The organism is Parabacteroides sp. CH2-D42-20 (genome assembly GCF_003670185.1).
GTDB lineage: Bacteria > Bacteroidota > Bacteroidia > Bacteroidales > Tannerellaceae > Parabacteroides > Parabacteroides distasonis.
Genome location: NZ_RAYG01000024.1, coordinates 57,334 through 111,678, shown reverse-complemented (window position 1 = coordinate 111,678; position 54,345 = coordinate 57,334). Strand labels below are relative to the sequence as shown.

At 45.7% G+C, this 54,345-nt stretch carries 43 protein-coding genes and 2 riboswitches (1 of these 45 only partly in view); of the genes, 28 read left to right on the top strand and 15 right to left on the bottom strand.

The features are described from left to right. Positions 1–231: 231 nt before the first annotated feature. The 14 genes from D7V92_RS15195 to D7V92_RS15130 all read left to right on the top strand — a co-directional run bounded on the left by D7V92_RS15195 (position 232) and on the right by D7V92_RS15130 (position 14,646). Complete coding sequence (locus D7V92_RS15195) at positions 232–1,326, top strand: HAMP domain-containing sensor histidine kinase (RefSeq protein WP_022192678.1); 1,095 nt, start codon at positions 232–234, stop codon at positions 1,324–1,326. A 58-nt stretch (positions 1,327–1,384) separates the two neighbouring features. Beyond that, positions 1,385–1,774: a LytTR family DNA-binding domain-containing protein gene (locus tag D7V92_RS15190; RefSeq protein ID WP_005857058.1), complete on the top strand. Its 390-nt coding sequence runs from the start codon at positions 1,385–1,387 to the stop codon at positions 1,772–1,774. A gap of 4 nt (positions 1,775–1,778) precedes the next feature. Then, positions 1,779–2,432, top strand: a complete 654-nt coding sequence (locus D7V92_RS15185; RefSeq protein WP_121773215.1) for an FHA domain-containing protein — start codon at positions 1,779–1,781, stop codon at positions 2,430–2,432. A gap of 142 nt (positions 2,433–2,574) precedes the next feature. Then, complete coding sequence (locus D7V92_RS15180; RefSeq protein ID WP_005857054.1) at positions 2,575–2,829, top strand: hypothetical protein; 255 nt, start codon at positions 2,575–2,577, stop codon at positions 2,827–2,829. Then, entirely contained in the window at positions 2,826–3,341 is a 516-nt protein-coding gene (locus D7V92_RS15175) for an FHA domain-containing protein (protein ID WP_005862362.1), read from the top strand. Before D7V92_RS15180 ends, D7V92_RS15175 begins: the two co-directional genes overlap by 4 nt. A 12-nt stretch (positions 3,342–3,353) precedes the next feature. Continuing rightward, a complete protein-coding gene (locus tag D7V92_RS15170) occupies positions 3,354–4,157 on the top strand; it encodes a PP2C family serine/threonine-protein phosphatase (RefSeq protein WP_005862361.1) in 804 nt (267 codons plus the stop codon). Positions 4,158–4,198: 41 nt separating this feature from the next. Beyond that, the gene (locus tag D7V92_RS15165) at positions 4,199–5,992 is read left to right on the top strand and encodes a serine/threonine-protein kinase (RefSeq protein ID WP_158595237.1); all 1,794 of its coding nucleotides are present in this window, start codon (positions 4,199–4,201) and stop codon (positions 5,990–5,992) included. Positions 5,993–6,033: 41 nt separating this feature from the next. Then, complete coding sequence (locus D7V92_RS15160) at positions 6,034–6,990, top strand: hypothetical protein (RefSeq protein WP_036629346.1); 957 nt, start codon at positions 6,034–6,036, stop codon at positions 6,988–6,990. A gap of 12 nt (positions 6,991–7,002) precedes the next feature. Then, positions 7,003–9,165, top strand: coding sequence for a kelch repeat-containing protein (locus D7V92_RS15155; protein WP_009017422.1), 2,163 nt, complete (start codon positions 7,003–7,005; stop codon positions 9,163–9,165). Positions 9,166–9,167: 2 nt separating this feature from the next. After that, complete coding sequence (locus D7V92_RS15150; protein WP_005857041.1) at positions 9,168–10,064, top strand: serine O-acetyltransferase; 897 nt, start codon at positions 9,168–9,170, stop codon at positions 10,062–10,064. Positions 10,065–10,138: 74 nt separating this feature from the next. Beyond that, a complete protein-coding gene (locus D7V92_RS15145) occupies positions 10,139–10,537 on the top strand; it encodes a ferredoxin (protein ID WP_005857039.1) in 399 nt (132 codons plus the stop codon). Between the two features lie 21 nt (positions 10,538–10,558). Next, a complete protein-coding gene (locus tag D7V92_RS15140) occupies positions 10,559–12,349 on the top strand; it encodes an NADH-ubiquinone oxidoreductase-F iron-sulfur binding region domain-containing protein (RefSeq protein ID WP_036610951.1) in 1,791 nt (596 codons plus the stop codon). Positions 12,350–12,363: 14 nt separating this feature from the next. Then, entirely contained in the window at positions 12,364–14,154 is a 1,791-nt protein-coding gene (locus D7V92_RS15135; RefSeq protein WP_005862352.1) for an NADH-dependent [FeFe] hydrogenase, group A6, read from the top strand. 3 nt (positions 14,155–14,157) lie between these two features. Then, a complete protein-coding gene (locus D7V92_RS15130; RefSeq protein WP_005857033.1) occupies positions 14,158–14,646 on the top strand; it encodes an NAD(P)H-dependent oxidoreductase subunit E in 489 nt (162 codons plus the stop codon). 73 nt (positions 14,647–14,719) lie between these two features. Here D7V92_RS15130 and D7V92_RS15125 read toward each other — a convergent pair whose 3' ends face one another. Both D7V92_RS15125 and D7V92_RS15120 read right to left on the bottom strand, forming a co-directional pair. Next, entirely contained in the window at positions 14,720–15,691 is a 972-nt protein-coding gene (locus D7V92_RS15125) for a TPM domain-containing protein (protein WP_008772187.1), read from the bottom strand. 14 nt (positions 15,692–15,705) lie between these two features. Beyond that, the gene (locus D7V92_RS15120; RefSeq protein ID WP_005857030.1) at positions 15,706–16,293 is read right to left on the bottom strand and encodes a LemA family protein; all 588 of its coding nucleotides are present in this window, start codon (positions 16,291–16,293) and stop codon (positions 15,706–15,708) included. Between the two features lie 328 nt (positions 16,294–16,621). On the opposite strand from D7V92_RS15120, the gene D7V92_RS15115 reads away from it, so the two are divergent. The 8 genes from D7V92_RS15115 to D7V92_RS15080 all read left to right on the top strand — a co-directional run bounded on the left by D7V92_RS15115 (position 16,622) and on the right by D7V92_RS15080 (position 27,090). Further along, entirely contained in the window at positions 16,622–18,001 is a 1,380-nt protein-coding gene (locus D7V92_RS15115; protein ID WP_005857028.1) for a cytochrome c peroxidase, read from the top strand. A gap of 17 nt (positions 18,002–18,018) precedes the next feature. Beyond that, the gene (locus tag D7V92_RS15110; protein WP_008772186.1) at positions 18,019–18,480 is read left to right on the top strand and encodes a septal ring lytic transglycosylase RlpA family protein; all 462 of its coding nucleotides are present in this window, start codon (positions 18,019–18,021) and stop codon (positions 18,478–18,480) included. 10 nt (positions 18,481–18,490) lie between these two features. Continuing rightward, positions 18,491–19,423: a UDP-glucuronic acid decarboxylase family protein gene (locus D7V92_RS15105; protein ID WP_005857024.1), complete on the top strand. Its 933-nt coding sequence runs from the start codon at positions 18,491–18,493 to the stop codon at positions 19,421–19,423. A 90-nt stretch (positions 19,424–19,513) separates the two neighbouring features. Beyond that, positions 19,514–20,773 carry a TolC family protein gene (locus tag D7V92_RS15100; RefSeq protein ID WP_008772185.1) on the top strand — a complete coding sequence of 420 codons (1,260 nt, stop codon included), beginning with the start codon at positions 19,514–19,516 and terminating at the stop codon, positions 20,771–20,773. A gap of 16 nt (positions 20,774–20,789) precedes the next feature. Further along, entirely contained in the window at positions 20,790–21,875 is a 1,086-nt protein-coding gene (locus tag D7V92_RS15095) for an efflux RND transporter periplasmic adaptor subunit (protein WP_005862342.1), read from the top strand. A gap of 9 nt (positions 21,876–21,884) precedes the next feature. Beyond that, positions 21,885–25,010: an efflux RND transporter permease subunit gene (locus D7V92_RS15090; RefSeq protein ID WP_121773213.1), complete on the top strand. Its 3,126-nt coding sequence runs from the start codon at positions 21,885–21,887 to the stop codon at positions 25,008–25,010. A gap of 230 nt (positions 25,011–25,240) precedes the next feature. Beyond that, a complete protein-coding gene (locus tag D7V92_RS15085; RefSeq protein ID WP_057317044.1) occupies positions 25,241–25,918 on the top strand; it encodes a response regulator transcription factor in 678 nt (225 codons plus the stop codon). Beyond that, positions 25,915–27,090 (top strand): HAMP domain-containing sensor histidine kinase, encoded by a 1,176-nt coding sequence (locus D7V92_RS15080; RefSeq protein ID WP_121773212.1) that lies wholly within the window; start codon positions 25,915–25,917, stop codon positions 27,088–27,090. The genes D7V92_RS15085 and D7V92_RS15080 overlap by 4 nt, the downstream gene beginning before the upstream one ends. Here the strand turns inward: D7V92_RS15080 and D7V92_RS15075 are convergent. Further along, complete coding sequence (locus tag D7V92_RS15075) at positions 27,041–28,999, bottom strand: transglycosylase domain-containing protein (RefSeq protein ID WP_121773218.1); 1,959 nt, start codon at positions 28,997–28,999, stop codon at positions 27,041–27,043. The genes D7V92_RS15080 and D7V92_RS15075 overlap by 50 nt on opposite strands. 112 nt (positions 29,000–29,111) lie before the next feature. Here D7V92_RS15075 and D7V92_RS15070 point away from each other — a divergent pair, with 112 nt between their 5' ends. Then, a complete protein-coding gene (locus D7V92_RS15070) occupies positions 29,112–30,110 on the top strand; it encodes a 2-hydroxyacid dehydrogenase (protein WP_005857013.1) in 999 nt (332 codons plus the stop codon). Positions 30,111–30,211: 101 nt separating this feature from the next. Further along, positions 30,212–31,048, top strand: a complete 837-nt coding sequence (locus tag D7V92_RS15065; protein ID WP_005857012.1) for a patatin family protein — start codon at positions 30,212–30,214, stop codon at positions 31,046–31,048. Between the two features lie 40 nt (positions 31,049–31,088). Here D7V92_RS15065 and thiC read toward each other — a convergent pair whose 3' ends face one another. From thiC to D7V92_RS15005, 12 genes are all read right to left on the bottom strand, one after another. Then, positions 31,089–32,786, bottom strand: a complete 1,698-nt coding sequence (gene thiC / locus D7V92_RS15060; RefSeq protein ID WP_121773211.1) for a phosphomethylpyrimidine synthase ThiC — start codon at positions 32,784–32,786, stop codon at positions 31,089–31,091. A gap of 11 nt (positions 32,787–32,797) precedes the next feature. Continuing rightward, positions 32,798–33,526 (bottom strand): thiamine phosphate synthase, encoded by a 729-nt coding sequence (locus D7V92_RS15055; RefSeq protein ID WP_048927289.1) that lies wholly within the window; start codon positions 33,524–33,526, stop codon positions 32,798–32,800. Further along, on the bottom strand, positions 33,517–34,113 hold the full coding sequence (locus D7V92_RS15050; RefSeq protein WP_121773210.1) for a thiamine phosphate synthase: 597 nt from the start codon (positions 34,111–34,113) through the stop codon (positions 33,517–33,519). The genes D7V92_RS15055 and D7V92_RS15050 overlap by 10 nt, the downstream gene beginning before the upstream one ends. After that, positions 34,106–34,954 carry a bifunctional hydroxymethylpyrimidine kinase/phosphomethylpyrimidine kinase gene (gene thiD / locus D7V92_RS15045; RefSeq protein WP_121773209.1) on the bottom strand — a complete coding sequence of 283 codons (849 nt, stop codon included), beginning with the start codon at positions 34,952–34,954 and terminating at the stop codon, positions 34,106–34,108. The genes D7V92_RS15050 and thiD overlap by 8 nt, the downstream gene beginning before the upstream one ends. Continuing rightward, positions 34,949–35,046, bottom strand: a riboswitch (TPP riboswitch). Its footprint overlaps the gene before it by 6 nt. A 103-nt stretch (positions 35,047–35,149) precedes the next feature. Next, the gene (locus D7V92_RS15040) at positions 35,150–36,379 is read right to left on the bottom strand and encodes a BamA/TamA family outer membrane protein (RefSeq protein ID WP_121773208.1); all 1,230 of its coding nucleotides are present in this window, start codon (positions 36,377–36,379) and stop codon (positions 35,150–35,152) included. A gap of 152 nt (positions 36,380–36,531) precedes the next feature. Next, positions 36,532–38,403, bottom strand: a complete 1,872-nt coding sequence (gene cbiD, locus D7V92_RS15035; RefSeq protein ID WP_121773207.1) for a cobalt-precorrin-5B (C(1))-methyltransferase CbiD — start codon at positions 38,401–38,403, stop codon at positions 36,532–36,534. After that, positions 38,403–40,184: a precorrin-4 C(11)-methyltransferase gene (cobM, locus tag D7V92_RS15030; protein ID WP_121773206.1), complete on the bottom strand. Its 1,782-nt coding sequence runs from the start codon at positions 40,182–40,184 to the stop codon at positions 38,403–38,405. Before cobM ends, cbiD begins: the two co-directional genes overlap by 1 nt. Next, entirely contained in the window at positions 40,181–41,380 is a 1,200-nt protein-coding gene (locus tag D7V92_RS15025) for a bifunctional cobalt-precorrin-7 (C(5))-methyltransferase/cobalt-precorrin-6B (C(15))-methyltransferase (protein ID WP_011966305.1), read from the bottom strand. The genes cobM and D7V92_RS15025 overlap by 4 nt, the downstream gene beginning before the upstream one ends. Then, entirely contained in the window at positions 41,377–42,789 is a 1,413-nt protein-coding gene (gene cobJ / locus D7V92_RS15020) for a precorrin-3B C(17)-methyltransferase (RefSeq protein WP_121773205.1), read from the bottom strand. The genes D7V92_RS15025 and cobJ overlap by 4 nt, the downstream gene beginning before the upstream one ends. Before the next feature lie 56 nt (positions 42,790–42,845). Further along, complete coding sequence (locus D7V92_RS15015; protein WP_121773204.1) at positions 42,846–44,309, bottom strand: PepSY domain-containing protein; 1,464 nt, start codon at positions 44,307–44,309, stop codon at positions 42,846–42,848. Between the two features lie 18 nt (positions 44,310–44,327). Next, a complete protein-coding gene (locus D7V92_RS15010) occupies positions 44,328–46,709 on the bottom strand; it encodes a TonB-dependent siderophore receptor (protein ID WP_121773203.1) in 2,382 nt (793 codons plus the stop codon). 147 nt (positions 46,710–46,856) lie between these two features. Further along, positions 46,857–47,774, bottom strand: a complete 918-nt coding sequence (locus D7V92_RS15005) for a sirohydrochlorin cobaltochelatase (protein ID WP_005856993.1) — start codon at positions 47,772–47,774, stop codon at positions 46,857–46,859. Between the two features lie 127 nt (positions 47,775–47,901). Then, positions 47,902–48,099: riboswitch (cobalamin riboswitch) on the bottom strand. An 86-nt stretch (positions 48,100–48,185) separates the two neighbouring features. Between D7V92_RS15005 and aspT the strand changes: the two genes are divergently transcribed. The 4 genes from aspT to icd all read left to right on the top strand — a co-directional run. Then, on the top strand, positions 48,186–49,883 hold the full coding sequence (gene aspT / locus D7V92_RS15000; protein WP_008779873.1) for an aspartate-alanine antiporter: 1,698 nt from the start codon (positions 48,186–48,188) through the stop codon (positions 49,881–49,883). 12 nt (positions 49,884–49,895) lie between these two features. After that, positions 49,896–51,545 (top strand): bifunctional aspartate transaminase/aspartate 4-decarboxylase, encoded by a 1,650-nt coding sequence (locus tag D7V92_RS14995; protein ID WP_121773202.1) that lies wholly within the window; start codon positions 49,896–49,898, stop codon positions 51,543–51,545. Between the two features lie 270 nt (positions 51,546–51,815). Continuing rightward, a complete protein-coding gene (locus D7V92_RS14990) occupies positions 51,816–54,065 on the top strand; it encodes an aconitate hydratase (RefSeq protein ID WP_121773217.1) in 2,250 nt (749 codons plus the stop codon). 23 nt (positions 54,066–54,088) lie between these two features. After that, positions 54,089–54,345, top strand: the start of a protein-coding gene (icd, locus tag D7V92_RS14985) for an NADP-dependent isocitrate dehydrogenase (RefSeq protein WP_005856984.1). Its footprint extends 1,021 nt past the window's final position; 257 of the gene's 1,278 nt are visible here — the first part of the coding sequence; its start codon is at positions 54,089–54,091; its stop codon lies off the right edge, out of view.

Below are 54,345 nucleotides of genomic sequence, written 5' to 3'. Positions count from 1 at the left end.
TTAATCGTTCGTTTTAATTAGTCGTTTGCAAATATCGCAAAAAACATTTACTTATGAAAGTCAAAAAGACTTTAGAATATAATTTTGATGCGGTTTTTGGGGTATTTTACTAAACCTATATGTTCCCTATAAAATAATCGATATAAACGACTAATTAAAACGAACGATTAATTCATTCGTTTTTTATGGTTAAACCCTCTTTTTGCATAAATATAATGAGAACGGATATATATGAAAACGACATTAGGCATAGAGTTCGAGCCTTTTTTTCCTCAGATAAGTCATCGTGCCAAGATCGGCTGCGCAAAGTATGATTTGTCCACTGGGGAAGGAGTGGCGATGGAACAATGGTATCTGAATATGGGTGAAGTTCCGGGAACTCCATTGAGCCAGATAGTAGGCATATATTCCAATGTCAAGCCAGAAGACCGTGAATGCTTGAAAACTTCCTTGAGCCGACTTGTCCATGGAGAAACTGATCATGATCAAGGGGAAGTCCGGGTTAGGGATGGCGAGGGATGGAAATGGGTTCGTCTGGATATAATGGAGGCGGGTCTGGAGAAATCAAGCCCCATCCTATTACTGATGAATTATGATATATCTGAACTGAAAGCGATGGAAGAACGAATGCTGAAGGCCGAGAAATCAGAGCGTTTGAAATCCTCCTTTTTGGCAAACATCAGCCATGAGATCCGCATGCCATTAAACGCTATTGTCGGATTCTCTTCTCTTTTAGGGGATGAAGAGGATGGTGAGCTAAGACAAGAGTATATTAATCTTATTCAGACCAATAATGAGTTATTATTGGGTATCGTTAATGATGTATTGGATCTGGCTAAGCTCGAGTCTGGTACCATGACCTTTGATTTCATGGAATTTGATCTAAGACAACTTATTGTAGAAACGGTAGCATCTTTCCAGATCAAAGTACCGAGAGGGGTAGCTTTGACCTATCCGGCATCTTTGGATTCCTTTTTATTACGCTCCGACCGTATCCGTTTGAAACAAGTTCTTGGCAATTTTATAACAAACGCAATTAAGTACACCTCTATAGGTAGCATCATCTTGTCATATCAAGCCATGGAGAACGAGGTTCTGTTATCCGTGACCGATACGGGGGAAGGAATGTCGGAGGAAATAAAACTTCATGTGTTCGATCGTTTTTATAAAGGACGAAACCAAAAGCAAGGCATAGGGCTTGGACTTTCTATCTGCCAAAATATAATTGAAAGGCTGGGAGGGCGTATCGGTGTCTCTTCTGAGCAGGGAAAAGGCTCTTGTTTTTGGTGCACTTTACCAATCTTTCCCCCAAAAGATACCTATTAAATAAAGAAAATACCGTATATTTGTTTTTGAAAGAGAAACGAAAAAACAATTTCTACGTATGGAGCGGTATTTAATTATAAAAACAAGGGATGAGTTGTTGCGCATTAAGATTGGTCAGATCCTTTATTTTGAAGCAGACAGGAACTATACGAAACTATTGTTGTCAAATGGCATCCAATTTACCTTCGCTATAAATATCGGAAAAATAGAAGAGATCTTAGAGAAGCAGGTCGCTGGTTGTAACAAGATATTAATGCGTGTCGGAAAAAGTCATATCATAAATAAAAATCATATCTTACAAATAAATCTCCCTAAGCAGCGTTTATTATTATTGACGGAAGAGGGTAAGCCTAAAGAGTTGGTAATATCCAAGGATCCGTTGAAAGTGCTGAAAGATAATCTTGAGAAGGAGATGGGAAAGCCTCAAGAGGAAGAGGAAAAGGAATAAGATTATGATTATAAAGATAGGAAAAGCAAAAGACAACGATTTTATTGCAAACGATCCTCATGTAAGCCGCCATCATGCCCGTCTGATACGTGAGGATGGTGGCAACTTATTATTGGAGGATACGGAATCTACTAACGGTACGTTCGTGAATGGAGCCCAGATCGTAAAGAAACGTGTTACTCCTACGGATCATATTCGCTTGGGGGATAGCTATGTCTTAAATCTTTCCGAGGTGCTTAAATACAATAATGATTATAGCGATGAATTTGCCGCATTGAAAAAAGTCTACGATGATTATATTCAAGCAAAAGTTAAGATTCAATCCTCTAATCAGTTTAAGACCAGATTATTTCAATCCTTACCATTTGCTTTGCCCGGAATAGTGGGGGTCGTGATAGGCTTCTTAGGGAAAGGTAGCCCGGAACTATTCGGCATCAGCCTCCTGATAACGATTTGTGCCCCTACGGTAGGAATCTATCTAGGAGCCAAGCAGTCGGCCAAGATTCCCCAGCAATTGCAGGATATCGCCAATCAATTTAAGATAGACTATGTTTGTCCGAAATGTGGGACATTCTTAGGTGAGATCCCTTGGGAATCATTGAAAAACCGAAAGCAATGCCCAGTTTCTTCCTGTAAGGCCAAATGGGTGAGAGAATGAGCCTTTTCTTTTCGTATAGTAAAACAGCCTCTTTTGTACATGAAACCCAAATGTTTGATTATAAGAGAGAATAACAAGTTTATTAATCCATTGCTTTTTGTACTTTTGTTTTCGGAATATTAATATATTAGGAACAAAGGTTATGCAAGAAGAGGAATATACATTCGTAACTTTAGACGGCAATGACGTCATGCCAGCGGATGCTGTCATAATAGACGTGGAAGGAGGAGGTGTCGACCTAGGCGACGCCATAGTTATAGACGATAGTAGCATCGAGTCTTTCGATCATTCAGACTTTATAACATTGGCGGACGATACGGTTATGCTTTCCGATACAGATATGATGGATCTGTACTCTACGGATATGGATGGCGCAGATATTTCGTTTATCGTATGATCGCGGTTAAATGTCCACATTGCCATGTAGGATTAAAGGTAGACGAGGGGAAGATTCCCCTCGGCATTACCTCCTTTAAGTGTCCGAAATGCAAAGAGCCTATTCCTTTGTCCTTATTATCCGAGAAATGTAATCATCAGGAAATCGATTCCGATACGATTTTAGTGACACCTGTCAAGACTGGAATCGGCAGACTGACGGTTCTTCCAGACGCCGATACACCTGAACAAGCGTTTCCTCTTCACGAAGGGAAGGTTGTCATTGGCCGGAAGTCGAACGCCTCACAAGCTACGATGCCAATTATCACGGCTGATCGCACGATGAGTCGCGAGCATATTTGCATTGAGGTGAAAAAAGATTCAAAAGGTGGATATAAACATTTCCTTACCGACAATAATAGTAAAAACCATACGTTATATAATAACAGTTACCTAGAGAATGGCGAGGTGGTCGTGCTCAATGATAATGACGAGATTATTATTGGTCGCACCGTCTTACGTTTTAATGAATAAAACTCATTTGTTATGATTATAACGATCGGTAAGCCATGTGCTATTACGGAAAAAGGAGGCAGATCGAATAACGAGGATTCCATTTACCCGCTTCCCGAACAAGTGACCCTTGACCAAAAATTGTTTATGGTTTGCGATGGTGTGGGTGGAGCCGAGAAAGGGGAGGTAGCCAGCTCATTAGCTTGCGAGTCCATACAAACTTTCTTTTCTACGTTCCTAAAGGATGATCCCACGCCTGAGTTTATCCATAAAGCCGTACATTATGCGGAAGTCTGTTTCGACTCCTATGTTCAAGAGCATCCGGAAGCGATGGGTATGGCTACTACGCTCACCATGGCCTATATCGCTTCTTCCGGAATCGTATTGGCTCATATCGGAGATAGCCGGATCTATCATCTGAGGAAGGGGGAGATTTTATATCAAACAGAAGATCATTCATTGGTAAATTCGTTGGTTAAATTAGGTAAGATCACTCCGGAAGAAGCGTTAACCCACCCCCAGCGGAATGTGATTATCCGGGCTATACAAGGCACTCATACTCCAACAGAAGCGGACATTATTACCTTGAACGATATTCAACCCGACGATTTCCTCTTTCTTTGTACGGACGGGGTTCTTGAAAGACTGAAGAATGAAAAGATCGCAGAGATATTTAATGGTCGTTTATCTGTTCCGGAAATAAAGGACGCTCTCATGGAAGCCTGTGACGGCAAGACTCGGGATAATTTTTCTTTTTATATCATACCTATTCAAAAAGTGGAAGATAGCATGGGTTTTAAGCAAAATATTCTCTCTTTTCTTTATTCTTTTATATAAATAACGTACTTTTGGCAGATTAAATGGAATTATTCAAGGTTATGAATCTGCCAGACGGACATCTTCTTCAAAATGGAAAATACAGACTTACTCATGTGGTTGGTCAAGGTGGTTTTGGCATAACCTACAGAGGAGTTTGGTATACAGAGGTTAAAGGATCTTTAGGCACCGTAAAGACGGAGGTCCCTATCTGTGTCAAGGAATATTTCTTCAAGGATTATTGTTATAGAGAACCCGGTTCCCAAGCCGTAAAAGTACATTCGGAGACGGGAAAGGTCTTATTTAACAAGTTCAAGGAAAAACTGATCAAAGAGGCAAAGATCCTATCGGAAGTTCACCATCCCTATATCGTAAACGTGTTGGAGGTTTTCGAGGAAAACAATACGGCTTATATTGCCATGGAGTATATTTCCGGCTTCTCGCTAAAATATATGCTTGAGAAAAACGGGATATTGCCCGAAGCTACGGTCCTTAAATATGTACGGCAAATTGGCGAGGCGTTACAATTCGTTCATGATAAGAGTATCTTGCATCTGGATATCAAGCCTAGCAATATCTTGATCGATAAGAACGGGAACGCCCGCTTGATCGATTTCGGAGTCAGCAAACGTTACGATATCGAGCAGGAAGAGACCAGCACTACGATGTTAACCCTTTCTAAAGGATTCGCATCCATAGAGCAATACGATAACGAAGGAACACAAGTGTTCTCGCCCCGTCCGGATATTTATTCCTTGGGAGCCACGATGTATAATCTGTTAACGGGAACAATCCCTACAGAATCTATACTACGTGCCGCACGTCCTTTGCGAAACCCCTCTGAAATCAATGCGGCGATCAGCCCGAAAACAGAGGCTGTTATCATAAAAGCGATGCAAATCATTCCTGCGGATCGCTTTGAGACGGTGGGCGAGATGTTGGCGTCTTTGGATTTTTCTCAAGCGGAAAAGGAAGTTCAGGTTGTCCCAAGTCCATCTCCCGAGATTGTGAATGAGGAAACAACGGTGGTTTATTCATCACCTGTAGATTCTAAATTAGTAGGATCGGATGATGAAGAGACTGTTGTCAATGTGGCTAATCCACCTGCCGTGGAGCCAGTAACAGAAAAGAATAATTCCAGAAAGAAAATAATTCCTATCGGAATCGCTATATTTGTCGTTGTAGGATCCGCTACAGCTCTTTTAGTGCATAGCAATAGGCCCACAAAAGAGGTTGTCGAGAGTATTGATTTACCTTCAGCTGTGGAGCCGGATAGCAATGTCTCAAAAGAAGTAGAAATGCCAGATCACCCAGTTTTACATACGGAACCTCCTATCTCTGAGATAAAGGAAGCGGAGAAACAAGAGCCTCAAGTGGAAGAGAAACGACCTATGGAAACAGAGCATACGATAGAAGAGAATGTTCTCCCGGATCAGCCATCGGAAAATGAGATGAATGAGAAATATAACTCGTTAATCGCCTCCGGTAAGGAAAAAATGGCCAAAGCTGATTATTCGGGAGCTAAGAAAGATTTGTCGGAAGCAAAGGATACGAAACTTACGGAAGAGGTAGTCCGGTTGATCATCGCTTGCGATGAGAAAACCGAGGAGAAACGTATAGCGGACAAAAAGGCCCTGTATGAGGAGAAAATGGCTTTCGGACGATATAAGATCGTACGTAAGAAGTCAAATAACAGATACGGGGCGATCGATTCGAAAGCCGAGGAACGTATTCCTTGCAAATACCTAAGTGTCGGTATCGCGGATAACGGCCGGGCATTCGAACGGGAAGACAATTTGTTTGATATTTATAATTCTGACGGATCATTGATTAGCGAAGGCCTTACTTATTATTGATTGTAATATTATGAACAACTAAACATGTATTTACCTATTATATGAAAAGACTTTGGATATTGATGATATGTGCGGTATTTCCCCTCGGACTGCTGGCGCAACAGCGTACGGAATACAACCGTAAGGGAGATGAAGCGATGAAACGTCTTGATTATAGTGACGCTAAAATGTGGTACGAGGAAGGCGTATCGCAATGCGACGCATACAGTATTGATCAGCTGACTACGATTTGGCTTTCCAACGAGCGAATGCGGCCTTCCATGCGTAGCTTGATGAATAAATGTTTAAACTGCCTGACGGTCAAAGCTACGGAAGATGATCCGGATGCCATCTCTAAATTAATCATTTATTATTCGGAAGGTATCGGAACCCCTAAAAGTGAGGAGCTAGCAACCTATTGGAAAGAATACCAAGAGATGTTGTTAAAGCCGGCGGAACCCGAGGCCCAACCGATAGATTCCGCAGCGGTATCCCCTAAGAAACGAATGGAGTTTTTCGCGGGATACTCGTATTCGATCGAATCTCCTTATGGAATCACGGTAGGAGGTATGGGGCAACGCTTCGGTTGGTATGTCCGTTTCAAGACGAATATGTCTTTTATGAATTATACGGACGAATGTAATAACCAAGGGCAGATTATTAAGTTCTCTAATTCGGAAGGGGAATCTTATGAGCTTAATACAGGTAAATCCTCGAAGACAAATAGTATAGCCGGAACGGCCGGTTTAATCGTAAAATGCTTTCCGTGGTTATATGCCTCCGTTGGTTTGGGATATGGTGAAAGAGCTTTACTACATTCGTTCACGACCCATTCCTATGAAAACTACGATAGTACACGAGAGGTATGGTGCCGGAATATTGATTCCTCATACAAAGGGGTCGCTGCCGAGGTTGACTTGATGATGAAAATAACGAACTCTGTATTTATTAGCGTTGGATGCAATACGGTTAATTTTAAGTACTTGGATCTAAACGCTGGCTTAGGTGTATTCTTTTAATATTGATTATTTATGAAACATATATACTCACTCTTCTCTATTCTATTTGCGGCTTTATTAATGGCCGGATGCGTGAATGATCCGGATATAGATGGTGGCATTCGAAACGCTAAAAAACCGTCTGTTAAGACAGACGAGATATTGAAGTCCACGGCTAGTTCCGTGACAGTATCGGGGGAGGTCTTGCAAGAAAACGGCGCTCCCGTGACAGAGGCCGGTTTTTGTTGGAGCACGGAATCAACCTTTACTGTGATAGAGAAAAATAAAAAAGCCGTATCCAAGCGTAAGGTAAAATATGAGGCTACGATCGAGGGCTTAACCAATGATCTGGATTACTATATCCGGGCCTATGCGATCAATGCGGTAGATACCGCTTATGGAGAGATTTTACCTTTTAAGACGAAAGATGGATTAGGAAGCGTTAAGACCTTATTGCCAGTCAACGTGATGTCTACTTCCGTTCAATGTGGAGGTATGATAACCAAACAAGGGGAAGCCGAAATCGAGGAAAGGGGTATTTACTTAATGCTGAATCCGGAGCCTTCAGCATCCGACTCTACGATTCGTATAGACATGGAAGCCGATTCGTTCTATTGTACGATCTCCGATTTAAAACCGGAAACTACCTATTACGTTAGAGCTTACGCAAAAAGTAAATATGGTGAGTATAACGGGGCGAAAGTCGAGACCTTTAAGACCACGAATGGTCGTCCTGTATTAGATGATAACAAATTCAAGAAAATAGCGACAGAGTTTACCTATGCGGAGTTCTCCATGGAAATAATAAGCGAGGGAGATTCTCCGATCACGGCATGTGGTTTCTGCTTTAGTGCTGATAAATCGCCGACAATAGAAAATGGGGATACGATTATTTGCGGAGCGGGTATCGGAGAATTTGCCGGGAAAATCTATGATATGCAACAGCAGAAAGGGTATTACGTACGTGCTTATGCGACAAACGCTTTAGGTACTACCTATAGCGCAGGCGAAGGTATCCATACGATTCTGGAAAGTGAGTTGCCTACAGTCAATACGAAGGAGGTGTCTACTATTAAAAACGGTACCGCATGGGTAGGAGGAGAGGTCTTAGCCGAAGGTGCCTCACCGGTTACAGAGGCCGGTGTATGTTGGGGAACTAGTCCTAGTCCGGCCTTTGGTAATTGTGAAGGAGCGGTAGCTCTTTCTTCCGGTACACAAGCGTTTACGGGTACGATAAAGGAATTGAGAGGAGGCACGAGCTATTATTTAAGGGCTTACGCTAAAAATAAGAATGGTATCGCTTACGGAGAGGAAGTTCGCTTCCAAACTCCGGATATATTTGGAGCAGGGGCAAGGTTTGAGGGAGCTTTCCGGATACCGGGATCTACCTCTTTCTGTACCTTGGCTAATAGCACGGGATTCTTGTTAGGCGGTGACACGGGTAGGGAATACACCGATGAGTTTTGGGGATATATGACCTCTAAGAAAGAATGGTTGCCCTTAAGGTCTCAGCCTGAGAAATTATCGGGCCAAGCATGTTTCAGCATCGGATTTGGCCTATGGACTTTTGGTGGTTTGGATAACACGGGAAAGATATGTGACAGTTTATATGTATACTCCACATCCGATAATTCTTGGAGCGCCGTACAAACAGACCAGCAACGGCCTAAAGGTATGTATCGGGCGGCATGTTGCAGAATGGAAGATCAAGCGTTCCTCATAGGTGGACGTAGAGGTAACGAACTAATCGATGAAGTCTGGACTTATGAACCGAGCGCTTTCGTTTGGAGCAAGAAATCTAATTTCCCGATTAAACAATACGGCGGAATATCCGTTGTAATTGGTGACCGTATATATGCCGGACTGGGGATTATTAATAAAGCGGATCCTTCTTTGGAATATACGACACAGTTTTGGTCTACAGACAAGAACGCTGTAGCTTGGGAAAAGGAGGCTTCGTTCCCCGGAAGGATGCTTTTATGTGCTATCGCTTATGGTAATTACGTATATGGCGTAGACGGGGACGGTTATATTTGGCGCTATGATCCGGACTCTCAGAACTGGAGCCAGAAATCCCAGTTACCAGCGGCTAACAGGTCTGTACATTGCATGTATGTCTTGGATAATTATATCTATATCGGTTTGGGCAATGCCTCTAACTCATTAATTAGTTACGATCCTACTTGGGATAATTAAAGATGAATAGAACAGCGATTTTAGAACAGATACAGAAGAACGTAGAACGGCTGTCGGCTCCTGATCTACCGGAATACAAATATATCCCGTTGCATCAGAAGCCATCGCCTTCAGTCGCTACGTTGCATGAGATCATGCGCCTATTACGTACGGTTATCTTCCCCGGATTCTTTGGTACGGAACAAGAGGCTCAATTAGGCTCTATCCAATATTATACGGGAGTCTATTTGGAAAAGATCTATGATCTCTTGCAAGAGCAAATATATAATGGGCTTTGTTTTGAGGTAGAGCGTTGTTGTGATTCCAAGGACCGGGCTTCCGAGATCTCGATCGCTTTTATTAACCGGATTCCTCATATCAAATATTTACTGTCCACCGATGTAAAGGCCATCTTGGATGGTGATCCGGCAGCCAAGAGCGTGAGTGAGATTATATTCTGTTATCCGGCGGTCTACGCGCTTTTACATCAACGGGTCGCTCATGAATTATTCGAGCTAGGCGTACCGGTACTCCCGCGTATCATTACGGAAATGGCACACTCGCAAACCGGGATCGACATTCATCCCGGGGCGCAGATCGGAGAATATTTCAGTATCGATCATGGAACGGGTATTGTCGTGGGACAAACCGCCATTATCGGAAACCATGTCCGCCTTTATCAAGGTGTGACGTTAGGAGCCAAGAGTTTTACGCTGGACGAGGAAGGACTTCCGATAGATTTGCCCCGTCACCCGATCATCGAGGATTATGTGACCATTTATTCCAACGCGTCCATATTAGGACGGATCACTATTGGCCGAGGATCTATTATCGGGGGTAACATCTGGCTCACCCATAGTGTACCTCCCAATTCCAAGATATCTCAATCACGTGTCGAAGAAAAATTCACGGAAATATGATATTATTTGAAAGAGATTCCGTATGTTTGTGCAAATGACATTACGGTGTTTTCCTTAAATAATAGAATATGACCATGAACAAAGTAAAGACATTAGATGATCTCAAGAAAATGCGTGAATCTCTTCGTGCGTCTTTGGATCTGCGTGAAAAAAGCAATACCCCTGATCAGCTCGTACAAATTAAGGTTTCTATGGCCACTTGCGGTATAGCTGCCGGAGCCAAGGAGATAATGAGTTATTTTATCGAGGTTTTAGACCGGCAGAAAATCGATGCGTTGGTAACTCAAACCGGATGCATGGGCTATTGTTATGCGGAACCGACTATCGAAATCAAGCTTCCGGGTCAGGAGCCGTTGGTATTCGGTTATGTCGATAAGGCAAAAGTAGAAGAGATCATAGACAAGTATATCCGTAAGGGTATCTTGGTAGACGGCATCATTCCTGTAACTTACACCACCGTAAAACCCGAATAAGAAATTTAATATCTTACATAAATGGCACAATACACGAATTATATATTGGTGTGCGGTGGCACAGGTTGCCGTGCATCACAAAGCGAGCAGATCATCGAGAATCTGAGAGCCGCCGTCGAGCAATACGGATTAGAGGATACACAAGTGATCCGTACCGGATGCTTCGGTTTCTGCGAGAAGGGTCCGGTGGTTAAGATGATCCCCGATAACACTTTTTACGTACAAGTTCAACCATCGGATACGGACGAGATCGTACGGGAGCATTTGGTAAAAGGCCGTAAAGTGGAACGGTTACTTTATATGAATCCAGAGAACCGTGAGCTGGTTCCGGACTCCAAGCATATCGGATTCTATAAGAAACAGCTACGAATCGCCCTTCGAAATTGTGGCTTTATCAACCCGGAGAATATCGATGAGTATATCGCTCGTGACGGCTATGTAGCGTTAGGAAAAGCCCTTGTGGAAATGACTCCCGAGGAAGTAATCAAGGAAATCATGGATAGTGGTTTACGGGGTCGTGGGGGCGGTGGTTTCCCCACAGGCTTGAAATGGCAGATTACCCGTAAGGTACAAGCACCTCAAAAATACGTGGTTTGTAATGCGGACGAGGGCGACCCGGGCGCTTTTATGGATCGCTCCATATTGGAGGGCGACCCGCATTCGATTGTGGAGGCTATGGCGATTAATGGATATTGTACGGGAGCTAACAAAGGTTTGGTATATATCCGTGCCGAATATCCGCTAGCCGTTGAACGTTTGAAAATAGCCATACGGCAAGCGAAAGAATATGGATTGCTGGGCGAGAATATATTTGGGACTGATTTCTCATTCGATATCGAGATCCGGTACGGTGCCGGAGCTTTTGTTTGTGGAGAGGAGACCGCTTTGATCCACAGTATGGAAGGTTTGCGAGGCGAGGCTACCGTAAAGCCACCGTTTCCTAGTGAACACGGGTATAAAGGTTGTCCAACCAATGTAAATAACGTAGAGACTTATGCGAATATCCCGGTGATCTTGTTAAGAGGCGCTAAATGGTTCAGTAGTATCGGAACGGAGAAAAGCAAAGGAACAAAGGTGTTCGCCTTGGCTGGAAAGGTAAACAATGTAGGTCTGATCGAGGTTCCTATGGGTACGACTTTGCGTGAGGTTATCTTTGGAATTGGGGGAGGTATCAAGGATGGAAAGAAGTTTAAGGCTGTGCAAACCGGTGGCCCGTCAGGAGGTTGCTTGACAGAAAAGCATCTTGATCTTCCTATCGATTATGATAATTTGCTTGCCGCTGGTTCCATGATGGGTTCCGGAGGTATGATCGTCATGGACGAGGATGATTGTATGGTAGCCATGGCTAAGTTCTATCTGGACTTTACGGTCGAGGAATCTTGCGGTAAATGCGCACCGTGCCGTATCGGTAATAAACGCTTACATGAGATATTGCAGAAAATTACGAGTGGAAACGGAACCGAAGAGGATTTGATCCGTCTAAGGAATCTGGCGATGGTGATTAAGGATACCGCTTTATGCGGCTTGGGACAGACTTCCCCGAATCCGGTTTTATCTACGATGGATAATTTCTACGATGAATATCTGGCGCATGTCCGGGAGCATCGTTGTCCGTCTCATCAATGCCGGGAACTTACTCAATATTTCATCAATCCGGAGAAATGTAAAGGATGTACGCTCTGTGCCCGTGTTTGTCCGGTGCACGCAATTACAGGTGGACGGAAAATTCCTCATATTATCGATCCGCAAGCTTGTATCCGTTGCGGTACCTGTATGGAGAAGTGTAAGTTCGGAGCGATTTATGTCCACTAAATTCATTTACAATCATGGAAACAATTAAATTAATCATAGATAATAAAGAGGTGGAAGTGCCGAGAGGAACCACCATTTTAGATGCGGCAAAAAGTGTAGGTATCCATATCCCGACACTCTGTTATATGAAACTGGAGGATTTGCATTATGAGAATAATCCGGGAGCTTGCCGTATTTGTGTCGTAGAGATCGAGGGACGTAGAAATTTAGCCCCATCCTGTAAAATGGAATGTACGGAAGGTATGGTCGTACGGACACATACCCCTCGGGTAATGAATGCCCGCAGGACGGTGATGGAGCTGATCCTCTCGAATCATCCGGCGGAATGCCTGACATGTAGTAGCAACGGACATTGCGAGTTACAAAAGATCGCGCACGACCTAGGAATCCGCGAGATCCGGTATAAGGGAGAAATGTCTACATTTACGATAGATCGTTCCCCTTCTATTGTCCGGAACATGAACAAATGCATCATGTGCCGCCGTTGTGAGACCATGTGCAATACGATACAGACGGTTGGCGCCTTGACTGCCGTGAACCGTGGATTTAACGCGGCCGTATCAACAGCTTTCGAACGGGATATGGCCGGAAGTACCTGTTCTTATTGTGGACAATGCGTATCCGTCTGTCCTGTAAACGCGCTTAGCGGACGTAATACGCAACAGCCGGTCTTGGACGCTTTGGCCGATCCTACTAAAATTGTTATCGCCCAGACAGCACCGGCGGTTCGCACAGCGTTGGGACGTGATTTCGGGTATGAGCCGGGTACATTGGTTACAGGCAAGATGGTTTCAGCTTTGCGTCAATTGGGTTTTGATTATGTATTCGATACGGACTTTGCCGCCGACTTGACCATTATGGAAGAGGGAACGGAATTATTACATCGCCTAGGTAGTTACTTGAATGGAGACAAAGAGGTGAAAATACCGTTAATGACGAGTTGTTGTCCGGGCTGGGTTAGCTTTGTGGAACAACATTTCCCCGAGTTACGGGATAATTTATCTACAGCCAAGAGCCCGCAGCAAATGTTCGGAGCGATCGCCAAGAGCTATTTCGCCGAGAAGTTGGGAGTGGACCGTAAGGATTTGGTAGTCGTATCTATCATGCCTTGTTTGGCGAAGAAGTATGAGGCTAGCCGCCCGGAGTTTAGTGTGGAAGGTAATCCCGATGTAGATTATTCGATATATACCCGTGAGTTAGCCCGTTTAATCCGTTATGCGAATATAGATTTCAATGAACTGCCGGATGGTGAGTTCGATCGTCCGTTGGGTGAATCTACCGGAGCGAGCGTGATCTTCGGTACTACCGGCGGTGTTATTGAGGCCGCTTGCCGTACTGCTTATGAATTATATACGAAGAAAAATCTGGATAAAGTGGACTTCGAGGAGTTACGCGGACTGGAAGGTATTCGTAGCGCTACCATCGATTTTAATGGGACTCCGGTAAAGATCGGTATCGCTCATGGTCTGGGGAATGCCCGCAAATTGATCGAGGAGGTGAAGAACGGTACCTCTCCTTATCATGCGATCGAGGTGATGGCTTGTCCGGGAGGCTGTATCGGCGGTGGCGGACAACCGTTCCACCGAGGCCGTATGGAGGTACTTCGCCGGCGTGCTGCCGCTCTTTACCGGGAAGACGCTAACAAACCGCTTCGCAAGAGCCATGAGAATCCGTATATCCAGCAATTATACAGCGAGTATTTGGGAGAGCCTTGCGGACCGAAAGCCCACAAATTACTGCATACCCATTACATAGATCGTAAGGAAGTAATCGGTATGTATATAGAAACTGAAAAAAGTAAATAAGCCATGAATGAGATACATTTGCCTAAAACAAAAGTAGCGGAGCTACATGCGATATGCGCTGAACGCAACAACGATCCCGGGGAGTTGATCAATATCTTGCACGCCGCCCAAGGCTTGTTCGGATATTTACCACCGGAAGTCCAACAGGTTATCGCCGCCGAATTGAATATCCCGGTCTCAAGGGTATATGGCGTAGTTACTTTTTACTCATTCTTTACGATGACCCCCAAGGGGAAATACCCCATCTCGGTTTGTCTGGGAACGGCCTGTTACGTGCGTGGCGCAGAAAATGTTCTGGAAGAAATGCAACGTCAATTGGAAATAAAGGTAGGAGAGACTACACCGGACGGTTTGTTCTCCTTGGATTGCTTACGCTGTGTCGGTGCTTGCGGATTGGCTCCGGTGGTCATGATCGGCGGGAAGGTCTATGGAAGGGTTACTCCCGAGAAGGTACGGGATATACTTTCCGACTACTATCTGAAAGAGCAATAAGATACGAAAACACAAGCGGTCACATAAGGTTTTACGTGACCGCTTGTATAAAATAATGCGAATAATCGTATTTTCAGAAACGACTGATCGAACCGCCACCCCCGGAGCTTCCACCCCCCCAAGAGCCGCCACCGCCGCCTCCGCTAAAACCTCCGAAACCACCACCGCCACCCATAATAATAGGGCCACCTCCTCCTCGGTGTATGCGGTCGATGGTACGATTTTTTTTCTCTGTATACCCGCAACTCTTACAGCGGTATACATCTTCGGCCAGACCTTCCGAGAAACGAGTCGCTTCCCGGATCACCTGCTGCCCCATATACACAAAGGTTTTCTTTCCACAACGGGGACATGCCTTCGGACGATACTTTAAGTATGCGATAAATGCCGAGAAACCGATCATCCCGATAATTCCCACCACGAATATCCACATAAAATCATCATCGGACGAGGAAGAAGAACGGTTGCCAGTCATGCCTGCCCGTTCATAGTCGCTGGACATTAAATACTTGGTAACCGCCATGACTCCTTTCAACATGCCGGCGCTATAATCCCCGGCCTTTAGATCGGGCATCATATACCGCTGCTGGAGCCGGTAGCAAATTGCGTCGGGTAAGACACCCTCGATGCCATATCCCGTCTCGAAAACGACCGAACGTTGGGAAGGTTCCGTCACCAACTGGATCAATAAACCATTATCCTTGCTCTTTTGTCCCAATCCCCAATGTTTGAATAAATCCGTAGCGAACATCCGGGCATCCTGATCCCCGATGCTATTCACGGCAACGACAGCTACCTCGATACCGAGACTATCTTCCACTACATTTAATAATTGATTGATACGTGCCGCATCATCCGGGGTAATGATACCATCCGGATTACTGACATGGTTCAACCGGTTGGAAAGACGTACGTTCGGAATGGTCTCGATCGAATAATCCTTTGCCGCGAAAATAGAAGAGGCAAAACCAACCAGCAATAAACTGATCCATAAAAGGCTTACCGGACACTTGCGCCTAGATCCTATATTCTTTATCTCACTCATTCAGCGAATGGCTATTAGAATTCTACCTTAGGAGCCTTTTCCGCACCGGATTCAGCGGCGAAATAAGCTTTCGATTGGAAGCCGAACATTCCGGACAAAATATTGTTCGGGAATTGGCGAATATAGGTATTATAAGACTGAGCTACCTCGTTAAAACGTTTACGCTCTACCGAGATACGATTTTCGGTCCCTTCCAATTGCGCTTGAAGCTCCATAAAGTTTTGATTCGCTTTTAAGTCTGGATAACGCTCTAAAACAAGCATCAAACGGGAGAGGGCATTTCCTAACTCACCCTGTGCGGACTGGAATTTCTTCAAGGATTCCTCAGTAAGGTTAGAAGGATCAATCGTAGTCTTCGTCGCCTCGGCACGAGCGTTGACCACACCTTCTAAAGTCTCTTTCTCATGCGCGGCGTATCCTTTTACCGTATTTACCAGATTCGGGATCAAATCCATACGGCGTTGATATTGGTTCTCAACTTGGCTCCATGCGGTTTTCACGCCTTCGTCTTGAGTTACCATATTATTATACACGCCTTTCACCCAAAAGAATAATATCGCTACGATAGCGATGATAATCCATACAACTTTGTTCTTAAACATCTTTGCCTTATAATTTATTGATTATACATAATGAGACAAAGCTATATAAAAAAATCGGATTATCCACATAGCGATTGGCGGCTGCTTATAACTGCGATTGTTAGCTGCTTATAATGGGCATTGTAACATCCTTATATTGCCCATTGTTAGAACCTCATACTGGGCATTATAGGAAGGAGCTTGCTGCGATGCTGCGGATGGAAGCCCACCGCATAGATTCTATTTATCTTCCCATAGATAAAACTGATCAATGAAATCCAAGGCTTTTAGGGTACATGTAAGTGAATTGTTCTATATTTGCACTTAATAAATCTAAATAAATATAGTTATGCGTAAAACAATTTATGCTAAAATGACGGCATTACCGGTAGGACTCTGCGCTTTAGCCTTTGCGGTTACCTCGTGCGGTTCTTCCGAATACAAGAAATTTGCCGACAATGAAGGTAAGCAAGTGGCCTCTATCCTGCGGGAAAACGACTGTTTGGCCTGCCACTCTGAAAATGCGCCTCTGCCATTTTACGGTAATTTACCGTTGATCGGTCCCGTAGTACAGGCAGACATGAAGGAGGCCGTTCACTATGTGGACTTGACTGCTATGGTGGAAGCCTTGGAGAACGGGCAGCCCGTTTCAGAGGTTGATTTGGCGAAGGTGGAGAATACGGCCCTAAGCGGCTCTATGCCCCCGGCTAAGTATTCCCATATGCCGATGCACTGGGGAACCAGCCTTGACGACAATGAGAAAGCGGTGATCATCTCATGGGCGAAGAATGTCCGTAAAGATCGTTTCACGACCGAAACCGTAGCGGAAGAATTTAAGAATGAGCCTCTTCAGCCTCTAATGAAGAGCTTGCCTACAGATCCGGCGAAGGTAGAGTTGGGTTTTGCTCTGTATCATGATACTCGTTTGTCTGCGGACAATACGATCTCTTGCGCTACTTGCCACGGATTGAACACAGGTGGTGTAGACCGTAAGCAATATTCGGAAGGTATTAATGGACAGTTCGGTGGTGTTAACGCTCCGACCGTATATAATGCGGCGCTTAATTTCGTTCAATTTTGGGACGGACGTGCGGCAGACCTAAAAGAGCAAGCGGCTGGTCCTCCATTGAACCCAGTGGAAATGGGTTGTACCTCATTCGACCAGATTTGCGAGGCTTTAGCGCAAGATAAGGATTTCACGAAGAAATTCACGGAAGTGTATCCGGAAGGTTATTCTCAATCCACGATCACGGACGCTATCGCTGAGTTTGAGAAGACCTTGCTTACGCCGAGTCGTTTCGACAAATACTTGATGGGAGATAAAAACGCGCTTACAGCGGAAGAATTAGAGGGCTATCAACTATTCAAGGACAATAAATGCGCTACTTGCCACGTTGGTGTAAATGTCGGTGGTCAATCTTACGAGTTCATGGGTATCAAGAACAGCTATTTCGATTACCGGAATACAGGGTTGACGGACGGTGATAACGGACGCTATGCCGTGACTAAGAAAGAATCCGATCGTCATAAGTTCAAAACCCCGACACTTCGTAACGTGATGCTGACTTATCCGTACATGCACGACGGAACGGTAGCCTCCGTGGAGGATGCGATCCGTATCATGCATGAGTTCCAGATCGGAAAGGAGATCAATGATGTAGAAGTTGAAAAAATCGTTGTTTTTCTAGGAACTTTGAACGGAGAATATAATGGAAAAATGCTTCAATAATTGATTAAAAAAGGTACATGTCCTTCCGCTTGTTCTACATATTACTTATATTTGCCGCAGTTAAGTGTGGAGAAGGAATATGGGCACAAGAGGAAGGACTTGCTTCATATTACCATCATCGCTTCCATGGCAGGAAATCATCCAGTGGAAGGATTCATGATAAGGAAGAATTAGTCGCCGCGCATCGTACGTATCCTTTTGGTACTTTTTTAAGAGTCACGAACTTGGAGAATATGAAAAGTACCATTGTATGCGTAACGGATCGTGGACCTCGTTATAGAAAACGAATCATTGATGTATCAGCGAGCGCCGCCGAGATATTGGATTTTATCGATAAAGGTGTCGCTAAGGTACGGATAGAAGTCGTTCCCGGCCCCTTAGACCTCCGCTATCTGGACTTGATCTATCCTAAGATTCCTTATCTGGATATAGATTATTTACGTCCGGATCCACCTTATAGGGTGAAATTCACGAAATAAATTTAATATAATGAAGCAAATACTTATCACCGGGGGCGCCGGCTTTATCGGTTCTCATTTATGTGCCCGTCTTTTAGAAGAAGGAAATGAAGTAATTTGTCTGGATAACTATTTTACGGGAAGTAAGGAGAATGTGATTCCTCTGCTGAAAAATCCACATTTCGAGTTGATCAGGCATGATGTTTCTATACCGTTCCAAGCCGAGGTCGATGAGATTTATAATTTGGCATGTCCCGCATCTCCAGTTTATTATCAAATAGATCCGATACAGACGATCAAGACATCCGTGTTAGGAGCGGTCAATATGTTAGGTCTGGCAAAACGGGTGAACGCTAAGATATTACAAGCATCTACCAGTGAGGTGTATGGAGATCCCATGATACACCCGCAGCCGGAAAGCTATTGGGGAAATGTCAACCCGATAGGGCCTCGCTCTTGTTATGACGAGGGCAAGCGTTGCGCCGAGACCTTATTTATGGATTACCATCGCCAAAACAAGGTTCGCGTTAAAATCATCCGCATCTTTAATACGTATGGGCCTAATATGAGTACGAACGATGGCCGTGTCGTCTCTAATTTCATTATACAGGCATTACAAAATAAGGACATTACGATTTATGGGGATGGAAACCAAACTCGTAGTTTCCAATATGTAGACGATTTGATCGAGGGGATGATTCGCATGATGAATACCTCGGATGATTTTACCGGCCCGGTAAATATCGGAAATCAGGGAGAGTTCTCGATGAACGAGTTGGCCAAGATCGTGATCCGTTTGACAAACTCCTCCTCTAAGATCGTATACCGCCCGTTGCCGGGAGACGATCCCAAGCAACGTAAGCCCGATATTACGTTGGCCAAAGAGAAATTAGATGGGTGGGAACCTACGGTTTGTTTGGAGGAAGGATTAAAGAAAACAATATTATACTTTAAATCTCTCTAATAAATTTCTAATTTGGCCTAAGAGTATTCTAACTAAATATTCATAAGCGATAAAAGAGTGACTTCTACCTTTGCGTAAAATTTAACGCAAATGGACAGACGAGTCACTCTTTTACTTTTTTTATCTCTTCTTTTCTCTGGGGCGAAAGCCTCTGTCGTCTCCCTCTCCTTGAAAGAGTCCGAGCAACGTTTCTCTGAACACAATCTGGAAGTGATAGCCGAACGGTATAATATCGATATAGCCGAGGCTCAGGTGGTACAGGCCAAACTTTTCGAGAATCCCGTGGTCTCTTTGGAGCAAAATGTTTATAACCGATTGAACGGACGTTACTTTGATTTCGGGAAACAAGGGGAAACGATCGTAGAGGTGGAACAGTTGATCTATATTGCCGGTCAGCGAAACAAACGTGTCCGTTTGGAGAAAATCAATAAGGAAATGGCCCTTTACCAATTCGAAGAGGTATTGAGAACCCTCCGGAGCGAGTTGAAGGAGAAATTCATAGCGCTTTATTTCACCCGGAAATCCCAATCTATTTACGATCGTGAGATTGATTCATTGGCTCATCTGTTGGTGGTTCTCAAGGAGCAGAATGAGAAAGGGAATGTTTCTTTATTAGAGAAGTCCCGTATCGAGGCCCTATTACTCTCTTTACGGCAAGAGCGGAATGATATCGCCAACCAAGTTATCTCCCTTCAAGGAGACATGCGGCTTTTACTAGGAATATCCGGCAATGATACCTTCGAGCCGATATTCGATGAGTCTGTGTTGAACCAGATCGATATGGACTCCGTTCCTTTCTCTGAATTGACCTCTTTATTATACGAACGTCCGGATCTTAAGTTGGCGCAAGCAAGCGTCAAGGCTTCGGAGGCGGACGTGAGATTACAACGTTCCCTCGCTTTCCCGGAAGTGAGCGTAAAGGGTACGTATGATAAGGCGGGTAACTTTATCAATGATTATTGGGCGATCGGCTTGAGCGTCTCTCTCCCTATATTTAACCGGAATCAAGGGAATATCAGGGCGGCGAAAATATCCGTCGCTCAAAAGGCCCATAAGGAAGAATACGCCCGTCGACAAGCCGAGAATGAGTTATTCACCAGCTATGCCCGATTGGAAAAGGCGATTCAGCTTTATCGTTCCTCAAACTATGGATTGGAGAAGGATTTCGCCTTGATTATCGAAGGCGTGAACTTGAATTTCCAAAAACGGAATATCAGTCTCCTTGAGTTTATCGATTATTATGAGACCTACAAAACAACCTGCTTGCGACTTTACCAAACTCAAAAAGAAGTGTTACTGGCCTTGGAGGAGGTAAATACCGTAACGGGTAGCCATGTATTCAACTATTAAAAGCAAATCAAACGATATGAATAAGCATCTAATCACATGCATCCTTTTAGTACCCTTGGTATGTTCCTGCGGGAAACAGGCGACCACCTCGGTCGATACCCGGGAACCTTTACTATTAAATGACAGTTTACAGGAGATTATAACACTGGATACGGTTCGTGACACACCATTAACCAACGAGTTGTTGCTCAATGGCCGTGTCAGTTTCAATCCGGAGCGAGTAGCCCATGTGTATCCGATGTTTGGTGGAAATGTCACCTCCATTCATGCGGAAGTTGGCGATTACGTAGGGAAAGGAGATGTCCTAGCGGTGATCCGGAGCGGCGAGATCGCTGATATCGACAAGCAGCGAAAGGAGGCCGAGCATCAACTGGCTATCGCTAACCGTAACTTGGAGGCTACCCAAGATATGGCCCGGAGCGGTATGGCTTCCGACCGGGACTTCCTGCAAGCCCAGCAAGAGCAAGCCGATGCCGAGGCCGAGACCAAACGTATCCAAGAAATGTATTCTATTTATAACATAACAGACCCATCTACCTATGTGGTGAAAGCGCCGGTCTCCGGCTTTATCATCGATAAGAATATAAACCGGGATATGCAGATCCGTTCCGATCAAGGGGAGGAGATGTTTACCATTTCCGGTCTCGACGATGTCTGGGTGATGGCCGATGTCTATGAGGGAGATATCAGCAAGGTAAAAGAGGGGGCTACCGTTCGTATCACCACTTTGGCCTATAAGGATATGGAGTTTACGGGAACGATCGATAAGGTCTATCATATGCTAGACCGAGAAAGTAAGACCATGAGCGTAAGAGTCAAATTAAGGAACGAGAAGTATATGCTTAAACCCGGAATGTTTACGAACGTATATGTACAGAGCGCAGTAAAAGGAGAAAGTATGCCTTGCGTAAACGCCCATGCCGTGATCTTCGAGGATGGTAAAGAATACGTTGTCTATGTCTCGAAGGAGGGATATTTGCAAATGCGTGAGATCTCGGTGTATAAGCAAACCGAGAAGTTCTGTTACCTGCGATCCGGCTTGAAGGATGGGGATCGGATCGTAGATCGGAACGCTCTCTTGGTGTATAACGAATTAAAGTAACCAGACGATATGCACACATTCATAGATAATATCATAACGTTCTCCCTCCGGAACAAATTCTTTATCTTCTTCTGTACCACGATCGCCGTAATCGCCGGTATCACCAGCTTTATCCATACGCCGATCGACGCGTTTCCGGATGTGACGAATACGAAGGTGACGATTATCACCCAATGGCCGGGCAGGAGCGCCGAGGAGATCGAGAAGTTTATCACGATCCCGATCGAGATCGCTATGAACCCGGTACAGAAAAAGACGGATATCCGGAGCACGACCCTTTTCGGTCTTTCCGTCATCAACGTGATGTTCGAAGATAAGGTGGATGATTTCTTCGCCCGCCAGCAAGTTTATAATCTCTTGAACGACGCCGACCTGCCGGAAGGGGTCACGCCGGAAGTGCAGCCCTTATACGGCCCGACCGGCGAGATCTTCCGCTATACATTACGTAGCGATAAGCGTTCCGTCCGGGAATTGAAGACCTTGCAGGATTGGGTGATCGAGCGGAAGTTGCGAGCCGTACCCGGTGTAGCGGATATCGTCAGCTTCGGAGGAGAAGTAAAGACTTTCGAGGTTAGCGTCAACCCGAATCAACTGATCAGTTACGGGGTAACGACCTTGGAACTTTATGACGCTATCGCAAAAAGTAATATCAACGTAGGCGGCGACGTGATCACGAAAAGCTCGCAAGCCTATGTCGTGCGGGGTATCGGCTTGATTAACGATGTAAAAGAGATCGAGAATATCGTCGTAAAGAATATCAATGGCACGCCAATCCTTGTCAAGCACTTGGCTACCGTACACGAATCCAGTCTTCCCCGCCTAGGGCAAGTGGGCCGCATGGAGGAAGATGATGTCGTACAAGGCATCGTTGTCATGCGAAAAGGGGAGAACCCCGGCGAGGTAATCGCCGCCTTGAAGGATAAGATCAAGGATATCCAACAAAACGCCTTGCCGGAAGACGTGCGAATCGTATCGTTCTACGATCGTGAGAATCTGGTAGATCTGGCGGTCAAGACCGTAACACATAATCTGGCGGAAGGTATTCTGCTGGTAACTTTCATCGTATTAATCTTCATGGCGGATTGGCGTACGACGGTGATCGTGTCGATCATTATCCCGTTGGCACTCCTCTTCGCCTTTATTTGTCTCCGGGCGATGGGGATGAGCGCCAACCTCTTATCTATGGGAGCGATCGACTTCGGTATTATTATCGATGGCGCCGTCGTGATGGTGGAGGGGCTTTTCGTGGCATTGGACCGGAAAGCCCGTGAAGTAGGCATGCCCGCTTTCAATTTGATGAGTAAGATGGGTATTATCCGTCATACGGCGAAGGACCGTGCGAAAGCGGTTTTCTTCTCTAAGCTGATTATCATCACAGCCTTGGTCCCGATCTTCTCTTTCCAGAAGGTGGAAGGAAAGATGTTCAGCCCGCTCGCTTATACCTTGGGGTTCGCCTTGTTGGGAGCGTTGATCTTTACGTTGACATTGGTACCCGTCCTATCTTCCATGCTATTAAAGAAAGAGGTGCGTGAGAAACATAATCCGTTCCTCGCGTGGATCAATCGGAAGTCGATCGGTATTTTCGACTGGTGTCACGCCCGTAAGAAGCGGACGATCACGTTCGCCACGCTGGTAGCCGCCGTAGGTATCTGGTGCTTCACCTTGTTGGGCAGCGAGTTTCTCCCGCAACTGAACGAGGGCTCTATTTATATCCGTGCGACCTTACCGCAAAGTATATCTTTGGATGAATCCGTTACGTTGGCCAACCAGATGCGCCGGAAGCTGGTGGCTTATCCGGAGGTTCGTCAGGTCTTATCGCAAACCGGCCGACCGAACGATGGCACGGACGCGACAGGTTTCTACAACATCGAGTTCCATGTGGATATATATCCCGAGAAAGAGTGGGAAAGCGAACGCTCGAAAGCGGGCCTGATCGAGAAGATGCAAGAGGATCTGGCGATCTATCCGGGCGTGGATTTTAACTTCTCGCAGCCTATCTCGGACAATGTAGAGGAAGCGGCCAGCGGCGTGAAGGGTTCCATCGCCGTGAAAGTCTTCGGTAAGGATCTATACGAGTCGGAGAAAAAGGCGGTAGAAGTTTTCAAGGTCTTGGAGACCGTAGACGGTATCGAAGATCTGGGCGTTATCCGGAATATCGGCCAGCCGGAGCTGCGGATCGAGTTGAACGAGTCTCGTTTAGCCCGCTACGGCGTGGCCAAGGAGGACGTGCAATCCATTATCGAGATGGCGATAGGAGGTAAGAGCGCCTCCCTGCTTTATGAGGACGAGCGCAAGTTCAATATCATGGTCCGCTACGAATCCGCTTTTCGCCGTAGCGAGAATGAGATAGGCAAGATACTGGTTCCGGCGAAGGATGGTTCCATGATTCCTATCCGCGAGCTGGCGGATATCCATACGATTACCGGCCCGTTGATTATCTACCGGGATAACCACGCTCGTTTCTGCGCCGTGAAATTCTCGGTCCGGGGCCGCGACATGGGTAGCGCCGTGGCTGAAGCCCAGCGGAAAGTGGAGAGGCAGGTAAAGCTCCCCGAAGGCTATACCTTGAAATGGACCGGAGATTTCGAGAACCAACAACGGGCTACCAAACGCTTGGCCCAAGTCGTCCCCGTAAGTATAGCGATCATCTTCGTGATCCTATTCGTCCTTTTCGGCAACGCCCGGGATGCCGGACTGGTCTTATTGAACGTGCCTTACGCCGCTGTCGGAGGTATCTTGGCCCTATTAATCACGAATTTCAACTTCTCGATCTCCGCCGGTATCGGCTTTATCGCCCTCTTCGGTATCTGTATACAGAATGGCGTGATCATGATATCGGACATCAAGAATAACCTGCGGGAGAGGCATCCTCTGGAAGATTCGATCAAGATGAGCGTGAAATCAAGGGTACGTTCCGTATTAATGACCGCCTCCATGGCCGCTATCGGCCTGCTTCCGGCCGCCTTGAGCCACGGTATCGGATCGGAAAGCCAGCGTCCTTTGGCGATCGTGATCATTGGCGGATTAATAGGAGCTACGTTCTTCACCCTCTTTGTCTTTCCGTTGATGGTGGAGGCTTTTTATCGACGAATGCTTTATGATAAGAACGGTAAATTAGTGCAACGTAGGTTGTAATTGCTATATTTGTAGCAAGAAAGTCCGGAACTATTAGGGAGAGCGACTGGAGTTATTATGCGAAAGGATTATACTTACTGATCTTTTCACGGCTGTGAAAAGATCATATCACAGAGGTGAAACGATCGTATCACAACCGTGAAAAGAACGTTTCACCTCTGTGATACGATTAGCATCACCCTAAGTACGCATTATTAATGATGGACATTCTTATTAATACATACGATACAATGGCGAAGATATTATTAGTAGAAGACGAGGTAAACATCGCCTCTTTTATAGAAAGAGGCTTGCGGGAGTTCGGACATGAGGTATATGTCGCTTATGACGGTGCCGCTGGTTGGGAACTGACACAGAAGAACGATTTCCAATTGCTGATTCTGGATATTATAATGCCGAAGATGAACGGCCTGCAACTTTGCAAACAGTACCGGCAACGGTTCGGTTACCATGCCCCCGTGATCATGCTGACCGCCTTGGGAACCACCGAGGATATCGTTAGCGGGCTGGATGCCGGGGCGGATGATTATCTGGTAAAACCTTTCAGCTTCCAAGAGCTCGAGGCCCGCATAAAGGCGTTATTACGTCGATCGGGAAACGAATCCGTCCATATGGCTCTTCGGTGCGGGGATCTGGTCTTAGATCCTCCAAGCCATCGGGCTATACGGAATGGGCAGGTCATCGATTTGACGGTAAAGGAATATAGGCTCTTGGAATATTTCATACAGAACCAAGGAACGGCCTTGAGCCGGATGAACTTGCTAAAGAATGTCTGGGACAAGGATTTCGATACCAATACGAACGTGGTTGATGTCTACGTGAATTATTTGCGCACGAAGATAGACAAGGATTTCGATCCTAAACTAATCCGTACCGTAGTGGGTGTGGGCTATATGATGGAAGCATGAAGACAGGAAACAAGATCGCTCTCTTTTACTCGGCCATTACCATAGGCGTGATAGCCGTCGTGACGCTTGTCTTCTATTTGGTTTCCACGAGCTATATCTCTCGCCTGTACTATTCTTACCTGACGGAAAAAGCCTATGCCACGGCACAGAAGCATTGGGAGAAGGACGAGACCGATGACGAGAGCTATGCCCGTATCCAACAGCGTTACGAGGAAACCCTTCCCGTCGCTACCGAGATATTGCTGAACGCCGATAGCTTGGAGACCCGGCAAGTACTGTCCCGTTATCTGGACGCCACGCAGGTGAGATCTCTATACCAAGAGGATATCGTTCACTTCAAGCACGATACGCAAATGGGAGCGGCTTTGTATTATCCCGACAACGAGGGGAATTTCATCGTGATTGTCCTTTCCGGGAATCAGTATGGGATGGATATCCAGCATCGGATCGGCTGGCTGTTGCTGGGATTGATATTGGTTAGCTCGGTATTGATCTATTTTGTCGGCAGACTATACGCGACCCGGATGGTAGACCGGATCGACGCTGCTTACCAAAGTGAGAAAGCGTTTATCAGCAACGCCTCGCATGAGTTGAACAATCCGCTGACAGCCATTCAAGGCGAATGCGAGATCAGCCTGCTGAAAGAGCGCTCCCCGGAGGAATACCAAGCGGCATTAAGACGTATCGCCACGGAGACGAGCCGTATCATACAATTGATCAAACACCTGCTGTTCCTGTCGCACGGGGATAAGGAGATCCAGAAAAGCGCGATGGAGACGATCTTCCTAGCGGACTTCTTGATGCAGTTCTCCTCGGCCCGGATCTCGTTCTCCCCGGATAATTTCTCTTATATGATCCGTGCCAATCCCTATTTATTGAAGATAGCGATCAAGAATATCTTGAGCAACGCCTGTAAGTATTCGGACGATAAACCGGTAGAGATGCGGCTTCGAGGCAGTATCTTGACCATATCCGACCGAGGTATCGGCATTCCTCCCGAGGAATTGAAACGAATCTTCCAACCCTTTTACAGGGCGAGCAATACCCGGGAATACGCCGGGCATGGTGTCGGGCTAAGCCTCTCGCTACGCATATTGAGCACCTATGGGGCGAAGGTGAATATTACTTCTGATCTAGGAATTGGGACGAGCGTGGAGATCGACTTTGGGTAGCCGTCAGGTATTCTTTAGCCGGACCTGTTATTTCGACAGACTCTGGCGTTACCCCTACCGCCTCTTCCGAAAATATAAGTCCGCGATCTACCAAGCGATCTAGTATTACCCTGTAAAAATCCTCATAATACGGCTTCAACCGCAACCCGTCGAAGCAATAGCGGACCTGTTTGGGCTTGGGGATAATGCTGGCCATAAAAATGCACTCGGCAAGGTTTAACTGGGAAGGTTCCTTCGCGAAATAATAACGTGAGGCCTCGGCGGCTCCATAAATCATGGGGCCCCATTCGGCGATGTTCAGATAAACCTCAAACATCCGCTCTTTAGAGGTCAGATGATCGCTCTCGATCAGCCATACGATTAACATTTCCTCCAGCTTGCGGGCGATCGTCTTGTTACGGCTCAAGAATACATTCTTCACCAATTGCATGCTAAGCGTACTGCCGCCACGGGCGAAACGTCGTTCCTTGATATCCTGTATCAACGATTCCCGGATAGCGCTTGGAATAAAACCGTTGTGATAAAAGAAGCCGGCATCCTCACTCTGCATGATCGCTAAAGGAAGATAACGGGATACGGCGTTGAACGGGCGGAAAGAGGGATTCGCCGGACCGATCTCGAAAGAGCGTACCGGCTCGCCTTGCTCATAGACAGTATATTCAAATGGCTCATTCATCTTCCGCAAATCCGTATTCCCATAGGCAAGGATCTGGAAGTCCTTCGCTTTCAAGGTAGACTCCAAGATCAAGCTGTCTACCTGTCCGAAATCCAAATCCAATCGGAAATGATAGGAGAGGGTACCTTCTGTTCTCAGGCCTTCCAGATTGTAGAATAAGCCTTTAGGCAGGGAGGAGAACAGTTGATCCGCAGGGAAATCTCTTTTATTCACAGAGGCCGTGATTTGCCAACTGGTATCTTTAACGATCTTCAGATAAGGATGGAAATCCAGATGATTAAACCGGATATCACTGACGCTATCTAATTCGATATAGTTCTTACCGATGTTTGTCCGGAAGTGTATAGAGCCTTTATCCAGTAAGACCGTGTCTGGAGATATACGCTCTTGGTGGATGGTAAGCCCGCTCACATAGGCGCTTCCGAGTAAGGATTGTATGTCTTCTTCTATTTTAGGTCCCTTAAGCTCGAAGGCCAAGGTGTCGAAACGTACCGATGCCCCCCAACGATATTCCAGAAAAGGAAGAGGAATCTTCGTATGCTCGTCGGCGTAGAGACGGGCTTTCACGAGTCGCTCCTTATCAGAGAGAGAGCCTTCGCAAATCCATTCGCTACGAACTCCGTTCTCCGTGCTATTTATATGCGTAGAGAATTGATTGTTAGCAAGATTGAGTTCGGGTATCTCTAGTATTAGTTCATCTCCTTTATTACTATAAGAAACACATAAATCATGTACCAAGGCATTTCCGGGCAATAAATTGAAAAGGAGACTAAGGGAGCGTTCAGCCTTGCGTGCGTAATCCCGTTCCTTATCATCTACAGCTGTTTCCTCTGGCTCACCTGGGTGATTCGATGGTTTATAAAGGAAATCAAAATTAGCTCTCTCTCCCTTCTTAATAAAATGAATATGCAAATTATCCGCTTGTACACTCTCTATGGAAGGGGTAAGTTGCAATAATCTGCCAAGCTCCAGTTTCGCTTGAAGCCTGTCCGCATGTATCAACGTATCAGCATCAATCGGGATAACGGTCAATCCCTCCATACGTACGGTACTCAGCCCCATCAACCGGATCTTATCATAGCGTATGTCAAGATGATGCCTTTCGGCAAGTTTACTCAATTTATGTCCCGCATACGCCCCTAAGATCAGGTCGATGCCCCAAAATGCCATAAACAAGAGAAAGCCAATAAAAATAAGAACTGCTATAAAAGATCTTTTATGGGATTGATTCATGCTCATCTATATTGTTACCCAGCGGACAAAAGTACTATAATTAAACGAATGGATTTCTTTTTCGATAAACAATCAAGGGCTTAATTTAGTTATATTAAAAAACTAAAGTTATATGGCGTATAAGATTGCGTTTTTTGGTGCTAAACCCTACGACATCGCTTCTTTCGATAAGATCAATGAGCGGTATGAGTTCGATATTCGTTACTATAAAGGACATTTGAATATCAATAATGTCGTCTTAACCCAAGGGGTAGACGCTGTATGTATTTTCGTGAACGACACGGCTGATGCCGCCGTAATAGACGCTTTGGTTGCCAATGGTGTGAAACTGTTGGCGCTTCGTTGCGCCGGTTTTAATAATGTGGATTTGAATGCCGCCAGGGGGAAATTACCGGTCGTACGCGTACCGGCCTACTCACCTTATGCGGTCGCTGAATATACGTTGGCCTTGATGTTATCGTTAAACCGTAAGATACACCGGGCATACTGGCGTACGAGAGATGGCAACTTCTCCTTGAATGGCTTGATGGGATTTGATATGCATGGCAAGACCGCCGGTATTATCGGTACCGGAAAGATCGCCAAGATATTGATTCATATCTTAAAAGGATTGGGGATGCGTGTATTGGCAAATGACCTGTATCCGGATGAGAAATTCGCCAAGGAGGAAGGGATCACCTATGTCTCTTTAGACGAGTTATACAAAGAGTCCGATATCATTTCCTTGCATTGCCCGTTGACCGACCAGACCCGTTATCTGATCAACGACGATTCGATCGCCAAGATGAAAGACGGCGTAATGATTATCAATACGGGACGCGGGTTACTGATCCATACCAACGCCTTGATCGAGGGATTGAAGACCAAGAAAGTATCCGCCGCTGGATTGGATGTCTACGAGGAGGAAGGAGACTATTTCTACGAGGATAAATCGGATAAGATTATCGATGATGATGTCTTGGCCCGTCTACTCTCGTTCAACAATGTGATCGTTACTTCCCATCAGGCGTTTTTCACGAAAGAGGCTCTGCATAATATCGCCGATACTACCTTGCGGAACATCAAGGATTTCGAGGAAGGCCGTCCCTTAGTGAACGAAGTGACCAAGTAAATTCTAAAAAGGAACTATTATTTATCGCTGATTTATTATATTTTTGTGGCCATTGCTTGGTGGGAACCCAGCAATGGCTTTTTTAATTCAGAGGTATATATATGGAAATAGATAGTCAGACAGGTTTGGTGTTGGAAGGTGGCGGAATGCGTGCCATATTTACGGTGGGAGTATTGGATTATTTTATGGATCATGATATTTGGTTTCCTTATACGATCGGAGTATCGGCGGGCGCGAGTAACGGAATCTCGTATGCTTCCCGCCAGCGGGGACGCTCTCGTTTTAGCAATATCGACCTATTGAAGAAATATAATTACATAGGTCTTCGTCATTTCTTACGGGGAAGGGGATATATCGATCTGAATTTCTTGTTTTATGTCTATCCGGATTTGTATTATCCGTTGGATTACGATACCTATTTCAAGTCCAAGGATCGGTTCGTTATGGTCACGAGCAATTGCTTGACGGGTAAAGCGGAATATTTCGAGGAGAAGAAAGATAAGAAACGTTTGGTGGATATCTGTAAAGCATCTTGCACCTTACCGATCCTCTGTCCAATTACGTATGTAGACGGGATACCGATGGTCGACGGAGGCGTATGCGATGCCATCCCTATCCGACGGGCTATCGCCGACGGCTTCTCCAAGAACGTCATCATCCTTACCCGTAACAAAGGCTATCGGAAAGAAGAGAAAGATTTTTACCTTCCCGGCTTTATTTATAACAAATACCCGGCGATCCGGGAACAGTTGCGACTACGATACCGGCGGTACAACGAGGTCTTGGATTACATAGACCAACTGGAGGCCGAAGGAAAAGCCTTCGTCATCCGTCCGCAAAGCCCGATTAAAGTCGGCCGTACCGGAAGCGACACAAAGAAACTGGAAGAACTATATGAGGAAGGCTACGAATGCGGAAAACAAATCACTCAATTGTAGAGACGGGGCATGCCCCGTCTCATCCTCTCAAAACAGTATTTTATTTACAACCTTGCAAATCCTTACTTAACCGCATAGCGCAGAAATTAGGACCGCACATCGTACAGTACTCTCCATCCGTAACAGCACTCTCCTTATAATACTGTAAAGCCCTTTCCGGGTCCAAGGACAAATTGAACTGGTCTTTCCAGCGGAAATCAAAACGTGCCTTGCTCAATGCGTTATCACGTACTTGAGCGCCGGGATGCCCTTTCGCCAAGTCAGCGGCATGCGCCGCTATCTTATAAGCGACCACCCCATTACGCACGTCTTCCTTATTCGGTAATCCCAAATGTTCCTTCGGCGTGACGTAGCAGATCATAGCCGTCCCATGCCAAGCGATTTGCGCGCCACCGATAGCCGACGTGATATGATCGTATCCGGGAGCGATATCGGTCGTCAACGGGCCCAGCGTATAGAACGGCGCTCCATGGCAGGCATACTGTTGTTCCTTCATATTCTCATGAATCTTATTCATGGGAACATGGCCCGGGCCTTCGATAATCACTTGTACGAACTGCTCCCAAGCTATTTTCGTCAGTTCTCCCATCGTGTGAAGCTCGGCGAATTGTGCCGCATCGTTCGCGTCATAGATAGAACCGGGACGAAGCCCGTCTCCGATAGAGACCGCCACGTCGTATGCCTTCAGTATCTCGCAGATCTCGGCGAAATGCGTGTACAGGAAGTTTTCCTCGTCATGAAGCTGCATCCATTTGGCCATGATCGATCCGCCTCTGGATACGATCCCCGTCAGGCGAGTCGCCGTCAGCTCCACATGCTTGCGCAACAAACCCGCATGGATCGTGAAATAATCCACGCCCTGTTCCGCCTGCTCGACCAACGTATCCCGATAGATCTCCCAAGAAAGATCCTCTACCTTACCATTCACCTTCTCCAAGGCTTGATAAATAGGAACCGTACCCATCGGAACCGGGCAGTTACGGATAATCCACTCGCGCGTCTCATGGATATGATCGCCGGTAGAGAGATCCATCAACGTGTCGCCGCCCCATTTACAACTCCATATCGCCTTCTCGATCTCCTCGTCGATACCGGAGGAAAGAGCGGAGTTACCGATATTGGTATTGATCTTTACCAAGAACTTCTTACCGATAATCATCGGCTCGGCTTCCGGGTGATTGATATTCGCCGGGATGATCGCGCGACCGGCGGCGATTTCCTTGCGGACGAACTCCGGCGTGATATACGACTTCAGTCCCAAAGCCTCGATTTGCTGGTTCTCACGAATCGCCACGTACTCCATTTCCGGAGTGATAATGCGCTTCTTCGCATAATACATCTGGGTGATATTCTTACCCTCTTTAGCCCGGAAAGGCAAGTATCGCTTGGGGAAACGCAGGGAATCCAGACTCGCGTCCGCCAATCGCTCACGGCCATAAGCGGAAGTCAATTCCGGCAATTGAACCACATCTTTACGCTTACCGTACCACTCCTCACGTATACGAGGAAGTCCTTTAGCGATATCAATCGATATCTTGGGGTCGGAATACGGGCCGCTCGTATCGTAAACGATTACCGGATTGTTCTTCTTGAAGATTCGTTCTCCATGCTCATCCAAGGTTACCGTGTCCAACAATTTAATCTTACGCATACCAACCTTGATCTTATTGATCTCGCCCGGGACATAAATCTTTTCCGAGGACGGATAGGAAATATGCATATTCTTTTTATTAGCCATATGTATTTAGTTTAGTACTTATTGATTTCCTCTATAAACCGGCGGGTTTCCTCCACGGGATCGGGGGCATTGATAATCGCGCCCGAAACAGCGATTCCGGTTATACCCGTCTCCATCAAAGGGCCTACGTCTTCCAACGTAATACCACCTATCGCGAAGATAGGAATATCAATGCCAGCCTCCTTACATTGAACGATAATTTTACGATAACCTTCCAAACCTAAGATGGGACTCAAATTCTTCTTGGTACCTGTAAAGCGATACGGCCCTAGTCCGATATACGAGGCGCCTCGTTCTACGGCCAGCCGGATATCCTCGAACGTGTTAGCCGTAGCCCCGATATAGAAGATGGCATTGGAGTCCAACTTGTCTTTCAGTACTTCCCAAGCGATATCCAAGGGAATGTCATTCTTACCTAGATGACAAGCCGTAGCGCCACATGTCACGGCGGCTTCCAGATCATCGTTTACGCAGAAATCCACGATTCGCTCACATTCGTCCGCGCAGATAGTGGCACATTTACGTACGGTATCCTCATAGATCCCGTCTTTCATACGCAATTGTATCCACGAACATCCTCCTTGGATTGCCATGCGTACCTCGTCGCATTCCGTATATTTAGGTGTACGATGCGTTATAAACATCAAGCGGTTACTCCCACCAAAAGGAGGGCGTAATCCGGTTGTTCTCCGACCGACTCTTCCATTCTCATCATATCCGAAATAATAATTTAAGGCCATACTTGTAATCGTTTGAATTGTTTTATGAGTTGATCCGCAACAAGAAGGGAGGGATCGTTTCCCCAAAGGGCCCCGAGAACGGCGACACCGCCGAAGGGGATATCTCTTAATTTCGTTATTGTTTGTGAGCAGATTCCTCCCAAGGCGATCACCTTATCATCGATGATGCCCTTTGCGTTTCGCAATCCATCTAAGGGGAATCCGCTACCATATCCTTCTTTGGATATACTCTGAAAGATCGGACTAAGGAATACATAGTCGCATACCAGTTTATACTCGATAATCTCTTCCAGACTATGGCAAGAACGACTTATACTGCCTTTATATAAAGGTGGAGCTTCCGGGTTCCTCTTGTTCAAATGGACTCCTCCTAAAGCCCTTTCTTCTGCCAAGATAAACCAATCATGAAGAACGATCCTGTCGTAATAAGCCGGAGAGATTTTATCCAATAAGCCCTCCAATTCATCACGTTTACAATCCGGTTTACGTAGATGTAAACGAGACATTCCTTCCGTGAATAGAAGTTCGATCAAAGAAGCTTCATCTGCGAAAAAATAAGGTGTAGTAATTACGACCAGCTTATTCATGATTCCATCGGATTTTATGAAGGGCAGAGGGTGAGAAGAAGTGGTTTACAGGTCCGTGCCCTTTTCCCATGCATACATTTGCCCCGTGAACGAGCGTGTTATTCATATATTCCTTGGCTAATCGTACGGCTTCCACCAATGAATGGCCGAGTGCCATATAAGCGGCGATGGCGGACGATAGCGTACAGCCCGTTCCATGGGTATTGAAAGTCTCCACTGTTGGCGAGGCCAGACAAATCGGATTATTCTCATTGATAAATAACCGATCCACCGTTTCTACTCCGGGAATATGCCCCCCTTTGATCAATATAGCCTTACATCCTTTTTCCTGCAATTTCCGGGCGGCAAGTAAGATATCCGCCTCGTTATTGATTTTTATACCGGAAAGATATTCCGTCTCGGGAATATTCGGAGTAAGCAGTGTCGCTTTAGGGAACAACTCATCAATGATGGTTCGGATGGCGTCATCCTCCAATAATTTACTTCCGCTCGTGGATATCATCACTGGATCTAAAATGATAGAAGTCTGTTGGAAGGAAGATAAAGTTTCAGATACGACCTTTACGGCATCCTTGTTATGTAGCATCCCTATTTTTACGGCATCTACGATGAAATCCTCAAGAATAGCTTCGATTTGTCCTCTCAAAATCTCGGGAGAGATCGCTTGGATCCCTCGCACTCCCTGTGTGTTTTGAGCGGTTATAGCCGTTATCGCCGAGGCTCCAAAAACCCCCAGCGAGGTAAAAGTCTTAATATCCGCTTGTATTCCGGCACCACCGCCACTATCAGAGCCCGCGATCGTTAAAGCTACCGGATAACGGTACGTTTCATTTTTATCCATCTAACATTCGTTTTTCTTACGGCGGCATTACCCGCATCAAGTAGTAAGGGTATGATCTCAGCCCATATAGTATGGCACCCCTTCGACGACGCAAACTTAGTGAAAAAAATCGATATTAAGATATTTCCGGCTTTTAAACGATAATTTTAACGCAAGGTTATACTTCCATAAATCGTAGACGGGAGCCTTCTGGTTTTAGAAGGCTTCCGTCATATTCATATAAACCGCCATCCCTTTTTGGTTCGGGTCTTTGCCTACGTCTAGGCGGAAGTTCTTGCCGGGTTGCATTTGGATACGTAAGCCTACGCCGTAGTTGAACTTCCATTTATTCCAGTCTACGATAGGAGCGTTTCCGATCGTACCCGTGCCGACCCAGCCAACAAAACCACACTTCGCCCAGAAATTACCGCTCTTATATTTCTCCACGCTGCCGAACATATGACGATACTCCAGAATCCCATACGCCATGGTCTTATCACGGAACTTGCCCCAATAGTATCCGCGAAGATCGAAAGGAGAGCCAAACGAAGGAAGCTCCGTAAAAGGAACGTTTCCCACACCGATTTGTGTCTTGGCGATCCATGCCAAGGTGCTACGAGGACGAAATACTTGCTGGAATTGGCGGTATTCCAGCTCAAACATCTCATAATTATATGCACCGCCTAAATACTTTCCATATACTTTAGCGATCGCACTTAGTAACATACCGGAACTTGGGGTCGCCACATCATTTCGTGTATCGTATTGAATCAAGCCGCCGACACCGATATTGACATAATCTCGTTTGAACTTATTGAAATAAGGATCTTCGGCCATCACCGGGTTGATATCATCTGATTTGCTGAAATTAATATCAAAAAGAGGGCCCGTATATAAATGAGGCCTAACTTCCCATACGAAACGGGGATATAGTTGGAAAGAACTCTTGTGGAATTTCGTTGTCGAGTCACTCTTCTCGATTTGCTCAATCGTCTCATAGCCTTTCCCGAAATAATGCGAAGGTTCGTTCCGATAACCGTAACTGATATAAATACGGAAGCGATTCTCGTTGAAGAATAAGGTGCCGGCACCGGCAAAAACGAACGTCCCATTTAAGGTGATGTTAAATCCCGCAGGGATAAACGATCGTTGGGATATCGTATCATTCTTGTTTAAGCGAAAGCTAGCCAAAACCGCACCACCTACGCCAAAGGAGGCTTCCGGCGTGTAAGACGGTCCGCCAAGGATAGACCACCAGATCCTTTTGTTGGCCCGTATGGAGTCTTTATGTAATTGTTTATGATAACGTTGTATTTGCTTTTCGGTCATAGGCTTACCGTCCAGCATCAGCACTTCTTTCGGAATCGTGTCATTGGAAATACCTTGCGCCTTTACGGAAAAGGCGAATAGAAGGCAGGCCATATAAATTAAAAGATATCTAAACATTATTTTAATCAATATTTAGAGGGCAAAAGTACGAAATCCTCCTAATATGTATTCTTAAAGAATCCCTAATAAAAAAGAATAAACAGCTAAAAAGAAATGCTATTACAGTCTGGGGGGTGTAGAGACATAGAGTGCGTGCTGCGTCTCTACAGCTAAGATTGATACAAGACCTTGCCCTCTTCGGATATTAACAGCAAGGTTAGTTCGCCGTCGGGAAGGATAGGAGCGCAATACGATTTACATTTTTGTAAAAGTAATGGGAAGAAACGATTTTGTTCTTTTTCCGCAAGAAGCTCCCATAATTCACGGGCCAACGTAATCCGATTGATTGCATCTACGGTCGCCTCCTCGCATTTCGCTTCTTTCGCTACATCTTGAAGGAAGCCTTTGTTCATGACGACTTTTTTGCTGTGTGTATCTAGGAAACCTTCCGCAAGTTTCACCGCCTTGCCGATCATGATGCCTAAGATAACCTGCTTGAAACCTAAATCGGCAGCGATCTTTAGCGTCTCTCCGATAAAGTTCCCGTAATGGACGAATGATTGTGGAGGCAAAGAAGCGTATAAGCTCCGAAGGTAGCGTTCACTCTTCGCCCCGGAATTAATAACCAACGTCTCGCAACCTATCGCTTTGGCGACACTGGCTTCTTTCCGTATCGAGGCGATAAAAGCGTCCGATGAGAAAGGACGCACGATTCCGGATGTCCCGATAATGGAGATTCCCCCGATAATTCCAAGTTTCGGATTGAAGGTACGTTTCGCCAACTCCTCGCCACCGGGAACCGAGACCGTGACAATAGCGACGGAATCGGGTGAGGGCAGGAGTGGAATCAGCTCTTGCCGGATCATCTTACGGGGCGTGGCGTTTATAGCCGGGCCACCGACTTTCAAGCCGAGTCCCGGAAGGGTCACGGTTCCGACTCCTTCACCTGCTTGGAAGATGACTCTTCCCGTATCGTCGCTTTCTGTTTCTTGACAATGTTCTTCTTGTGCCATTACCGTGGCACAACCGGATGCATCGGGAGATAATTGAACAGTAACCCGGATCCGGCTATGATTCGTCACGTCCGGATCATCCCCAGACTCCTTGATCACGGTACAGGTGGCGGCGGAACACCCGGCCCATTCGGTATAGGCTACCGGCAACGTTATCTGTTCTCCCGAGGGTAATGTTATCTGGCTTTCTGTTTGTTCCTTCCTTGATAATAAGGTCAATAAAGCGGCTTTTGCGGCGGCGGTAGCACAAGCTCCGGTCGTATATCCGCTTTTCAAGGGAAAGAATTCGGGTAATAGGCGTTCGATTTGTTTGCGCAATCCGTCTTCACCATACACTCGGTAGAAAGTTTCCGGTAATGCGGGACGCTTCACGACAAATACTGGTATTCCGAATTGGCGGGCAGCGTTCACTTTATCCGTAAAATAGCCGGAGAAACCACTTTCCTTTGTCAAGATCGCATCCGGATGGAGTTGCTCCAACAACTTTAACTCATCCTCACCTTCTCGATAGAAAACCAGACGTTCTTGGGGGAAGCCCTGCTTCTCGGCCAACGACAAAGATTCCTCCCGCTCCAATATACGGAACCAAGTGGTATGCGATCGCCAATAAGGGCGGAGCGGGGCAAGGGTGTTCACGCCACTGAGGGCAAGTAGCCGTTGGATACCTTTGTTTTCCATTTGGTGAATTGCGTCTGCATAACTATCGCACCAAGTCAAGTCCTCATCACGAGGTGGATACCGACGTTCGTAACGGATCACCGGAATCTGTAAACATTTCGATACTTTTTCGATCGTTTGGTGTAACACTTGAGCGAAAGGGTGTGCCGCATCAATCAATAGCTTAATCGCGTGGTCACGACAAAAACACTCCATTTCCTCCGCATTCATGGCTCCGGTCAAACGGATTCCATGCGCGCATTCAATGGATTGCAAAGTTCCTTTCGTAGAATAGTAATAGGTAGCGGCTGCCTCGTCCGCTACCCGCACAGCCACACGGCCTTCTGTCGTTCCTCCAAGGATCAGTATCATTACTTACGGAAAAGATGTTTGAATTCATCCGCATATAAGCGGGATAGACCCTTGCGATTATCGATGGCATCCCCGACGACAAGTAATGTTGTCAGTGTAAGATGATTCTCTTTTACGATTTTCGCGAGATCTTTCAGTTGCCCACGGTAGATCCGCTCGTCTTTCCATGTCAATTTATAGCAAGCGGCTACCGGAGTGGTTGGAGCGTAATGTCGCGATAATTCCTCTTGGACCTTCTCTACGACACCGGCGCTTAAGAAGATACACATCGTACTTTGGCTTTGAGCCAGTTTGTGCAGTTGCTCTTTCTCAGGCATGGGCGTACGTCCTTCGCCACGAGTGAGGATGATCGTTTGTACTTTCTCCGGAATCGTGAACTGGGAATAAAGAGCGGCGGCGGCGGCTTGGAAAGAGGAAATACCCGGAGTGATATGATAATCCATCCCGTATTGATCAAAGTAATTCATTTGCTCTTGAATAGCTCCATAGATGCAAGGATCGCCCGTGTGCAAACGAACGACAAACAATCCTTTATCATAAAACTCTTTCATCAACGCGAACTGTTCTTCCAGATTCATATCCGCCGAGCTTCGCACCGTAGCGCCTGCCTTCGCGCATAAGGTAAGTTCTTTCGGGACGAGGCTTCCTGCATACAGGATCAAATCCGCTTTCTCCAACATTTGCCGTCCGCGGATAGAGATCAAGTCCGGATCGCCGGGACCGGCTCCTACGATCTCGATATGTCCCTTGCGGCAGGCCGCCCGATCTAACGCTACGGCAAAGGTATATTCATTTCCTTTCCCTAAATCCGCTTTTTGCTTCTCGACCAAAAGCGGACCGCCATGAGCCGCATAAATGGCGGAAGCTTCCGATACACTTGGGGATTCGGTTACCTCCAGTACTTTCTCCGATGGATTGGGTACCGGGATATCTTTCAGCTCCTCCGATGTATAGGTGTGGAAAGGGCATTCCATAACTCCATAAGCCAGTAATGTCAGCACCGGTTCGCATTTCTTCAAATCGATTGTATTTACATCCGCCAAAGCTTCCGGATATAGGCGTTTATCACGCAATACATCTTTAATATGTTCGTAAACGACCGTAGGATCGCCTTGCATATCCTTGCGGCAACCCATTCCTAGGTGGAGGACTTTCGGTATATAGGTGATCGTAGGGATGGATGTATCGTATTGTTGGGGACTGACGATCATCAATAACTCATAGTCTTGCTGCGGTATCGCCTCGAAGGAATAAAAGATAGAGACATGAGACGGGACCGTACGCTCCAAATAATCCGTTCCTTTATCTCGTATATCAAGGAGTAGCGCTGTCGGTTTTCCATTGACAAAAGTGGAGATGGCGGCATTGCTATCTTTGGCGATCAAGGTCCAATCGTATTTCTTCCCTAATGTATCGAGCGCCCATAGGTTTGCGTTGTCGCTTTGTGTCGTAATAATCGCTTCGGCTCCTAATAGGTTCGCTAACTCTTTGGAAAGATCGTTCGCTCCACCGATATGTCCAGATAAAACAGGAATCACGTATTTGCCGGTACTATCTATACAAACCACGGCCGGATCGGTATGTTTATCTTCCGCGAAGGGAGCGATACTGCGTACGCAAATTCCCATCGCTCCAATAAATACCAAACTACTGGATTCGTGAAAAACCTCTTTTGAGAAAGAGCCGAATGGTAAGATCTTCGCCTCGGGATAAGAAGCAAGAATTCGCTCAGCAAGCCCCCGGCTGCTATCGGATATTGGAATAATTGATATTGTACTCATAATTTATAAATAACATTCACGGTAATCGTATTAAAATCATCAATCGTGATACGGGTTTGGGCGGATATCCGAAGACCGGTTTGGCGGACCGCTTCCTCTAAAAGCGCTTTGCTTTCGTCGGATACGGAGTTGAAGACGATGACACCGTTCTCTTTCATCTTTTTGGAAACTACCATAAGGATCTCCACTAATTTCCCGCCATGTCCGCCGATAAAGATTGCATCCGGAGCCTCCAACGCTGATAAATCCACCGATAAGAAATCTCCGATTATAGCCTCGATACCCGGAGTCCCAAAACGACGGCAATTCTCAGTCATTAACTTTCGTCCCTCTTCCCGGATCTCAAAACTCGTGATATGCAAATGAGGGAACAGCAATTTAGCCTCTATCGAGACAGAACCCGTGCAAAAGCCGATATCCCAAAAACGTTCCCGGTTTCTCAGATCCAGCATGCTTAAAGATAACAAACGGATCGGCATTTTGGTTATCATCTTCTCCCGTCCGTTCAAATGCTCGAACGCGGAATCCGGCAGGCCGAATTTACGGGAATGCCCGTCACGCTCTTTCTTTAGGATCAAGCAATTCGGATGAACGAAATTATTCATTGCCGCGGCTTGTATACTGAATTGGCGGATGCTCTGCCGTTCGGTATTTCCTAACCGTTCTCCCACGAACATGGTATAATTATCATAGCCGTATTCCAGCATCCGGCGAGCGATAGTCGTAGGCGTATGTTCCCGATCCGTGAGCACGCCTATCTTAGACGCACTTTCGATCAAGGCACGATCGAACTCGTGCCAAGGCCGTCCGGTAAGGGAGACGATCCGCATATCGTGGTAAGGCATCAATAGATTTTGTGCCAAGAGTTGCAAGGAATTAAATGACGGGTACAGGCGGATTTGCGCATCCGGCAATCGGTTTTGAATCGTAACGGCGAATCCGAAAAACAAAGGGTCTCCGGAAGCGAATACAACGATGCTTTCCCGACCGTCGTACGAACGATAGCGATCGAAGACCTCGTCCAACGGGACTTTTATATCGATCCAGTCCGCTTTCTCGGGCAAGAGCGAACGTACGATCTCATGATGCCGCACGCCTCCGGAGAACACCCGGTGGGACGAGATTATCTCCAATATCTCCGGCGGAAAGTATTGCCGCATATTATCATCCAGCCCTATGACATAAAATCGGTTCATACGTCTCTTCCCGGCTTTAATTGTTCTGCGTCATTAAAACAAAGGATGGCATTCACTAGCGTAGCCGCTAAATTACTACCTCCTTTACGACCTTCCACGATTAGTTTCGGTATACCGATAAAAGGTTTCACCATATGTTTGGATTCCTGCACATGTACGAAACCTACCGGAGCCGCGATAATGCCAGCTGGAGTGGCTTTACCTTTACGTATTAAATCGCATAATTCCATAAGGGCGGTCGGGGCGTTCCCGAAGACAAACAGAGCGGTCGGATGCTCTTCCACGGCCCGACGAATACCGGCTTGAGTACGGGTAATTCCTTTGCTCGAAGCCATCTCAGCGACCTGCTCGTCTTGAAGGTAGCATTTCACTTCGACACCCAAACGTTGCAGAGCTCCCTTACGAATGCCGGAAGCAGCCATCGTGACATCGGTGATGATCGTAGGAACTTCCCCGCCGCTGATCTTATTATATAATGTAGAGACAGCATCCGGGTCGGCATAAAGGATATTTTCCATATCGAAATCGGCCGTCGTATGAATGGCATGGAGTAACGCCCATTTCTTATCCAACGGGATCTTTTGGTTTTTCAATTCCTTCTCGATCGTACGGAAACTACGGATCATGATGTCCTGTCCGATACCCGTATCCATTTTCTTTTGTTTGATCTCGCCATAATATCCCCGGGGAGTGATCATATGATTCCCGGAAAGATATGTTTGTGAGTTTCCGATCAAGACTACCGTAAACATATCGATCCGCTCGGGGTCCAGATCTGCGAGCGTAGTGACGAATACTTCTTGCTCCTCCCGTCCGGCCTGACGTACATAACCGACCGGAGTCTCCGGCTTGCGTTCTTGCAGGAACAATTCTTTTAAGCGATAGAGTTGCCAATAACGTCCCTCGCTTTTTGGATTATAGATCGCCGTAACAAAATCGGCCATGGCCGCCGCGTGAATCCGTTTCTCGATCAGTTCCCAAGGAGTCATCAAGTCTGAGAGGGAAATCACACAGAAATCATGTCCGATAGGAGCGCCAAGCAAGGACGCAGCTTTCTGGAAAGCGCTGATGCCCGGATACGACTCGATCTCGATCTCGCTTCCGGATTCTTTCTTCATCTCATAAATCAGAGGAGTCATGCCATAAATACCGGCGTCACCGGAACTGATCACGCAAACCGTCTTTCCCTCGTTGGCATAAGCGAAAGCTTGCTCGGCACGAGCTTGCTCACGTTTCATACCTGTATCTATACATTCCGTTCCCTCACGAAGCAAGTGGGTGATAAAACGGAAATAATATTTATATCCTATGATGACATCCGAGCTTTGGATAGCGGCCAAAACCGCAGGCGTTATATCGGCCTCGCTACCGGGGCCGATTCCGGCGACTATAATCTTGCCTTTATTCATTCAAATCTATTTTATAATACAATGTTCTCAATAAATATAATACAAATATACAGGCTTTACTTCTTTCTTCTCGCTTTTCGCCTGATATATTTTATCGCAAGCCATACACCGGATAAGGAAACGAACGTGCCTCCCAACATGGTTCCCCACATCACGATATTCCATAAGACCGGATGATCTACCAAGAATTTCAGATTCAAGCTATGCAATGCCGGATACATCCAATGGTTCCAACGAGACGGCGTATTTACATAACGGTATTGTCCATTACGGGGATTAATGTAATAACAACTATTATCCACGTCTTGAATAGATACTTTCCAGACCGGGAGTTCTAAATTCCTTTTTCGTGAGATATAATACGTATCATAAGCATCCAACAGTTTGATATCAGCCGTGGTCCCGATACCATGTATCTGAGACAATACGGAACGGATTTCTTTCGGTCGCAGGTTCAATAAAGATATCCCGTCACTCTTATTTGCGTTCACGACAATATCCTTCGTGTCTGTTTGTACGATGTAAAAGGGTATATCACCAAAACTACTCCATTCCAATTGACGGATCTGGCCGGGATAGGCTTGTACGACCGCCCTGTAATCCAACGGATAATCGAGTGGGGAAGGAGCCATCTTCCGCAGTTCTTGAACCGGGTTTATATCGAGCTTGGCTTTCAACCCCCAATCCTGTACACGAGCCAAAGACATCATACCACTAAAGCAGAAGGTGAGGACAAATAAACCGAATAACACCCCAAGAATATGATGCCATTTATACCAGAACTTCTTATAAGGGGAAATCAAATGACGTCTCCTCGCTAACCGGAAATCCCGTATTCCTAAATAGATCCCGGCGATACACATAACGCACCCGATTCCGGATAACCAGACAACTACCTTTATCCATAATTCAGCGTCTTGCCGCAAGGAAGTGAAATAGACCCAATGAGGGATCGCCCCGAGCCAAGCCCAGAAACGACTGTTTTTATCCGTATATTGCAAAACCTCCCCGGATTTAGAGGATATGTATAATTCATGTCGTTCCGGATCGGCGAAATGGAATTTATAGATCGGAAATTCCTCTTTTAAACGACCGAATGGAATCCATTGGTCCAAGGTATACAAGGAATCTACCTTCGCTATGGAAGAGGTATTCCATAGTGATGCCACACGTTGGATATGATTCCAGTCGATTACGGGTAATCTTTCCGTCGAGTCGGCAGGAATATCATAGCTCCCTTTCTCCGTCCGGAGATGAAAAACAGTTTGTCCCAAATAGCTGTTTAAGGTAACATGGTTTATCCGCTCGTTCTGCGGTAAACGTTTCTCTATCTGGTCTAACGAAGGAAGATTCTCCGGAGAGAGAATATCCATCTTCGCCCGTTTACCGGCCCGGTCCGCTCGCGGGAACGTATGGTAGATCATTACCAATCCCGATAGGAACCAAACGAGGAACAGGATACTGAGTGCCGTGCCCAGTATCCTGTGTATAAATTGCATGATCTTTGTCAATAGATTCATGAGCGTATGTTCTATATATTATAATGTATAGGAGATAGCCACTTGGAAATTACGAGGCATGCTTGGCACCATCTGTTGTCCGAGCGCTTGGTTATAATAATTGTTGTCAAACAAGTTATTCAAGTTGAATGTAAGGTGAATATTGTTGTTCAACAAATAAGACATACCGAAATCGGTTACCCAATACGGATCGAACCAAGAGTTGTTTGACGTATTACGGTATACTTTACCGGTATAACTGCTACTCAAGTGAAATTCCAGATTCTTCAAGACACCCCGAGGGATGGTATAACTGCCGTATGCGTAGAAAGTCTGGTTCGGTACGTTGCTCTGCCAGTTTCCTTCTTGGCTATTCAATTGTTGCTTTGTCTCATCCGGGTTATTGCCATAGATAGCCTCGATCAATTCCGGATCCTTTATTTCTTTCATCTCCCGGATCTTGGAGTCGTTCAATCCATAACCGATCGTCAGCGCTAAGGTGCTTACCGGAGAAAGAGTGACATCAAAATCAAAACCCTTGGAATCTTGTACACCCACCTGTCCGATTACGCTCATCGTGGTAGTCTCGCCGTTTACCTCCACTTGATAGTTGTTGGTCAACGTAGCCGTACTGTTCATCTTCCGGATATAGAACAAGCTGGCATTGGCGCTTAATATATTGTTCAATTGATATTTAAGCCCCACCTCGGCTTGGTATCCTTTCTCCGGCTTAAATACTTCCTCATTGCGAGCAGGCTCGAAACGATTTCCATCACCTCCTACATAAACGACATTATCTTGATAGAACGTACGGATCGGTTTGAAGAAAGAAGCGAAAGAAGCATAAATGGATGTATTCGGATGGGGCAGATAGACCGCTCCGAAACGATAAGTCAACGCCTTATTCTTTATCATATTGAAGCTTGAATGTTCCTCATACTCACGTCGTCCGGTAGGAGTTGTAGCGCTGGCGGACATATAACGGAAAAAGTCGTAACGTAGAGCGGCTAATACCTTCCATTGCTCGTTGAACTCAACCATATCTTGAAGATAAAGGCTGTTGGAATAATGATGCGTAACCGTTGCTTTCGAGAATTTACTGGTCATATATCCCATGCTATGCGGATCATAAACAGATACATGCGAATAAAGGCCGGGACCCTGAACATCATCTCCTAAATTATATCCCGAATAGCTGGTACGATTCAAGGCGACGAAAGAGTAACCTCCCATATACGTATGCTTTATCTCACCCGTCCTGAATTTACCGCTTAGCTCGAGCGTATTGGCTACCGTCTTGGCTATATGGGAGAAGCGAAGCGGGAAAGAAAGATATACACTGTCCAAACAGATATATTTTTTCTGGCCATTTTTCATATAATAATGATCATAGATCGGATCATCACTTTCGAGATAGTCGAGGGCTTCCGTCCCAAAATAGTTGATATCGTCGTTATTGTAAGAAAGGCGATCTGTTAGTTTTGCGCCGTTCCAAAAAGTATGTGTGTACTGCGTTGATATGTTCCAAGCGTGATTCTTCATAAAGTCGGACTCGTTATTGTAGCGAGCCTCACGGTCAAGTCCCGGTAGCATATCATTTTTATGGAGATATAACTGTCCTGTTTGCGCATTATATACATCATTTGCCATTAAATCGGGAAGACCAATCTCCGTTCCATAGAAGTCGCGGTTAAAACCTCCACGAACATCTAATAGGTCACGTTCCGTCATTTTAGCTTGCAATGCCAGATAACCGGAAAAGCGACGGTTGCCATTATCACGCCAGCCCTCTTGATCGGAAAAGTTGACATTGGCGTAATAATTGACCGGACCGACCAATTTACCGCCCATGCCAAGCGTCGCCTCTTTATTCTCGTAACTACCATAGGCCAATCGGGCGTTAACGCTCTGTTTCTCTGACGGGGATTTACGAACGATATTCAAGGTTCCACCTACGGCTGAATGTCCGTAAAGTACAGAAGCCGGTCCCTTTAATAATTCAATAGACTCGATACAGGATAGATCGGGTACGGGATAAGAGTTGTTTATTGCCGAACGTTCATCGCGGATACCGTCTATCATCATGATAGAATGATCGAAACCACGGATCGACAATTGTTGAAATGCGCCATAAGATGTCTGGAATCGTACGCCCGGCATAAAGCGTACCGCATCTTGGATATTACGGATACCTCGCAACTCCAAACTACTCGCCGTAATGCTATTAATTGAAATAGGAAGATATTTCATAGGTACGTCCAACTTCGTGATTTGTGGACGTGGCTTGCGTGCGGCGGTCGCTACGACTTCTTGAATATTGAATGTCGTATCGGCGAAATTCGTGTACTCATTCTTGTGTTGCGCCTGCATCGTACTGATACATAAGGCTGTCAACGGTAAGATTGTCAAAACTCTTTTCATATATTTAGCATTATAACTGTTTATTGTATGCATGTGAAATCCCTTTCGAAAGAAATTCCATTTTCCTTCGAATGAAAATTTAGTTTCTTTCGGAAGGAATTACTTTTTCTTCCGAAAGGAATAAAAAACATTGTGTAGTGAACTTTTTTAGTCCTTCTCTACCGCATAAGCTTTCTTCTTATCAACGATATCGATCATCTTATGTTTAGCCATGAAACGGGCATGTTCGATGAAGATCTTCTGGATATCCGGATTCTGTCCCAGACCTTCCATAAATACGCTTACCTCGTAGCCTTTCTTTTCCAATTCCTCTTTCCAATCACCGGCGATATCGTTTTTCGCATGGTCTCCGGCAACAAACATAAATGGCATCAACAAGACTTTCTTCGTTCCATTGGCCTTTACTTGGGCTACCATCGTATCAAAAGTAGGATAGCCCTCGATGGTTCCTACGGAATAATCCTTGAATCCCTTCTCCTTCAACATATAATCCAACATAGCATATTGGGCCGTCGCCGGTGTATAAGTGCCATGGCCTACCAATAAAGTAGCGCCTTCTTTCGCCCCATTTTTTATGATAGCGGCGATTACCGCCTCATAATCCTCCGGTGTATACAATAAAGGATTACCGATACGAATCTCCTTGAAAGAAGATTTCATGGTGGCAACATCCTTACGTAAGGATTCCATCTCGATACCTTCGATTATATTCGTGGATTGGATCAAGACATGTGTATAACCATCAGTCTTTAATTTTTCCAAGGCCTCGATCGGGTTCAGTTTCTCTACGCCACGAGCTTTTAAGCGGCGCATTACAATGCGAGAAGTCCATGCCTCACGCAACTCAACATCTTTGAAAGCTTCTTTCGCTTTTTGATTGATCGCGTCGATTGTCAAGGCACGGGTATCATCATGGGTTGTTCCAAAATGTACCATCAATAAAGCGGCCTTATCGCCCGGTTGTAAAGAGGCGAATAAATCGGATGCTACAAAATTCTCGCCATCGTGCGCACGACAAACTAGGCTGATGACCAGCAGGAAGAAAGATAGTAAGTGTTTCCTCATCATATGAATATATTAATAATTAGATTACATATCAATCCCACGGAGACAACGTATTATTCCGTCTCCAACATCTTTTAGATATAGGTGATATTTCTATCCTCTTAATTACTCCTAACCCCGGGAGGAATTAATCATTACTTCGCTTGGCAGGTTTCCTGACTGGCTCGGAAAGCAACCTTCCCATCTTTCTTAAGACAGTGGCATAGCAGAACGCTTTCCTTTTCAAGAGCTTCACAGTAGCGGGCACTGTTCCGGATTCTAACCGGATTCCCTTTTATAGAATTGTCGGTAGACAAACTCTATCACCTAAGCGGTCGCAAATTTATATAAATAATCCCGAAAAGTAACAACATCTTTCAAAGAATCCCTGTTTCAATAGCATCTTTTTTGTTTAACATCAAATAAATAGATATGGAATGGATAACTAATTTACTTCAACATTATCCGGAGCTAGCTATTTTCATAACCTTAGCTCTCGGTTTCTGGATTGGCAAGTTTAAGATAAAGAAGTTCACGCTGGGAACGGTTACCAGCGTATTATTGGTCGGTGTATTGATCGGGCAATTAAAAATCGATATAAGCGGACCGTTAAAGTCCGTCTTTTTCTTGATGTTCCTCTTCGCTGTAGGATATAGTGTTGGGCCACAGTTCTTCCGGGGATTGAAAAAGGAAGGTCTTCCTCAAATGCTTTTCGCCGCCGTCATGTGTGTGTTTTGCTTGATCGCTCCTTTTTTACTGGCGAAACTTATGGGATATAACGCAGGCGAGGCCGCAGGATTATTGGCGGGCTCCCAGACGATGTCGGCAGTATTAGGAGTTGCCGAAGATACGATCGGACAGATGAATATTAGCGATACGGATAAAAGCGCTATGGTCAACGTGATGCCCGTGGCCTATGCGGTAACTTATATTTTCGGTACGGCAGGATCCGCATGGTTGGTGAGTGATATCGGGCCACGTCTTTTAGGAGGACTCGACTACGTGAAAAAAGCCTGTAAAGAGCTAGAGGCTAAAATGGGAAATAACGACGAGAGCGAGCAACCGGGCTTTATGCCTGCCGCCCGTCCGGTAACTTTCCGGGCCTATAAGATTAGTAATGAATGGTTCAAGGAGGGTAAAAGCGTAAAGCAGTTGGAGGAATATCTGGACCAATTAGGACGGCATTTGTTCGTGGAGCGTGTCCGTATTAATAATGTACTAACCGATGTTAAACCGGATTTGGTTTTACATACCGGAAATGAGGTTGTCCTAAGCGGTCGCCGGGAATTCGTGATCGGAGAGGAGAACTGGATTGGCGACGAGGTCAATGACATTGAATTGCTCGATTTTCCGGCAGAGACGTTACCCGTACTAGTGATCCATAAGGAATACGTGGGGAAAAAGATCTGCTATTTACGCAATCAATCGTTCATGCACGGTGTTAGCGTCAAGTCCATAAGGCGTGCGGGTATCAATATCCCGGTCTTGGCCGCTACGGTGATAGATTCCGGTGATATGTTGGAATTGGTGGGTATGAAATCAGAGGTAAATAAAGCGGCTACGACTTTAGGATATCCCGATCGCCCAACCAATCAGACCGATTTGATTTTCGTGGGTATCGGTATTTTCTTAGGGGGAATTTTAGGTTCGCTCGCGATTCATTTCGGAGGTGTCCCGATCAGCCTGAGTACGAGTGGCGGCGCTTTGATAGCCGGACTCGTCTTTGGATGGCTTCGTTCCAAGCATCCGACCTTCGGGCGTATTCCGGAGCCTTCCGTCTGGATATTAAATAATTTGGGACTGAATATGTTTATCGCCGTAGTCGGTATCACGGCGGGTCCCAGTTTCGTGACCGGATTGAAGGAAGTCGGTATAAGTTTATTTATTATCGGTGCTTTAGCGACATCTATCCCGCTTATCATCGGTATTCTGATGGGACGTTACGTTTTTAAGTTCCATCCGGCTATCACTTTAGGTTGCACGGCAGGTTCACGTACGACAACCGCCGCATTAGGAGCGGTGGAAGATGCCGTAGGAAGTGAGACTCCAGCCTTAGGCTATACCGTTACCTATGCGGTGGGTAATACTTTATTAATCATCTGGGGTGTCGTTATTGTGCTAATCATGTAATATATATAATGTATGGACAAGAAGAAAATACATGTCACGAGAGAATATGAGAAAAAGATGTCGGAGATTAGCCCTTTCGAGCTAAAGAACATCTTGATAGAGTTAGCGGATGAGAGCGCTCGTAAAAGTACGCACATCATGCTGAACGCAGGAAGGGGAAATCCAAACTGGATCAGTACGGTTCCACGGGAGGCATTCTTCCTATTAGGGCAGTTCGCCTTGGAGGAATGCCAGCGGGAAACCGAATTGGCAGATGAGATGGCCGGAGCCGCAGGGGTTCCCAACCGCAAAAGGATCGCGTCTCGCTTCGTACAGTTTCTAAAGAAACATGCGCAATCTCCCGGCGCTACTTTATTGAAGGGTACCTATGAATATCTGGTCACGGAAAAAGGTGTAGATGAGAATGAGCTTGTATACGAATGGGCGGAAGGTGTCATTGGTGATCAATATCCGGTTCCCGATCGTATCTTGAAATATACGGAAATGCTCGTGCGGGATTATTTAGACCAAGAATTATGTGATAACCAGCCCCCTGAGGGAATATTCGACCTTTTCGCTACCGAGGGCGGAACTGCCGCCATGTGTTATATCTTCGATTCCTTGCAGCAGAATTTCTTGTTGAATAAGGGAGACAAGATCATTCTCTTCGCTCCGGTATTCACTCCTTATATAGAGATTCCGGAACAGGCTCGTTATCTTTTTAATGTCATAGAGATAAAAGCCTTGAAGATGACAAAAGACGGCTATCACACGTGGCAATATCAAGAAAAGGATTTAGATGTCCTGAAAGATCCTAGCGTGAAAGCCGCTTTCATAACAAACCCGAGCAACCCGCCTTCATACGGATTGACAAAAGCATTGATGAATAGGATCGTTGAGATCGTACGGAACGACAATCCCAACCTTATGATTATTACGGATGATGTGTATGCGACATTTATTCCGCATTTTCGCTCGATGATGGCCGAATTACCAAAGAATACGTTATGTGTCTACTCTTTCTCCAAATATTTCGGGGCAACCGGATGGAGATTGGCGGTAATCGCTTTACATCAAGATAATATTTACGACCGGATGATCCGTGAATTGCCAAGAGATAAACAGGAGCTTCTAAAAAAACGATATAGCAGTCTATCCTTACATCCCGAGGATATCCGCTTTATTGATCGTATGGTAACCGATAGCCGTCAAGTAGCCTTGAATCATACGGCCGGTCTTTCCTTGCCACAACAAACACAAATGTCTCTGTTTGCGTCTTTCGCTCTATTAGATGCGGAAAATACCTATAAGAAAAGGATGCAGGATATGATCCACGAGCGTTTACACACATTGTGGGAAAGCACCGGATTCACCTTATTGGATGACCCTTTGCGTGCGGGATATTATAGCGAGATCGATATGCTTGTCTGGGCTAAGAAATTCTATGGGGATGATTTCGTGGAATATCTAAAAAAGAATTACGAACCTCTGGATGTCGTTTTCCGTCTGGCACAGGAAACTTCCTTGGTTTTACTGAACGGAGGAGGTTTTGATGCTCCCGAGTGGTCTATCCGCGCATCTTTAGCCAACCTTAAACGGGAGGATTATGTCCGGATTGGAGAGGGTATCGCATCTATTTTGCATAGTTATGCCCAAAGATGGAAAGAAAGTCTCGATAAGTAGAAAAAACAGCTCCAAGGCTTGAACAAAACGGGCTAATGGTACGTTTTATTAATAAACGTGCGATTAGCCCGTTTTTCTAAGTTATCCGGGAGATTATAAATAACCTCTATAACCTCATAGAAATTATCGAACAAATTGTATTTCATTATATTATATATTTGTTGATAATAAAAACAAAGACTCATTGGCAGATGTCTTATTTATTACATTTTAGCTGGTTATAGATAAATATATTTGCGAAAAGGCTTACAATAAAAAACGAATATGAATATGGTGTACGACATTGACATGCTTAGAAATTTCTATGCGAATTTCCCCAGAAGAGTGGACACAGCCCGCGAACGTATCGGTGGTCGCCCGATGACCTTGGCCGAGAAAATCTTATATGCGCATCTATACGATGAAAGCTCGACTCGCCTTTTCAAAAGAGGTGAGGATTATGTGAATTTCCGTCCCGACCGTGTGGCTATGCAAGATGCCACCGCTCAGATGGCGCTTTTACAATTCATGAACGCCGGAAAAGAAAAATCCGCAGTACCGGCTACCGTGCATTGCGACCATTTGATCCAAGCGAATATGGGAGCCAAGACGGATATCGATACGGCTACCAAAAGCAATAGCGAGGTCTATGATTTCTTGAAATCGGTCTCCGATAAATATGGAATCGGTTTTTGGAAACCCGGAGCAGGCATTATCCATCAAGTGGTATTGGAAAATTATGCGTTTCCCGGCGGTATGATGGTAGGAACTGATTCACATACCCCGAATGCCGGAGGACTTGGAATGGTCGCTATCGGAGTAGGAGGAGCCGACGCCGTGGATGTCATGACCGGAATGGAATGGGAACTGAAGATGCCGAAACTAATTGGTGTTAAGTTAACTGGTAGTTTGAATGGTTGGGCCTCGCCGAAGGACGTGATTCTTAAGCTAGCGGGCATCTTAACCGTAAAAGGTGGAACGAACGCTATCATCGAATATTTCGGTCCGGGCACCGCCTCCATCTCAGCGACCGGAAAAGCTACGATCTGTAATATGGGTGCCGAGGTAGGAGCGACTACTTCTTTATTCCCATTCGATAATACAATGGCTCAATATCTTCGTGCCACGGGACGTGACGAGGTAGCGAGCTGGGCCGAAGCTATTGGTGAATATCTGGAAGCGGATATGGACGTTCGTGCCGAGCCAGATAAGTTTTACGATCGTGTAATCGTTATTAACCTTTCCGAATTGGAGCCGCATATCAACGGTCCGTTCACGCCGGATGCAGCTACGCCTATCTCGGAGTTTGCCGCAAAAGTAAAAGCGAATGGCTATCCCCGAAAGATGGAGGTCGGATTAATCGGTTCCTGTACCAACTCTTCTTATCAAGATCTAAGCCGTGCGGCATCCATTGCTCGCCAAGCTTATGAGGATAAAATACCGGTAGCGGCACCCTTGATCATCAACCCGGGTTCCGAGCAAATCCGTTATACGGCGGAAAGAGATGGTATTATCGGTGATTTTGAACGGATTGGCGCAACCATTATGGCGAATGCCTGTGGTCCTTGTATCGGACAATGGAAACGTCATACGGATGATAATACCCGTAAGAATTCGATCGTTACTTCATTTAATCGTAACTTCGCTAAACGTGCGGACGGTAATCCGAATACACATGCTTTTGTCGCTTCTCCGGAACTGACACTGGCCTTGACCATCGCAGGTGATCTATGTTTCAATCCTTTGACCGATACCTTGAAGACAGAGGATGGTAAGGTTGTGAAACTGAAAGAACCGAAAGGCACGGATTTTCCGCCGAAAGGTTTCGAGGTAAAGGATAACGGCTATCTGGCACCTACGGGTAAGAACGTAGTGGTGAACATCGATCTGGAATCCAACCGCCTACAAGCATTAAAGCCTTTCGCTCCTTGGAATGGAGAGGATTTCACGGATATGCCCCTTCTTATCAAGGCTGAAGGTAAATGTACGACGGATCATATCTCGATGGCCGGTCCATGGTTACGTTTCCGTGGGCATTTGGAAAATATATCGGATAATATGTTGATGGGAGCCGTAAACGCTTTCAACGGGAAGACAAACTCTGTATTGAATCAACTGAACAATGAATATGAAGCAGTTTCTGCCGTAGCGAAACAATACAAGGCAAATGGTATTTCCTCGATCGTCGTAGCGGAAGAAAACTATGGTGAAGGCTCTTCCCGGGAACATGCAGCCATGGAGCCTCGCTTCCTAAATGTAAAAGTGATCCTAGCCAAGAGTTTCGCCCGTATCCACGAGACAAACTTGAAGAAACAAGGAATGTTAGCATTGACTTTCGCCGATAAGGAGGATTATAGCAAGATCCGTGAGAATGACCATATCTCGATCATCGGATTGAAAGATTTTCAGCCGGGCAAACCGTTGACGGCCGTTCTTCTTCATGCGGATGGTACGCAAGAATCATTCCCGGTTAACCATACGTATAATGATTTACAAATTAAATGGTTCAAGGCGGGTTCCGCTTTAAATACAGCTCACTAAGACAAACAAAAAATCTTGATATCATGAGTAAGATAACAAAGAAAGGTAATCATATTTTCGTTCCGGATCACGTGACGATCCCTTATATTGAAGGAGATGGCGTGGGGCATGAGATCACTCCCGTTAGCCAAAAGATAGTAAACGCTGCCATCAAGCAAGCTTACAACGGAACCCGTTCCATCGAATGGAAAGAGGTCTTAGCCGGCGAAAAGGCGTTTAAGCAAACCGGAAGTTGGCTTCCCGATGAGACTATGGAAGCGTTCCGTGAATACATCGTCGG

Coding starts and splice junctions, on each gene's coding strand:
- D7V92_RS15055 (WP_048927289.1), bottom strand. CDS start 33,526: ATGGCCTTAAATTATTATTTCGGATATGATGAGAATGGAAGAGTCGGT.
- D7V92_RS15150 (WP_005857041.1), top strand. CDS start 9,168: ATGAATAGAACAGCGATTTTAGAACAGATACAGAAGAACGTAGAACGG.
- D7V92_RS15090 (WP_121773213.1), top strand. CDS start 21,885: ATGCACACATTCATAGATAATATCATAACGTTCTCCCTCCGGAACAAA.
- D7V92_RS15110 (WP_008772186.1), top strand. CDS start 18,019: ATGTCCTTCCGCTTGTTCTACATATTACTTATATTTGCCGCAGTTAAG.
- thiD (WP_121773209.1), bottom strand. CDS start 34,954: ATGGATAAAAATGAAACGTACCGTTATCCGGTAGCTTTAACGATCGCG.
- D7V92_RS15165 (WP_158595237.1), top strand. CDS start 4,199: ATGAATCTGCCAGACGGACATCTTCTTCAAAATGGAAAATACAGACTT.
- D7V92_RS15025 (WP_011966305.1), bottom strand. CDS start 41,380: ATGAACCGATTTTATGTCATAGGGCTGGATGATAATATGCGGCAATAC.
- D7V92_RS15175 (WP_005862362.1), top strand. CDS start 2,826: ATGATCGCGGTTAAATGTCCACATTGCCATGTAGGATTAAAGGTAGAC.
- D7V92_RS15005 (WP_005856993.1), bottom strand. CDS start 47,774: ATGAGGAAACACTTACTATCTTTCTTCCTGCTGGTCATCAGCCTAGTT.
- D7V92_RS15065 (WP_005857012.1), top strand. CDS start 30,212: ATGGAAATAGATAGTCAGACAGGTTTGGTGTTGGAAGGTGGCGGAATG.
- D7V92_RS15125 (WP_008772187.1), bottom strand. CDS start 15,691: ATGAGTGAGATAAAGAATATAGGATCTAGGCGCAAGTGTCCGGTAAGC.
- D7V92_RS14990 (WP_121773217.1), top strand. CDS start 51,816: ATGGTGTACGACATTGACATGCTTAGAAATTTCTATGCGAATTTCCCC.
- D7V92_RS15135 (WP_005862352.1), top strand. CDS start 12,364: ATGGAAACAATTAAATTAATCATAGATAATAAAGAGGTGGAAGTGCCG.
- D7V92_RS15100 (WP_008772185.1), top strand. CDS start 19,514: ATGGACAGACGAGTCACTCTTTTACTTTTTTTATCTCTTCTTTTCTCT.
- D7V92_RS15120 (WP_005857030.1), bottom strand. CDS start 16,293: ATGTTTAAGAACAAAGTTGTATGGATTATCATCGCTATCGTAGCGATA.
- cbiD (WP_121773207.1), bottom strand. CDS start 38,403: ATGATACTGATCCTTGGAGGAACGACAGAAGGCCGTGTGGCTGTGCGG.
- D7V92_RS15115 (WP_005857028.1), top strand. CDS start 16,622: ATGCGTAAAACAATTTATGCTAAAATGACGGCATTACCGGTAGGACTC.
- thiC (WP_121773211.1), bottom strand. CDS start 32,786: ATGGCTAATAAAAAGAATATGCATATTTCCTATCCGTCCTCGGAAAAG.
- cobJ (WP_121773205.1), bottom strand. CDS start 42,789: ATGAATAAAGGCAAGATTATAGTCGCCGGAATCGGCCCCGGTAGCGAG.
- D7V92_RS15190 (WP_005857058.1), top strand. CDS start 1,385: ATGGAGCGGTATTTAATTATAAAAACAAGGGATGAGTTGTTGCGCATT.
- D7V92_RS15160 (WP_036629346.1), top strand. CDS start 6,034: ATGAAAAGACTTTGGATATTGATGATATGTGCGGTATTTCCCCTCGGA.
- D7V92_RS15105 (WP_005857024.1), top strand. CDS start 18,491: ATGAAGCAAATACTTATCACCGGGGGCGCCGGCTTTATCGGTTCTCAT.
- D7V92_RS15180 (WP_005857054.1), top strand. CDS start 2,575: ATGCAAGAAGAGGAATATACATTCGTAACTTTAGACGGCAATGACGTC.
- D7V92_RS15185 (WP_121773215.1), top strand. CDS start 1,779: ATGATTATAAAGATAGGAAAAGCAAAAGACAACGATTTTATTGCAAAC.
- D7V92_RS15130 (WP_005857033.1), top strand. CDS start 14,158: ATGAATGAGATACATTTGCCTAAAACAAAAGTAGCGGAGCTACATGCG.
- D7V92_RS15095 (WP_005862342.1), top strand. CDS start 20,790: ATGAATAAGCATCTAATCACATGCATCCTTTTAGTACCCTTGGTATGT.
- D7V92_RS15155 (WP_009017422.1), top strand. CDS start 7,003: ATGAAACATATATACTCACTCTTCTCTATTCTATTTGCGGCTTTATTA.
- D7V92_RS15140 (WP_036610951.1), top strand. CDS start 10,559: ATGGCACAATACACGAATTATATATTGGTGTGCGGTGGCACAGGTTGC.
- D7V92_RS15195 (WP_022192678.1), top strand. CDS start 232: ATGAAAACGACATTAGGCATAGAGTTCGAGCCTTTTTTTCCTCAGATA.
- D7V92_RS14995 (WP_121773202.1), top strand. CDS start 49,896: ATGGACAAGAAGAAAATACATGTCACGAGAGAATATGAGAAAAAGATG.
- aspT (WP_008779873.1), top strand. CDS start 48,186: ATGGAATGGATAACTAATTTACTTCAACATTATCCGGAGCTAGCTATT.
- D7V92_RS15170 (WP_005862361.1), top strand. CDS start 3,354: ATGATTATAACGATCGGTAAGCCATGTGCTATTACGGAAAAAGGAGGC.
- D7V92_RS15085 (WP_057317044.1), top strand. CDS start 25,241: ATGGCGAAGATATTATTAGTAGAAGACGAGGTAAACATCGCCTCTTTT.
- D7V92_RS15145 (WP_005857039.1), top strand. CDS start 10,139: ATGAACAAAGTAAAGACATTAGATGATCTCAAGAAAATGCGTGAATCT.
- D7V92_RS15015 (WP_121773204.1), bottom strand. CDS start 44,309: ATGAATCTATTGACAAAGATCATGCAATTTATACACAGGATACTGGGC.
- D7V92_RS15040 (WP_121773208.1), bottom strand. CDS start 36,379: ATGTTTAGATATCTTTTAATTTATATGGCCTGCCTTCTATTCGCCTTT.
- D7V92_RS15070 (WP_005857013.1), top strand. CDS start 29,112: ATGGCGTATAAGATTGCGTTTTTTGGTGCTAAACCCTACGACATCGCT.
- D7V92_RS15050 (WP_121773210.1), bottom strand. CDS start 34,113: ATGAATAAGCTGGTCGTAATTACTACACCTTATTTTTTCGCAGATGAA.
- D7V92_RS15080 (WP_121773212.1), top strand. CDS start 25,915: ATGAAGACAGGAAACAAGATCGCTCTCTTTTACTCGGCCATTACCATA.
- D7V92_RS15010 (WP_121773203.1), bottom strand. CDS start 46,709: ATGAAAAGAGTTTTGACAATCTTACCGTTGACAGCCTTATGTATCAGT.
- cobM (WP_121773206.1), bottom strand. CDS start 40,184: ATGAGTACAATATCAATTATTCCAATATCCGATAGCAGCCGGGGGCTT.
- D7V92_RS15075 (WP_121773218.1), bottom strand. CDS start 28,999: ATGAATCAATCCCATAAAAGATCTTTTATAGCAGTTCTTATTTTTATT.